General features: G+C 68.8%; 51 protein-coding genes (1 of these 51 running past the window's edge). 23 read left to right on the forward strand and 28 right to left on the reverse strand.

The window, feature by feature from the left end:
* Positions 1–315 precede the first annotated feature (315 nt).
* Positions 316–390 carry a 50S ribosomal protein bL37 gene (locus IEY55_RS32875; RefSeq protein WP_143174383.1) on the reverse strand — a complete coding sequence of 25 codons (75 nt, stop codon included), beginning with the start codon at positions 388–390 and terminating at the stop codon, positions 316–318.
* A 228-nt stretch (positions 391–618) separates the two neighbouring features.
* Between IEY55_RS32875 and IEY55_RS00005 the strand changes: the two genes are divergently transcribed.
* Positions 619–834, forward strand: a complete 216-nt coding sequence (locus tag IEY55_RS00005) for a biotin/lipoyl-binding carrier protein (protein ID WP_189052713.1) — start codon at positions 619–621, stop codon at positions 832–834.
* A 32-nt stretch (positions 835–866) separates the two neighbouring features.
* The gene (locus IEY55_RS00010) at positions 867–2354 is read left to right on the forward strand and encodes a PAS domain-containing sensor histidine kinase (RefSeq protein ID WP_189052714.1); all 1488 of its coding nucleotides are present in this window, start codon (positions 867–869) and stop codon (positions 2352–2354) included.
* Positions 2355–2540: 186 nt separating this feature from the next.
* On the opposite strand, the gene IEY55_RS00015 is transcribed toward IEY55_RS00010, so the two are convergent.
* Both IEY55_RS00015 and IEY55_RS00020 read right to left on the reverse strand, forming a co-directional pair.
* On the reverse strand, positions 2541–2795 hold the full coding sequence (locus IEY55_RS00015; RefSeq protein ID WP_189052715.1) for a WhiB family transcriptional regulator: 255 nt from the start codon (positions 2793–2795) through the stop codon (positions 2541–2543).
* Positions 2796–3034: 239 nt separating this feature from the next.
* Positions 3035–3964: a diacylglycerol/lipid kinase family protein gene (locus IEY55_RS00020; protein WP_189052716.1), complete on the reverse strand. Its 930-nt coding sequence runs from the start codon at positions 3962–3964 to the stop codon at positions 3035–3037.
* A gap of 176 nt (positions 3965–4140) precedes the next feature.
* On the opposite strand from IEY55_RS00020, the gene IEY55_RS00025 reads away from it, so the two are divergent.
* Both IEY55_RS00025 and IEY55_RS00030 read left to right on the forward strand, forming a co-directional pair.
* Positions 4141–4569, forward strand: coding sequence for a hypothetical protein (locus IEY55_RS00025; RefSeq protein WP_189052717.1), 429 nt, complete (start codon positions 4141–4143; stop codon positions 4567–4569).
* A gap of 467 nt (positions 4570–5036) precedes the next feature.
* Positions 5037–5606, forward strand: a complete 570-nt coding sequence (locus tag IEY55_RS00030; protein WP_189052718.1) for an EF-hand domain-containing protein — start codon at positions 5037–5039, stop codon at positions 5604–5606.
* Positions 5607–5778: 172 nt separating this feature from the next.
* Here IEY55_RS00030 and IEY55_RS00035 read toward each other — a convergent pair whose 3' ends face one another.
* From IEY55_RS00035 to sodN, 3 genes are all read right to left on the reverse strand, one after another.
* The gene (locus IEY55_RS00035) at positions 5779–6213 is read right to left on the reverse strand and encodes a GNAT family N-acetyltransferase (protein WP_373289951.1); all 435 of its coding nucleotides are present in this window, start codon (positions 6211–6213) and stop codon (positions 5779–5781) included.
* An 80-nt stretch (positions 6214–6293) separates the two neighbouring features.
* Positions 6294–6896, reverse strand: a complete 603-nt coding sequence (locus IEY55_RS00040) for a histidine phosphatase family protein (protein WP_229685780.1) — start codon at positions 6894–6896, stop codon at positions 6294–6296.
* Positions 6897–7193: 297 nt separating this feature from the next.
* Complete coding sequence (gene sodN / locus IEY55_RS00045; RefSeq protein ID WP_189052720.1) at positions 7194–7601, reverse strand: superoxide dismutase, Ni; 408 nt, start codon at positions 7599–7601, stop codon at positions 7194–7196.
* A 105-nt stretch (positions 7602–7706) separates the two neighbouring features.
* Between sodN and IEY55_RS00050 the strand changes: the two genes are divergently transcribed.
* A complete protein-coding gene (locus IEY55_RS00050; RefSeq protein ID WP_308424703.1) occupies positions 7707–8009 on the forward strand; it encodes a S24/S26 family peptidase in 303 nt (100 codons plus the stop codon).
* 383 nt (positions 8010–8392) lie between these two features.
* Here the strand turns inward: IEY55_RS00050 and IEY55_RS00055 are convergent, their stop codons facing one another.
* Positions 8393–9001: a dTDP-4-dehydrorhamnose 3,5-epimerase family protein gene (locus tag IEY55_RS00055; RefSeq protein ID WP_189052721.1), complete on the reverse strand. Its 609-nt coding sequence runs from the start codon at positions 8999–9001 to the stop codon at positions 8393–8395.
* Positions 9002–9388: 387 nt separating this feature from the next.
* Between IEY55_RS00055 and IEY55_RS00060 the strand changes: the two genes are divergently transcribed.
* Complete coding sequence (locus IEY55_RS00060; protein ID WP_189052722.1) at positions 9389–10576, forward strand: NAD(P)-dependent malic enzyme; 1188 nt, start codon at positions 9389–9391, stop codon at positions 10574–10576.
* Between the two features lie 280 nt (positions 10577–10856).
* Positions 10857–14030: an EAL domain-containing protein gene (locus IEY55_RS00065; protein WP_373289952.1), complete on the forward strand. Its 3174-nt coding sequence runs from the start codon at positions 10857–10859 to the stop codon at positions 14028–14030.
* A 96-nt stretch (positions 14031–14126) separates the two neighbouring features.
* On the opposite strand, the gene IEY55_RS00070 is transcribed toward IEY55_RS00065, so the two are convergent.
* The 7 genes from IEY55_RS00070 to IEY55_RS00100 all read right to left on the reverse strand — a co-directional run bounded on the left by IEY55_RS00070 (position 14127) and on the right by IEY55_RS00100 (position 20457).
* Positions 14127–15359: an MFS transporter gene (locus tag IEY55_RS00070; protein WP_229685782.1), complete on the reverse strand. Its 1233-nt coding sequence runs from the start codon at positions 15357–15359 to the stop codon at positions 14127–14129.
* A gap of 481 nt (positions 15360–15840) precedes the next feature.
* Positions 15841–16653: an ESX secretion-associated protein EspG gene (locus tag IEY55_RS00075; protein ID WP_189052723.1), complete on the reverse strand. Its 813-nt coding sequence runs from the start codon at positions 16651–16653 to the stop codon at positions 15841–15843.
* Between the two features lie 88 nt (positions 16654–16741).
* The gene (locus IEY55_RS00080) at positions 16742–18280 is read right to left on the reverse strand and encodes a PPE domain-containing protein (protein WP_189052724.1); all 1539 of its coding nucleotides are present in this window, start codon (positions 18278–18280) and stop codon (positions 16742–16744) included.
* 22 nt (positions 18281–18302) lie between these two features.
* The gene (locus IEY55_RS00085; RefSeq protein WP_189052725.1) at positions 18303–18851 is read right to left on the reverse strand and encodes a DUF3558 domain-containing protein; all 549 of its coding nucleotides are present in this window, start codon (positions 18849–18851) and stop codon (positions 18303–18305) included.
* Entirely contained in the window at positions 18851–19246 is a 396-nt protein-coding gene (locus IEY55_RS00090) for a hypothetical protein (protein ID WP_189052726.1), read from the reverse strand. Before IEY55_RS00090 ends, IEY55_RS00085 begins: the two co-directional genes overlap by 1 nt.
* Before the next feature lie 124 nt (positions 19247–19370).
* A complete protein-coding gene (locus IEY55_RS00095) occupies positions 19371–19577 on the reverse strand; it encodes a DUF397 domain-containing protein (protein ID WP_189052727.1) in 207 nt (68 codons plus the stop codon).
* 1 nt (position 19578) lies between these two features.
* Positions 19579–20457 carry a helix-turn-helix domain-containing protein gene (locus IEY55_RS00100; RefSeq protein WP_189052728.1) on the reverse strand — a complete coding sequence of 293 codons (879 nt, stop codon included), beginning with the start codon at positions 20455–20457 and terminating at the stop codon, positions 19579–19581.
* Positions 20458–20596: 139 nt separating this feature from the next.
* On the opposite strand from IEY55_RS00100, the gene IEY55_RS00105 reads away from it, so the two are divergent.
* The 3 genes from IEY55_RS00105 to IEY55_RS00115 all read left to right on the forward strand — a co-directional run bounded on the left by IEY55_RS00105 (position 20597) and on the right by IEY55_RS00115 (position 22521).
* Positions 20597–20809, forward strand: a complete 213-nt coding sequence (locus IEY55_RS00105; protein WP_189052729.1) for a hypothetical protein — start codon at positions 20597–20599, stop codon at positions 20807–20809.
* Positions 20806–21183, forward strand: coding sequence for a hypothetical protein (locus IEY55_RS00110; protein WP_189052730.1), 378 nt, complete (start codon positions 20806–20808; stop codon positions 21181–21183). The genes IEY55_RS00105 and IEY55_RS00110 overlap by 4 nt, the downstream gene beginning before the upstream one ends.
* A 159-nt stretch (positions 21184–21342) precedes the next feature.
* On the forward strand, positions 21343–22521 hold the full coding sequence (locus IEY55_RS00115) for a serine hydrolase domain-containing protein (RefSeq protein WP_189052731.1): 1179 nt from the start codon (positions 21343–21345) through the stop codon (positions 22519–22521).
* A 16-nt stretch (positions 22522–22537) separates the two neighbouring features.
* Here IEY55_RS00115 and IEY55_RS00120 read toward each other — a convergent pair whose 3' ends face one another.
* Complete coding sequence (locus IEY55_RS00120; RefSeq protein ID WP_189052732.1) at positions 22538–24160, reverse strand: bis-aminopropyl spermidine synthase family protein; 1623 nt, start codon at positions 24158–24160, stop codon at positions 22538–22540.
* Between the two features lie 145 nt (positions 24161–24305).
* Here IEY55_RS00120 and IEY55_RS00125 point away from each other — a divergent pair, with 145 nt between their 5' ends.
* The 5 genes from IEY55_RS00125 to IEY55_RS00145 all read left to right on the forward strand — a co-directional run bounded on the left by IEY55_RS00125 (position 24306) and on the right by IEY55_RS00145 (position 29944).
* Complete coding sequence (locus IEY55_RS00125) at positions 24306–25424, forward strand: ABC transporter ATP-binding protein (RefSeq protein WP_189052733.1); 1119 nt, start codon at positions 24306–24308, stop codon at positions 25422–25424.
* Positions 25424–26089 (forward strand): ABC transporter permease, encoded by a 666-nt coding sequence (locus tag IEY55_RS00130; protein WP_189052734.1) that lies wholly within the window; start codon positions 25424–25426, stop codon positions 26087–26089. Before IEY55_RS00125 ends, IEY55_RS00130 begins: the two co-directional genes overlap by 1 nt.
* On the forward strand, positions 26089–26844 hold the full coding sequence (locus IEY55_RS00135) for an ABC transporter permease (RefSeq protein ID WP_189052735.1): 756 nt from the start codon (positions 26089–26091) through the stop codon (positions 26842–26844). Before IEY55_RS00130 ends, IEY55_RS00135 begins: the two co-directional genes overlap by 1 nt.
* Positions 26841–27722: an ABC transporter substrate-binding protein gene (locus IEY55_RS00140; protein WP_189052736.1), complete on the forward strand. Its 882-nt coding sequence runs from the start codon at positions 26841–26843 to the stop codon at positions 27720–27722. The genes IEY55_RS00135 and IEY55_RS00140 overlap by 4 nt, the downstream gene beginning before the upstream one ends.
* 614 nt (positions 27723–28336) lie before the next feature.
* Positions 28337–29944, forward strand: a complete 1608-nt coding sequence (locus IEY55_RS00145; RefSeq protein WP_189052737.1) for a M4 family metallopeptidase — start codon at positions 28337–28339, stop codon at positions 29942–29944.
* Positions 29945–30070: 126 nt separating this feature from the next.
* Here IEY55_RS00145 and IEY55_RS00150 read toward each other — a convergent pair whose 3' ends face one another.
* The 6 genes from IEY55_RS00150 to IEY55_RS00175 all read right to left on the reverse strand — a co-directional run bounded on the left by IEY55_RS00150 (position 30071) and on the right by IEY55_RS00175 (position 35795).
* Complete coding sequence (locus IEY55_RS00150; RefSeq protein WP_189052738.1) at positions 30071–30421, reverse strand: hypothetical protein; 351 nt, start codon at positions 30419–30421, stop codon at positions 30071–30073.
* A gap of 265 nt (positions 30422–30686) precedes the next feature.
* Complete coding sequence (locus IEY55_RS00155; protein ID WP_229685784.1) at positions 30687–31748, reverse strand: ornithine carbamoyltransferase; 1062 nt, start codon at positions 31746–31748, stop codon at positions 30687–30689.
* A 44-nt stretch (positions 31749–31792) separates the two neighbouring features.
* The gene (locus IEY55_RS00160; protein WP_189052739.1) at positions 31793–32404 is read right to left on the reverse strand and encodes a LysE family translocator; all 612 of its coding nucleotides are present in this window, start codon (positions 32402–32404) and stop codon (positions 31793–31795) included.
* A gap of 149 nt (positions 32405–32553) precedes the next feature.
* Positions 32554–33570 (reverse strand): 2,3-diaminopropionate biosynthesis protein SbnB, encoded by a 1017-nt coding sequence (sbnB, locus tag IEY55_RS00165; protein ID WP_189052740.1) that lies wholly within the window; start codon positions 33568–33570, stop codon positions 32554–32556.
* Positions 33570–34577 carry a 2,3-diaminopropionate biosynthesis protein SbnA gene (gene sbnA, locus IEY55_RS00170; protein WP_189052741.1) on the reverse strand — a complete coding sequence of 336 codons (1008 nt, stop codon included), beginning with the start codon at positions 34575–34577 and terminating at the stop codon, positions 33570–33572. The genes sbnB and sbnA overlap by 1 nt, the downstream gene beginning before the upstream one ends.
* A gap of 405 nt (positions 34578–34982) precedes the next feature.
* Entirely contained in the window at positions 34983–35795 is an 813-nt protein-coding gene (locus tag IEY55_RS00175; protein ID WP_189052742.1) for an IclR family transcriptional regulator, read from the reverse strand.
* Between the two features lie 125 nt (positions 35796–35920).
* Here IEY55_RS00175 and hutH point away from each other — a divergent pair, with 125 nt between their 5' ends.
* The 5 genes from hutH (at position 35921) to hutI (ending at position 43004) form a co-directional block, all read left to right on the forward strand.
* Positions 35921–37489 carry a histidine ammonia-lyase gene (hutH, locus tag IEY55_RS00180; protein WP_189052743.1) on the forward strand — a complete coding sequence of 523 codons (1569 nt, stop codon included), beginning with the start codon at positions 35921–35923 and terminating at the stop codon, positions 37487–37489.
* 85 nt (positions 37490–37574) lie between these two features.
* On the forward strand, positions 37575–39242 hold the full coding sequence (hutU, locus tag IEY55_RS00185; protein ID WP_189052744.1) for a urocanate hydratase: 1668 nt from the start codon (positions 37575–37577) through the stop codon (positions 39240–39242).
* A gap of 2 nt (positions 39243–39244) precedes the next feature.
* The gene (locus IEY55_RS00190; protein WP_189052745.1) at positions 39245–40519 is read left to right on the forward strand and encodes an allantoate amidohydrolase; all 1275 of its coding nucleotides are present in this window, start codon (positions 39245–39247) and stop codon (positions 40517–40519) included.
* On the forward strand, positions 40516–41838 hold the full coding sequence (locus IEY55_RS00195; protein WP_189052746.1) for a formimidoylglutamate deiminase: 1323 nt from the start codon (positions 40516–40518) through the stop codon (positions 41836–41838). The genes IEY55_RS00190 and IEY55_RS00195 overlap by 4 nt, the downstream gene beginning before the upstream one ends.
* A gap of 2 nt (positions 41839–41840) precedes the next feature.
* Entirely contained in the window at positions 41841–43004 is a 1164-nt protein-coding gene (gene hutI, locus IEY55_RS00200) for an imidazolonepropionase (protein WP_189052747.1), read from the forward strand.
* Positions 43005–43056: 52 nt separating this feature from the next.
* On the opposite strand, the gene IEY55_RS00205 is transcribed toward hutI, so the two are convergent.
* Both IEY55_RS00205 and IEY55_RS00210 read right to left on the reverse strand, forming a co-directional pair.
* The gene (locus tag IEY55_RS00205; RefSeq protein WP_189052748.1) at positions 43057–44235 is read right to left on the reverse strand and encodes a low temperature requirement protein A; all 1179 of its coding nucleotides are present in this window, start codon (positions 44233–44235) and stop codon (positions 43057–43059) included.
* Between the two features lie 59 nt (positions 44236–44294).
* Positions 44295–44609 (reverse strand): nuclear transport factor 2 family protein, encoded by a 315-nt coding sequence (locus IEY55_RS00210; RefSeq protein WP_189052749.1) that lies wholly within the window; start codon positions 44607–44609, stop codon positions 44295–44297.
* Positions 44610–44887: 278 nt separating this feature from the next.
* Here IEY55_RS00210 and IEY55_RS00215 point away from each other — a divergent pair, with 278 nt between their 5' ends.
* The 3 genes from IEY55_RS00215 (at position 44888) to IEY55_RS00225 (ending at position 47635) form a co-directional block, all read left to right on the forward strand.
* A complete protein-coding gene (locus IEY55_RS00215; RefSeq protein WP_189052750.1) occupies positions 44888–45643 on the forward strand; it encodes an SDR family oxidoreductase in 756 nt (251 codons plus the stop codon).
* Positions 45644–45781: 138 nt separating this feature from the next.
* Positions 45782–46735 carry a LysR family transcriptional regulator gene (locus tag IEY55_RS00220; RefSeq protein WP_189052751.1) on the forward strand — a complete coding sequence of 318 codons (954 nt, stop codon included), beginning with the start codon at positions 45782–45784 and terminating at the stop codon, positions 46733–46735.
* Between the two features lie 138 nt (positions 46736–46873).
* On the forward strand, positions 46874–47635 hold the full coding sequence (locus IEY55_RS00225; protein ID WP_189052752.1) for a TlpA family protein disulfide reductase: 762 nt from the start codon (positions 46874–46876) through the stop codon (positions 47633–47635).
* A gap of 313 nt (positions 47636–47948) precedes the next feature.
* On the opposite strand, the gene IEY55_RS00230 is transcribed toward IEY55_RS00225, so the two are convergent.
* From IEY55_RS00230 to IEY55_RS00250, 5 genes are all read right to left on the reverse strand, one after another.
* Positions 47949–48125 (reverse strand): DUF6104 family protein, encoded by a 177-nt coding sequence (locus IEY55_RS00230; RefSeq protein WP_189052753.1) that lies wholly within the window; start codon positions 48123–48125, stop codon positions 47949–47951.
* 135 nt (positions 48126–48260) lie between these two features.
* Positions 48261–52028 (reverse strand): multifunctional oxoglutarate decarboxylase/oxoglutarate dehydrogenase thiamine pyrophosphate-binding subunit/dihydrolipoyllysine-residue succinyltransferase subunit, encoded by a 3768-nt coding sequence (locus IEY55_RS00235; protein ID WP_189052754.1) that lies wholly within the window; start codon positions 52026–52028, stop codon positions 48261–48263.
* A gap of 449 nt (positions 52029–52477) precedes the next feature.
* A complete protein-coding gene (locus tag IEY55_RS00240; protein WP_373289940.1) occupies positions 52478–56323 on the reverse strand; it encodes an ABC transporter ATP-binding protein in 3846 nt (1281 codons plus the stop codon).
* Positions 56324–56387: 64 nt separating this feature from the next.
* On the reverse strand, positions 56388–57260 hold the full coding sequence (locus IEY55_RS00245; RefSeq protein ID WP_189052755.1) for an ABC transporter permease subunit: 873 nt from the start codon (positions 57258–57260) through the stop codon (positions 56388–56390).
* A protein-coding gene (locus IEY55_RS00250) for an ABC transporter ATP-binding protein (RefSeq protein WP_189052756.1) crosses the window boundary here: on the reverse strand, positions 57260–57671 show its end. The gene runs 764 nt beyond the window's last position; only the last 412 of its 1176 coding nucleotides appear in the window; its start codon lies beyond the right edge, outside the window — the gene reads right to left on this strand; its stop codon occupies positions 57260–57262. The genes IEY55_RS00245 and IEY55_RS00250 overlap by 1 nt, the downstream gene beginning before the upstream one ends.

Raw genomic sequence — 57671 nt, forward strand, 5'->3', positions numbered from 1 at the left:
CCTCCCTCATTCCAACATCATCAGGCTGTCGTGCCCGTCACCAACCTCTATGGGCAGTACACCTAGCCACACCGGCCACCGACCGTCGTCGCCGGTGGTCACCGTGGTCACGGTGTGAACCGGTAGCCACCTGTAGCCTTCGCACAACACGACCTACGCCCGCCTGCGCTGGCCCTCGTCGAGCTGCTGGTACGGCAGCGCGATGTGGAACAGGCGTCGGGCAGTTGACGTCGCTGATGTGGCGAAACCACGCGAAAGGCCCCGGACCGCAGCTCGCGGTTCCGGGGCCTTTCGTCGCTGTGAGCAGCGCCTCGGTCAGGCGTTGGGGCGCTTGCCGTGGTTGGCGCCGCGCTTCTTGCGGTCACGCTTCTTCCGCGCACGCTTCGACATGGCTCTCCCTGGTCGGTTCGCTGTGATGCTGGCCTCGACGCCGGCCGGTCACGAGCGGCCGGAGCGCCTACGTTGTTGCCTTCCCACAGTGTCGCACGCGCTGTCCTGGCGGTTCCGGCAGGGCGGAGTGGCCACTCCCGGTGGTTGGATGGCCACGAGGTCCTGGCTCGATCAAGCGTGACCCGCGCCGGCCCGGACCGGGCGGATGCGCGTCGAAAGGATCGGGGGATGGCCGAGGAGATCCACGCCGAGATGGTGGCCAACGTGCTGCAGGTCGTCGTCGCCGAGGGCGACGAGGTCCGCCGGGACGACACGTTGGTGCTTCTGGAATCGATGAAGATGGAGATCCCGGTCATCACCGAGGTAGGCGGCGTGGTTGCCAAGGTGGCCGTCCAACCGGGACAGGTCGTCCAGCGCGGCGACCTCATCGCGGTCGTCGAGTGACCCCGGGTCGCGGGCTGGCGTAGGTTGCGGTCGTGTCCACCCTGACCGACCTGCTGGCCGAGCACACCGGCATGCCCGGTGCCGCCGTCGACCACCTGCAACTGGTGGTGGCGGAGTGGCAGCTGTTGTCCGATCTCTCCTTCGCGGACTTCCTGATGTGGGTTCCGCTGGAGGAGGGGGAGCCGGAGCGGTTCCTGTGCGTCGCCCAGGCCAGGCCGACCACGACCGCCACCGCGCACCCGGAGGACGCGGTGGGCAGCGTGGTCACCGGCGAGGAGCACCCGCAGCTGCGCCGGGCGGTGGTGGAGTCGCGGATCTGCCGGGAGGAGGACCCGCGCTGGCACCTGGGTGTGCCGGTACGGCGGGAGACCATCCCGGTGCGGATGGGCAACCAGGTGATCGCGGTGCTCAGTCGGGACACCAACCTCGCGGTGCCGCGGGTGCCGAGCCCGCTGGAGATCGCCTACCTGGGCAGTGCCGCGGATCTGTGCCAGATGATCGCGGACGGGACCTTCCCGACCGCCGAACCCTCGCCGGGTGTCCACACCAGCCCGCGCGTCGGTGACGGGTTCGTGCGGCTGGACGCCGCAGGAGCCGTTGTCTTCGCCAGCCCCAACGCGCTGTCGGCGTACCACAGGATGGGGCACGCCGCGGATCTCGTCGGCACGCACCTGGCGCCGCTGACACGTTCCCTGGTGTCGGATCCCTTCGATGCGACGGAGATCGCGCAACGCATCCGGTCCGCTTTGGACGGTCAGCCCTCGATGCGGATGGAGGCCGAGGCGCGCGGGGCCACCGTGCTGTTCCGAGCATTGCCGTTGCGTCCCAAGGGAAAGGCGGCAGGCGCGCTGGTGCTGTGCCGCGATGTCACCGAGGTGAAACGACGCGATCGCGCTCTGCTGTCGAAGGATGCGACGATCCGGGAAATCCACCACCGGGTGAAGAACAACCTGCAGACGGTTGCAGCGTTGCTCCGGCTGCAGTCGCGCCGCACCAACAATCCCGAGGCACGGCAGGCACTGGACGAGTCGGTGCGCCGGGTCACGTCGATCGCGCTCGTGCACGAGACGCTGTCGATGTCGGTCGACGAGCGGGTCGATCTGGACGATGTGGTGGACCGCGTCATCCCGATGATGAGCGACGTCGCCGCGGCCGAGACCAAGGTCGCGGTGCGCCGGGAGGGCCGGTTCGGGATCGTCTCCGCCGAACTGGCCACGCCGCTGGTGATGGTGCTGACCGAGCTGGTGCAGAACGCGTTCGAACACGCGTTCGTCCCCGGTCAGCGGGGCGAGGTCGTCGTGCGCGCCGAGCGCTCGGCGAAGTGGCTGGACGTTGTCATCACCGACGATGGGCGCGGGCTCCCGGCCGGCTTCTCGCTGGAACGCGCCGAGCGGCTGGGCCTGCAGATCGTGCGCACCCTGGTGGAGTCGGAGCTGCGGGGCTCGCTGAGCCTGCGCCGCCGGAAGCAGCCGAGCGGGACCGAGGCGGTGTTGCGCGTCCCGTTGAAGCGACGTCGGTAAGGCTTTCGGCTGTCCGGATCACCCCGGGAGGCCCCGCACATGGCAGTGGCCCCGAGATCGGTGGGCGGGCCGCACGCTTTCGTCGCGTCCGACGCACACTCTGTCGAGCGGTACGTGAGGTAAACGTTGGAAAGGGTCGGCCCCGCCGGGCCGACCCTTTCCAACGATCTAGCGTGGTGCGTGGGCTCAGGCGCCGGTACGGGCCCGGGTGCGGGCGTTGCGCCGCTTGAGGGCGCGCCGCTCGTCCTCGCTCATGCCGCCCCAGACACCGGCGTCCTGCCCACTCTCCAGGGCCCAGGTCAGGCACTCGGAGATGACGGGGCAGCGCCGGCAGACGGCTTTCGCCTCGGCGATCTGCAGGAGCGCGGGACCGCTGTTCCCCACCGGGAAGAACAGCTCCGGGTCCTCGTCACGGCAGGCCGCACGGTGGCGCCAGTCCATTGTCTCTTGCTCCTCGCTAGGCGCGGTGAAGCGCCGGTAGTCAGTGGTCCGGGGTGCTTGTGAATGCGTTCACGTGCTTGTGAATGCTTTCACGAACTTGCGCGATGTCAAGGGGTCCGACCCGATCTGGTGAGCCATCTCACCAGAAAGATCGGTTTCCCTTGACCGGCGGGTTTCTCTGCGTTGATACCTGCCACCAGCGAAGATCGCCACCGGATGACAGGCGGGTTACGCGAAAGTCACACCGCAACCTGTACCGCGGAGGGGACCGCGGTGAACTCCACTGCCGTTCGCTCGCCCAGATGGTCGCCGTCCACCTGGAGGCGCACCGGCTCGGAGCAGGTTACCCGGATCTTCTCAACGTCGTCGCTTCGCAGCAAGTGGCTTCCGCGCGGTTCAACACCCCGAATCACCTGTCCGAGATGACGCAACACCGTCGCCATCCGAACGTTGCGCAAGGCGAAGATCCCCAAACCCCGGTCGAACGAGCAGCTCGGGTTAAGTCGCAGCGGCCGGCCGCCCAGGTAGCTCCAGGGGTCGGTGTTCGAGACGAATGCCAGGTGCACGCCGTCGACCGTCTCGCCCCCGGGCAGCTCCACGGTCAGTCGCGGGTTCCGGCGGTCGAGCCGGAAAAAGCAGGACGCGGCGATGCGGGCGTACCGCGACGGGGTGGCCTCGCGCCCCCTGGCGCGGGCCTGCTCCATCCGTTCGACGACATCGGCGTCCCAGCCGAGACCGGCGTTGAAGGTGAACCAGCGTTCCCCGGCGGAATCGGCAACCCTGCCCAGGCCAACCCGGCGGCTCGAGCGCTCCTCGACAGCCCGCAGCAGGCGGTGGGTGGCCTCGACCGGCTCCCGGGGCAGGCCGAGTGCCCCGGCGAACACGTTGGCCGAGCCACCGGGCACGACCCCCAGCATGGGCAGGTCCGGGCGAGGCCCCTCCGCGAGCAGCCCGTTGACCACCTCGTTGACCGTCCCGTCGCCCCCGTGCGCCACGACCAGGTCGATCCCGGCGCCCGCGGCCTCCCGCCCCGCGTCAGCCGCGTGCCCGCGGTAGCTGGTCTCCAGCACGTCCAGCTCCACGGCGCTGGCCAGCGCGTGGGCGAGCACGTCCCGACCGGCCGGGGTGGTCGCGGTGGCCTGCGGGTTGACCACGAGGAGGGCGCGCACCGGGCGAGCGTAAGCAACCCCCGGTACCAACACCGGCGCCGAGTTGCCTCGAGGAGGGGCAGATCACACTCCGGGTCGGGACAACGCCCACTTGCTCGCCAGGCATAACATCGCTGCTGTCGTGGCCGTCCGGGCCGCGGTGTTCCCGCTCTTTCCTGCCGCCAGGAGGACCGCGAGTGCCCACCGACGCCGCCGCAGCCCCGCGCAGCGTGCGCATCGCAGGCGCGATGACCGGCCTCCAGGGTGTGGCCGGGCTCGGTTATGCAGCGGCCTTGGCACTGCAGTCCGGGCAGCAGCACGGGCCATATGACGCTCTCGGCACGGCCGGCTACTTCGCGTTGCTCAGCGCCGGCGTGATCGCCGCGAGTGTCGGCCTGCTGATGGGTAAGCGGTGGGCACGGACACCGGCGGTGCTGGTGCAGCTGATGTTGCTCGGCGTTGCGTGGTATGCGTTCATCGACTCGGGGCAGCACGCCGCCGGTATTGCGGTGGCGGCCTTCTGCCTGGCGATTCTCGTCCTGTTGTTTTCCACGCACGCCCGGGCGTGGGCCATGGGTATCGGACCCTACGATCCGGACGGAACGGGCGACTCAGAGCGTCGCTGATGAGCCGACCTGCCTGGTGTGACTAGCTAATGTGACTGGGCAGCCTCCGCCCTCCCTGGGCCTGCGCAGCCCACGGCCAGCCTATGAGCTGCGGAAATGTAAAGCAAGAACAAGATCGCGGGCTGTGGATAATTTTGGGGGATGTGGATAAGAGGGGCCGAGCGGGGTATGTCCTGTTCGGGCACGCGGTCGAGCTGTATGTCAGCGATGCTCGTGATCAGTGTGGGAGCCGGTCCGGTACCGGGAGCGCTTCGAAAGGCGCCGTCCCGGAGTGAGAGGCGACATCTCGTCCACCCGACCCACCACCGCCGAAATGGGTATCCACAGTGGAGGGACACGCGACACGCTGCTCTGGTGGGTGAGTATCAGGGAACACGTTCGGGTGGCTGAGTGGAAACCATGTCGGGTTGGGCACATCATGCCGCCACTGTGGACACGCACATACCGGAGGGCGTGAGGAGGACGGCGTGCTCACCCGCTTCCAGCGGAAGAAGCTGAACCTGCGGTTCGACCGGCTCGACGCAGATGGCGACGGCTACATCGAGGAAGGCGACTACGTGCTGGCCGCCCGGAGGATCGCTGGTGCGATGGGGCGTAAGGGATCCTTCGAGGCGCAGCTGGCCGAGGGGCGACTTCGCCTGGTATGGCGTAGCCTGCGCCAGCTGGACAGCAATGATGACGAGCGAATCAGCCGCGAGGAGTTCGTGACAGCGGTGGCGAGGGATATGGACGGAATTGCCGCCGCGGTCCGCTCGACCGCCGAGGCGGTCTTCGACCTGTGCGACATCGACGGTGATGGCAGGCTGAACCGTGACGAATTCGGCAAGATGATGAACGGTTTCCTCGTTCCCGATGAGGGCGTGACCGAAGGCTTCGAACACCTCGACGTCGATGAGGACGGATGGGTCACGCGAGGCGAGTTCGTCCAGGGCGCGATCGACCTTTACTGCAGCGCAGATCCTTCGGCGCCCGGAAGCTGGTTGCTCGGGGCCGTCGAGAAGGTGTGGCAGGTATCCTCGGAACGCTGCGGTGACTAGGTCACCGGAACGAAGATGCGCCGCGATGGGCGGCCGGTCCACTGAGTGTGGCCCTGTCACCTCGGCATGAGCCGACGGCAGTCGAGGTCGAGCGACCACTTGGCTCGAGCTCGGGCGTTCCCTACGCGCACTGGCAAGCCATCGAGGGTCGCGTTCCGACCGTAGCAGCTTGTCAGACGCGGCCGGCGGTACCCAGCGCATCAAGCGCTTCGTCGGTCACCCGATAGACAGTCCACTCATCCATCGGGACAGCACCGATCGACTTGTAAAAGTTGATGGCCGGGGCGTTCCAATTGAGGACCCACCACTCCAGACGGCTGAAACCGCGGCGCACGCACTCCCCGGCCAGCTCGGTGAGCAATGCCTTACCCAGACCGGAACCCCGCATCTCCGACTTGACGTAGAGGTCTTCCAGGTAGATGCCGTGCGTCCCGCGCCATGTGGAGAAGTTGAGGAACCACAATGCGAAGCCGACGAGCCGACCATCCACCTCCGCCACGTGACCGAACAGAGCGGGGGACTCGATGAAGAGCGCGGTGCGAAGCTGCTCAGACGTCAGATGACACTCGTGCGGCGCCTTCTCGTACTCGGCAAGCTCGTGGACCATCTCCACGACGGCGTCCACATCTGACTCGCGCACGCGGCGGATCTGTGGGTCCGGCACGAGAACCTCCTGACACAACCCGGTCAGCGGAGGCTCCATGGTGGCACGTTCACGTGGATCAGCTGAGGGTTCTCCCGCTCGTAACCGAGCACGGTCCAGCTTGCCGGTGCCAGCCCGAGGTGGGCACCGGCCGCGACGGGCAAGTCGACCCAGCGGGCGGCAAGCACCCGCCCGAAGTGCCCGTGACCAGCCAGGACGACGTCACCGTCGGACAGCGCCTCGCGTGCCCTGGCCAGGACCGCGTCGGCACGCGCACCGACCTCCGCCACGCTCTCCCCACCCAAGGAACCGTGCGTCCACACGTTCCAGTCGGGCACGGTCCTCCGGATCTCGGTGGTGGTCACACCCTCGTACTCGCCGTAATTCCACTCTGCGAGATGTTCCGTGACCTCGGGCCGCAAACCGGCGAGCTGCGCGGTGCGTACGGCACGCTGACGGGGACTGGACAGCACGAGTGAAGGCGGCTCGTCGGTGCCACGGAGCCGCGCGAGCACCTCACCGGCGAACCGCGCGGCCTGCTCGCCGTTGGGCGTCAAGGGGATGTCCGAGTAGCTCGTGTGCTTGCCGGCGGCAGACCACTCCGTCTCGCCGTGCCGCACGACGTACACGGCAGGTTGCCTTCCCACACGGCGATCCTAGGTCGACCGCGCCCGCTTGGCCCCGAGAACGCCGACGCGAGCCGATTCCGGGGAAGATTTGAGCTGGATTCCGGACAGGAGCTCGAGAACACAGGCGGCCGACGGTGCGCGATGGGGTCTTGCCCCAAGAAACGCACCGCCGGCCACCCGTTTCAGATCACCTGGTGACGCGCGACCACCGCGAGATGACCGCTTCCGGGCCTCCCCTGGGCCCCGGACGTCACCACACCATCGGGCAGGCCGACCCGCGACGACGGGTCAGCAGCGCCCCCGATGATCCTGGCCTCAGCCCTGCTTGGTCTCCCAGAAGATCTTGTCGATCTGGGCGATGAGGTCCAGCAGCTCCTGGCCCTTGGCCGGGTCCATGGAGCCCTTCACACCGGCTGCGCCCGCCGCCTTGGTCGCGTTGTTGAACAGCTCGTGCAGCTGCGGGTACTTCTCGAAGTGCGGCGGCTTGAAGTAGTCGGTCCACAGCACCCACAGGTGGTGCTTGACCAGCTCGGCACGCTGCTCCTTGATGATGATCGCCCGCTGGCGGAACTCCGGGTCCTGGTTGGCCTGGTACTTCTCCTGGATGGCCTTGATGGACTCGGCCTCGATCCGGGCTTGCGCCGGGTCGTAGACGCCACAGGGGAGGTCGCAGTGCGCGGTGGCCTCCAGGCGCGGACCGAGGATGCGCGACAGCAGTCGCATCTTTCCTCCCTGACAGTGAATGCTCCGACGCGCGAAACCCTACTCCCGGATGATGTGCGCGGCAGGTGGAGGTGATCGTTGGCACCGAGACTGGGACCGTGGCCGGTGCGGCGCGTACGCGTTCGCGGCCGGTCGATGACGCCTGCCCTGGCCGAGGGGGACATCGTGCTGGTGCGCTCCCGGGCGGCCCCCCGGCCGGGCGATGTCGTGCTGGTGTGCTGGCCGGCCCGCCCCGCCCAGCTGTCCGTCAAGCGCGCGGCCTGGCCCGAGGAGGACGGTTGGTACGTGCTCGGCGACAACGGTCTGGACTCCACCGATTCCCGGCATCTGGGGCCGGCGCGGGTGCTCGGGGTGGCGCGCTGGCGGCTGTGGCCACGCCCGGGCCGGATACCGGGTGTCGAGTGGTGAGCTGGGGTGATGTGCCGGCGTTGCGGCGGGTGTGGTGGCGACACTGGCCTCGCCCAGCCCTGGATCAGTGCCACTGGCCCAGGGTCGAAACAAGATCAATTAGCGGGCCGCTGACGTGCGAAAACACGGATGCTCGTACCCGTTTGGTCGCTGCGTGGGCGGCATTGGCCCTGGGCACGCCGTGCCGGTGGCGAAGCCCGGAGGCGGCTCAGGCGGCCTCGCATCGCAGTTTTTCGCCGCGTGGCGTCCTGCCCGCTGCTGCCCGTGCCGGGTACCTCGAACCTCGTGACCTCCCGCGATAACCCGCGAAACCCGCTGTCGCGAGCTCAGGTCCGACCCGGACAAACCAGACTCGCCGGCCAACAGGGCGGCATCGGCACAAGTCAGGCGGTCTCGTCGCGCAGCTTCTCGTAGTAGGCCAGGCAGTCCTCGTAACGCGGGAGCAGGCCAGACTCCACCGCCTCGGCCAACGAGGGCGCGTCGCGGTCCTTGTCCGACAACACCGGCTCCAGGTCCTGCGGCCACGGCAGGCCCAGCTCCGGGTCGAGCGGGTTGATGCCGTGCTCCCGACCCGGGTTGTAGCCCTCCGAGCACAGGTAGGACGCCACGGTGTCGTCCTCCAGCGCGATGAAGACGTGCCCCAGCCCCTCGGCCAGGTACATGGCGCGGTACTCCCGTGAGTCGAGCCGCACTGACTCCCATCGGCCGAACGTCGGCGACCCCACCCGGATGTCGACGACCACGTCGAGCAGGGCGCCGCGCGGGCAGTAGATGTACTTCGCCTGCCCAGGCGGGACGTCGGCGAAGTGCACACCACGAATGACCCCGCGCCGCGACACCGAGACGTTGCTCTGCGCCAGCCGCAGCGGGTGGCCGACGGCCTCGACGAAGACCGGCCCCTGATAGGGCGCGGTGAACTCGCCACGGTCGTCGGGAAACGTCGGCGGGGCGAACTCGTACGCCCCGGAAATGCTCAGCGCGCGGACCTCCACGGACGCCCAGCCTAGGCGTGACGTGCGAGAAGACCTCGACCGGGCGTCGAGACGGCGCCCGGGGCACCGGCTTGACCGATTGCGAGCGCGCCCGCCAGGCACAACTGACCGGCCAGTGCAACAAGCCGGACGGACGTCTTGCAAAAACCCCCGCTGACCTGCGGAAAAAACCCCGCGGAACTGTGATCCCCACCGCAGACACTCCGGTGATCGGCTGCAACACTGTGCGACACCGCAGCGTCCGTCGGCGGTCGCCCGCCAGACCACGAGCCGTCCGTCGACCGGTCAACGTCGCCCCGCTGCGCCGGCACACACCACGCCGGGAGATGTGGGCGCACCATCCGGACGGGACTGTCCCGTCCACCCCGCACCGGCAGGAGGGACGCCGTGACCACCGTGAACGAAAGCTCCAGTACCTCGCTCGAACTGACCGACCAGGAGATCTTCGCCGCGCACGAGGGCGGCAAGCTCGGGATCGCCGCGACCGCCTCGCTGGCCGATCCGCGCGCGCTGTCGATCGCCTACACCCCGGGCGTGGCCCGGGTGAGCCGGGCGATCGCCGAGGACGCCGCGCTCGCCGAGCGCTACACCTGGACGAATCGCCTGGTGGCGGTGGTCAGCGACGGCACCGCGGTGCTCGGCCTCGGCGACATCGGTCCCCGCGCCTCGCTGCCGGTGATGGAGGGCAAGGCCGCGCTGTTCAAGCAGTTCGGCGGCCTGAACTCGATCCCGCTGGTGCTCGACACCACCGACGTCGACCAGATCGTGGAGACGCTGGTGCGGCTGCGGCCGAGCTTCGGTGCGGTGAACCTGGAGGACATCGCCGCGCCGCGGTGCTTCGAGTTGGAGACCCGGGTGGTCGAGGCGCTGGACTGTCCGGTGATGCACGACGACCAGCACGGCACCGCGATCGTGGTGCTGGCCGCGTTGCGCAACGCGCTCACCGTCGTCGGCCGCGAGCTCAAGGACATCAAGATCGTCATCTCCGGCGCGGGCGCGGCCGGGGTGGCCTGCGCGAAGATCCTGCGCGCCGCCGGCGCCACCGAGATCACCGTGATCGACTCCCGCGGCATCATCCACGGCGGGCGCGACGGGCTGCATCCGGTGAAGGCGGAGCTGGCCGAGATCACCAACCCGCGCGGCCTGACCGGCAACCTGCCCGAGGCGCTGGCCGGCGCCGACGTCTTCATCGGTGTTTCCTCCTCCGCCGTGCCGGAGGAGCTGATCGCCACCATGGCACCGGGCGCGATCGTGTTCGCCCTGTCCAACCCGGACCCGGAGATCCACCCGGAGGTCGCGGCGCGGCACGCCGCGGTGGTGGCGACCGGGCGCAGCGACTTCCCGAACCAGATCAACAACGTGCTGGCCTTCCCGGGGGTGTTCCGGGGTGCGCTGGACGCGGGTGCGCGCCGGATCAGCGAGAACATGAAGCTGGCGGCCGCTACGGCGATTGCCGCGGTCGCCGAGGACGAGCTGTCGGCCGACAAGATCATGCCCAGCCCGCTCGACCCGCGGGTCGGTCCGGAGGTCGCCGCCGCGGTGGCGCGGGCGGCCAAGGAGGACGGAGTAGCCTGAGTCCCCTGGAATCGTTGGTATTCCACCCAGTATCGTCACCGCACCGAGTGGGGAACGTCGCCTGAACGTCCGGTCCTCCCGCCTGCTTCGGCGGGTGCGGCGGACCGGATCTACACCAAACGGCGGATAGTTGCCGCTCGGTCGGGTGAGCATCCCGGTCCGGGGGTTCCGCCGCGGCCCGAACCGGGTGCACTGCTCAGGCAGCCGCCGTCGAAGGCCCCCCGTGCCGCCACGGCGGCCGAGTCGAACGGGGTGGAACGTGGCCGACCAGGGCGAGCGAATGGGGGAGGCCGCGCTGGGTGACGGTCGACCTGTCACGTCCGGGCCGTCGCAGCGGGCCGATCCCGGCCTACCCATGTTGCCGGCGGCGCCCGCGCTGCTCTGCGCCGGCGACGGCCTGGTGCTCGGGGCGAACCACGCGGCGGCGACACTGCTCGCCGTCGCGCGGCCGGATGACCTGACCGGCGCGAAGCTCGACGACCTGATCGTCGGTGCGGAACCGGACCTACGGGCGCTGCGCCAGGATGGTAGTGCGGTGCCGGTACGGGTGGTGCGGTGGCCGTTGGACGGCGGCCAACAGGCCGTCCTGTTGGTGGACGTCTCCGACCTCGCCGCCGCGGCGGACGCCCTGCGCGACGAGCAGCGGCGGCTCAACGAGGTCCAGCGGGTCGCGGGCATCGCCTCGTGGGAGTACGACCCGGTGACCGGGGAGACGGTCTGGTCGAACAACCACTACGAACTGCTCGGGCTGGCGCCGGGCTCGGTGGTGCCCGGCGCGGAGGCGGTGCTGGCGATCACCCACCCCGGGGACCGGGAGCGGGTTCGCGCGTACTGGACGGAACACAAGGCATCCGGTGAGCCCATCGAGATGGAGTACCGCGTGCTGCGCCCGGACGGTGAGGTGCGGCGGATCCGGGGCGAAGCCAAGTCACAACGCGACGAACGCGGCGAGGTCGTGCGGATCACCGGCTACATCCGTGACGTGACCGACCAGTGGCGGGTCGAAACCGAGCTGGCGGCCGAGCGGGCCCGTTTGCTGGAGGCCCAACGGATCGCGCGCATGGGGAGCTGGACCTACCAGACCAGCACCGGGACGATGCGGCGCAGTGAGGCGTTGCTGGAGCTGTTCGCCGAGGTCGGCGTCAACGCGGCCGGAAAGGACATCCTGTTCGGGGTGCATCCGGACGAGGCCGAACGGGTGGCCGCGGTACGGGATGAGCTGCTCGCCGGCCCGCACGGGCACACCGTCGAAATCGAGCTGCGGGGTGCATGGTGCGAACGCAGGTATGTCGCCCGCGCCCGCGCGGAGGCCGGGGTGAAGGGCGACATCGCCTGGCTGCAGGGCACCGTTCAGGACGTGACCGAGCAGCGCGCCCTGGAGCGCCAGCTTCGGGAGGAACGTCGGCGTTTGGACGACGCACAACGCGTTGCCCGATTGGGGACATGGGAATGGGATCCGGCCACCGGAGAGACGGTGTGGTCGGACATGCTCCACGAGCTGTATGGCGTTCCCCGCGGTGAGCACACCACGTACCAGTCGTATTTGCGCCTGGTGCATCCGGAAGACCGGGACTGGGTGGACGAGATGTGGCAGCAGCTCGCCCGGGACCAGCAGGCCGTGGTGTGTGAGCACCGGTTGGTACGCCCCGATGGTGCGTTGTGCGTCTTCCGCTGTCATGGGGCGGCGGTGTCGGGCTCCGACGGGCGGGTCATCCTGGTTGGTACGGCACAAGACGTCACGGAACAACGCGCCACCGAAACCAGGATGGAGCGGTCCAGCCAACGGTTCACCGACCTGGTGTCGATCACACCGGTGGGGATCGGCCTTTTCGACGACAACGAAAGACTGGTGGACGCCAACGACGCGCTCTGCGACCTGCTGGGCTACGACCTCGAACAGCTACGAGGTATGACCGCCGAGCAACTGACACACCCGGAGGACCGCGCTGACCGGTTGCGCTCGGCGATGCGGATCACCGAAGGTGAGGACCGCAGTTACCGCATCCCGCAACGGATGTTGGCGCGTGCCGATGGTGAGCCCGTCTACTGCGAGCTGCACATCGCGGTCTCGGTGCAGGATGACGGTCGGCGGTTCTGGCTCGTGGTGCACCAGGACATCACCGAGCGGCGCCGGGCGGCGGAGGCGTTGCGGCACAAGGCCACGCACGACGACCTGACCGGGCTGCCGAACCGGGCCGCGGTCAAGGAGATGCTTTCCCAACTCCTGCAGAGCGACCAGGCGAACAAGGTCGCCGTGTTGTTCTGCGACATCGACAACTTCAAGCGGGTCAACGACTCGCTCGGCCACGATGCGGGCGACGAGTTGCTGGTGGCGTTGGCACGCCGGCTGGAGAGCGGGCTTCCCGAAGGGTGTACGGCGGCACGTCTTTCCGGCGACGAGTACGTGGTGATCTGCTCGGACGCGGCGAAGGTCGGTGGCGTCGAGGCGCTCGCCACGAAGGTGGCGAGCTTGCTGCGCGCGGCTGTCCCGGTGCACGGCCAGTTGGTGCGGGTGTCGGCGGCAGTGGGCGCAGCGGTGCCCAACGGGTCCCGGCCGACCGGTGCAGACCTCCTGCGGTTCGCGGACGCGGCGATGTTCGAGGCGAAGCGGCGCGGGCCGGGGCGAATCTCGTTGGCCAGCGCGGCACTGATGGCGAACGCGGACCGGCAGGTGCACCTGGAAGGCCAGTTGCGCGACGCGTTGGCCAGAGATGGCCTGGTGCTGCACTTCCAGCCCGTCGTCGGGGTGGACGGTGTGGTACAGACGGCCGAGGCGTTGGTGCGCTGGCCGCATCCGGATCGCGGGCTCCTTGGCCCTGACGTGTTTCTGCCCGTTGCGGAGCAGGGCGATCTGTTGCGGGAACTGGACAGATGGGTGCTGCGGACCGCGTTGCAGGAGGCCGCGAGGTGGCCACAGCAGGGAGGTCAACCGGTCGGGGTGGCGGTGAACCTGGCTGGTCTGGTTCCTGGTGACCCGGATTTCGTTGACGCGGTGACCGCGGCCGTGGTGGAGGCCGGTATCTCGTTCAAGCGCGTGGTGCTGGAGTTGGTGGAAACCGCGCTGGTGGACCTGCCGTCGCGGACGAGGGCGCAGATGGCCGAGCTGGAGGACCGCGGCGTGCGGTTCGCGGTCGACGACTTCGGCACCGGCTACTCCTCGTTGGCGCGCCTGAAGGAACTACCGGCCAAGATCGTGAAGGTGGATCGCCGGTTCGTTTCCGGGGTGGGTAACGACCCGTCGGACTTCGCGGTGGCGCGGGCCGTGGTGGACATGGCACGGGCGATGGACCGGCAGTGTGTGGCCGAGGGCGTGGAGACCGCGACCCAGTTCCACGTGTTGCGAGGCGTGGGGGTGGACGCCTACCAGGGCTGGCTGTTCTCCCGCGCGGTACCGGCCCGCGAGTTCCGGGCCCTGCTCAACACCGGCCCGCTGCACGTCCCCCGCGCCCGCTGATGACCAACCTGGTGTCCTGAGCGTAACCCGGCGCGTTCGCACCCACCCCTCCACAGTCCCTCAACCGGTTTCGGTCAGGGCCGACTGTGATGCCTCCTATATGTGGCGTTCCTGGTCGGAGGAAAGGGCGTAGCCGCCCGTGCCCGCCACGCTGGGCGCACGCGTGGTGGAAGCGGGGAGGATCCCGACCAACAGGCCGGCGCCCGCCGCCACGAGCCCGACCACGGCTACCGTGGACCAGCCCCCGGCCGCCCAGGCGAGGGAGCCCACCAGGGATCCACTGGCGATGCCCAGGAAGCGGAGCGTGAAGTAGAGCGTGTTGAGCCGGTTGTGGAAGCCTTGATCCAGGCCGAACAGCGTGGTTTGGCACACGACCTGGTTTCCCCAGACTCCGACGTCGAGGACGACGACACCCGCGACCAGCCACCACAGGTTGGCACCGCCCGGTAGGAGGACTATCCAGCCGAGGATGACGGTCCCGATCAGCAACGCCAGACCCCGTGGATGGCCGAGCCGGTCGGCCAGCCGTCCCGCCGCGGGCGAGGCAAGGGCACTGGCCGCGGCGACCAGACCGAACAACCCGACGATCGCCGACCCGTAGTGGTAGTGCTCCTGAAGAAGGAAGGTCAGGGTGGTCCAGAACGCGCCGAACGCGACGCCGACCAGCGCGCCCGACACCACCACCCGCCAGGTGAGGGGGTGGCGGAACAGCCGTGGCAGTGAGGCCAGGGTCGCCCGATATCCGACGACGTCCGTGTCGTGCGGTGCCGGATCGGTGGGTAGGGCGCGCCACAGCACCAGGCTCAGGATCAGCGTGGCGGCGCAGGACGTCCAGTAGACGCTTCGCCATCCGGCGAGTTCGGCAAGCGATCCGGAATAGGCACGGGAGGCGAGAACGCCGAGTAACAGGCCGGCCTGGATCACGCCCACCACCTTCCCGCGTCGCTCACCGCCATCGAGCGCGACCGCCAGAGGCGCGACCAGTTGCGGGATCGGGGACAGCAGGCCGACCGCGAAGCTGGCGATGACGAGCCACGGCACCGTGGTGGCGAGCGCGGCGGCGGCGAGTGCCAGGGAGGACGCGAGGCCCAACACGACGATGAGATGGCGCCGGTCGCGGATGTCACCGGCGGGCACCAGCAACAGGATGCCGGCGGCGTAGCCGAGCTGGGTGGCGGTGGGGACGGTACCGAGCACCTCCGGTGCCACGCTCAACGAGTTTGCCGCCGTGGCCAGTAGTGGTTGGTTGAGATAGACGTTGGCGGCGGTGAAGGCACTGGTCGTCGCCAGCAGCAGGGTCAGGGCCCGCGTCAGCTGTCCCCGTGACACCTCGCATCACCTTCCCGGGGCGCTGCTCGCGGCGGTTCTGGTCGGGTCGTACGGATCGACGCCGGCTTCCCGGAGTGTGTCCAGTAAGCGGGTACGCAACGCAAGCTCGGCGGGCGAACCGGGTGTCGTGAACTCTGCCACCAGGAGGTCGATGATCGCGCCTGGGCGGGCCAGAGCGATGTTGCGGTGACGTAGCTCGGCGAGCAGCGGTGGGCCTTCAACCGGGTGGCCGTCATCGTGCTTCTTCCGATCATCCTCTGTGCGGAAGCTGGCCCTGGCAGGTCAGTGGGAGGGCGACCCGATATTCGGACCCACTTCGCGGCAAGAATGAAAGATTGTGATGTGGGGCCCAGTTGTTTTGGGTAGCTTCGGGTGCTCGTGGGTGAGTCATGCCGCGACCGCGGTGGCCAGGCGTGCCGGAGAGAGGGCGAACCGACCTGATCCGTTCCGCGCTCGGTGAGCCTGAGCCGGCGGGTGGGACCTAGTTTCCTTGGCCCGGAACCGATCTGAGCAGGCCGTCGATGTGGCTGTGGAGGGCGTTGGGGTCGGCGGGGGCGACGCTGACCCACTCGACGCCGTGGAGTTCGGTACGCGTGGTGATCATGTAGCGCTGGTCGGGATCGACGTCGAACCAGCGGACGACGGGCGAGCGGTGGTGCCGGCCGGCACGGTCGCGAGTGTTGGCCGCGATCTGGCCACCACGGGTGCGCGGCAGGCTCATGAGCTCATCGAAGGCGCGGCGGTCGCGACTGGCGTGATCGGTGGTGTGGATCTCGGAGAGCACGCTGAAGTCGGCGCTGGTGCGGGAACTCCTGGCGAGCGCGGGCTCGACGGGTACGGCAACGGCCGGACGGTCACCGGGCCGTCCGGCGGGCAGCCGCTCGATCAGTGCACGGACCGGGTCGACGCGTGGCAGGTGCTCGATGTGCAGCGGACCCCCGTAGTGCGCGGCCTCGCCGGGGAACTGCAGAGCAAGCAGCGTCCCGTGTTGCTGGGGAACGGAAATGAGTCGGAACGGCGACTCGGTTTCATTGTCCGGCAACCACACCGAGTCGAACCACAGCATCGGACGAGCGATCGCGCGCAACGCGTCTTCGAGACCGGGGTCGAGCTGACCGTCCCGAAGCAACCCCATCGTGCTCAGCTCGGCGGCAACCTGCGTTCGGATCGCAAGCCGCTCCTCGAGAGTCTCGCCATGGTTGCGGACCTCGAACGGGAATGGGTAACCGGTGAGCTCCAGGGACTCCCACACCTGGTCAAGCTGTCTCGGGCTGAGCCGCCACCAGGGTGCCATGAAAGAAACTCCTTGTACTCAAAGGAAACCGGCGGCGGGGCGATGGATCCGTCCCGTGATCAGGACAGCCCACACGACGAAGAACCGGCTACTCGCCGATGACCGGCGGCGCGACCCGCGGCAGGTCGTAGATGTCGTCGGTCTCCACCAAATAGCTCGGCCGCTGGTGCTCGGCATCCTCGCCGCCCTGCCCGCGCCCGGCGCCGGCTCCCACGCCCGCCGCACCCGTGCCGGAGGTGCCGGGACGCCCGGTGCTCGCCGCACCGCCAGCAACGGAACCGGTCGGACCGAAACCGCCGACACCACTGCCACGTCCGGGACCGAGGGCGGTGGAGCCACCCGCGCCGGGGCTACCAGCACCCCCGGCACCCGGGCCGAACGCGCCACCGCCTCGTGGCCCGAACCCACCGGAACCGCCGCCTGGGCTCCCGGCCCGGAAACCACCCGCCCCTGCACCACTGCCCCGCATACCACCGGGGCCAACGGTTCCGCCGGAGCCGCCCCCGTAACCGGGGACGAAGCCACCGACCGGGCCGCCACCTCCGCCAAGACCACCACCGGGCACACCGGTGTTGGGCGGCGACCAGTTCCCCGGAGGAGGCGTCGGAGCGGGGGTCGGTGTCACCTGCGCCGGATCGACCTGCGCCGGGGGCCGGTCGACCCGCCACTGCTGGCCGGAGTCACCGCCGGGACCGGGCGGAGGCTGCACGTGCTGACCCGGCGGTGGCGGAGGTGGCGACACCGGCGGAGGCGGGTCCGTCCGGTACCCACCACCGGGGTAGGAGCCGTCCGAGGGCCTTCCGCCCGGCTGACCGGGCGGTGGATCAGCACGCCCGCCCGGGGGCGGTGGAGGCGTCGGGGGCCGGGACGGCTCACCGGGGTTGCTCGGGTCCGTGGGCGGGGTGAACGCGGGAACCGAGCCGTCGACCTGCTGGTAGACCTGGCTGTAGACGGAGTTCATGACATTCACGGCCTCCGCCTTGGCCTGCTCCCGCTCCTGGGCTTGTTCGGCGGCGTCCGCGACCACGCCGGTGCCCATGGTCCCGATACCGACCACGAGGTTGCGCTTCCAGTCGTGTTCCTTCGGCGGCGGCACCATGTTCTTGGTCTGCTCGGCCGCCGTGGCGGCTTCCCTGAGCTTGTTGCCGGTGAGTTGGCTCGCCGCCGCCATTTGTTCGGCCCACTGGGAAATCGGCTCGCCAGCGGCGATCGCGGCCTGGGCGGCGTTGCCCTCCCACCGCCCGTTGATGGCGTTCGGCAGGGACCGCTTGAAGTCACCGGCGGCCTCGGTGAGCTGACTGCCGATCTGCTCCCAGACCCTGGCGACCTCGTGCAGGTCACCTGATTTCAGCGTTTGTTGGGTCATGTCGTAGATGCGCCTGTGCTCCCAGGACGCCCAGTTGTCCCGAGAGGTGATCGAGGGAGGGTCGTAGCCCTCGACCTCGTCCTGGTACCGACGGTTCTCCCGGTGGAGGCGGTCCCGCTCCTCGTTGCCCCGACGCTGAGCGTCGTCGACACGGCGCTCCTCCTCCCGGGAGGGCCGGCCGCTCACCCACCGGCCGAAGTCATCGGCCTTCTTGCCCGCCTCCCAGGAGATTCTCCCGATCGGGCTGTCCCAGAACCCCATGTCCCCTCAACCCCCGCACGCGCTATCTGGGCAGCTTCGGCTCGATCAGCTTGGCGATCTCCATGGCCGTGTCACAGGGGTCGATTCCCTGGTGCTTGCCATGCCTGTAGGTCACCTCGGCGAGGGCAGTGCCACTTCCGACCTGAAGAAGCTGTGTGCAGCCACCTTGGCCCGTGCCGCCCTTTACGATCAGGCGGACTCCCGGTCGACCATTGACCTTGTTGGCCTCGAGCTGGTCGAAATTCTGTGCATTCTTCTTGTATTCATCCAGGCTTCGTGTTGGGCTTGTGCCAACTGAAATCAGGTACTTCGCCCCATCGTAGTTGCAATGGTTCTCACTCAGTGCCCTCTCGGGCTTTCCTGGAGCCTCCACTTCGAGTGAGGACAGCTTGTCGTCCGGCAAGAGTTGGCAAGGGTCGATCTTGTTGATGTCGCCGCTTCCAGTGGTGCCAGAAGAGGCGCTCGTGTCCGTGGTGGGCTGGCCCTGGACGGATCCGTTGCAGGCGGCAAGGAGCACTGACATGGCGCCAACGAGCGCGATCAGCCCGGTCCGAGTACAAGTGGTGCGCATTAGGCGCGTCCTCCGAATGCCTGGCGATTGGCCTCGTCGGTCTGTTGGTAGGAGCGTCCGGCCGCCTCGTAGGTCTGGGCCATGTTCTCCAAGATATCCTGGGCTTGCCGCACGATGGGCACGAGTGAATCAGGTGTGCCATCAGCCTTCTTGACAAATTTCTGTGCCAGGTCCCTGCCGATGTTTGACTCTCCAAGACCGTTAACGCGTGCGAGCCGCCAAGCCTGTCGCATAACAATGTCAAGTTGGTCCTTGAAGTCGCGGCAGGCTTTGGCCGCGTCGGTGGCGGCTTGAGGCTCAACGCGGAAACCACCGCTCTCGACCGCAGTGCGCAGGCCGGCGTACTGCTGTCGCAGGCCGCTCATCATCGCCGACGCCCCGGCGAAACCCTCCATCGAGGCCGTTCCCCCTCCAGCGAGTGACCACTGACCGTGCGGGTGACGTTAGCAGTGACGCCGCGTAGAGATGGGCGGTTCCAGCTACCTGGACGAGGGTTCGACCCGGGGTGGGTGACGTGGGTCACGCGTCAGGGCTGGTGCGGGGGAGTCGGCCGCTCTTGATGGCGGATAACAGCCCGAGCCAGGGGGACCGGTCGATGGTTAAGACTGGGCCGGTGGGGTTCTTGGAGTCTCGAATGCCGATGCGGTGGCGAAGGGCTGCCACCTCGACACAGGCATCGTTCAGGCTTGTGCTGGCCTTGCGCCATCGGGTGCCTTCTGGGGTCATCTCAGCCTTCCCGAGCTAAGTCGTTCCTCGCGGCACTGATCAACTTTCCGGACTCGTCTGGGTTCAGTGCCTTAGCGCGGATCTCTGCTGCGATCTCGGTGTACACCTCGACCAAGGCAGGATCGTGGCTGTAGCGGGAGCCGTTGGTCGGACCATGCTCCAGGTAGACAGCGGGCGTGAACTCGGCGAACTCCAGCAGGGCGAACCTACCGCTGAGAGCGGAGTGGAAGCCTGCCGCCGTTTGGATTACCTGCACTGTGACGTTTGGCAGGTCGTTCATCACGAGCAGGTGATCCAGCTGCTTTCGCATCACCGAGGGGGACCCGACTGGCCTGTGCAGAACGGATTCTTCAATGACTGCGATCAGCTCCAGTGGCGTAGTCTCCGTCAGCCGACGTTGCCGATTCATGCGCAATTGCAAGATGGCCTCGCGATGCGTGGGCGGAACCGCGCGGCTCTTGTTGGTAAGAACCTGAGCGTACTCCTGGTGTTGGAGTAGGCCCGGCACGACACCGAAATCGTAGTTGATCGCCCGTACTGCTTCGCTCTCGCCTCCAACCAGGTCGGCATAGGAGAGGTGAACCACTGAGCGGTAGGCATCCCACCACGGTGCGCCTTCTGCGCGCTTGGTCCACTCAACGAGTCGCGTGATGTCCTTCTCGGGTGCCGCGTAGAACTTCAGCAAATCCCGTACGTCACGCCAGTTCAGCTTGTACCTACCGGCCTCCATCTGGCTGATCTTTGGTTGGGTACAGCCCAACTCTGCGGCGGCGTCGGTGGTGGTTACCTCCCGGCCGGTCCGCGCACGCATCGATGTCCGGAACATCCGCAGCTCGCGGCCCACCTGCCGACGCAGCCACAGCGGGTCAGTCTCTGTCACCGCACCTCCTCTTGATCCCCGCAAGCATGGATCGACGCCGGATGCACAGCGTGATCAGGGTGCCACCAGATTGTGTCATTAGTAGTGACTTCTTATAAGCCGATCTTGGGGGAGCAGGCTCGGACAGAGGAGGTCAGGGATGCAGGGGTGGCTGTGGAAGTGGTGGGTGCGGGAGCGCCTGCGGCGGGTGTTCGCCCGGCGGGGGCGGTTGCAGGTTGGCTTGGATGAGCAGCGGCGGATCGTCGTGGTGACTCCTCGTGGGGAGCGCATCCTGCTCGAGCCGCTGGATGCCGGGGTGCTGCGCGCCCAGCTCCGGGACGTGGTGATCGCCTGGGCGAGGGCGGCACGATGAGTTGGGACTACTGGCACCGAATCGAATACTTCCGTCTGGAGCGCGGGCGGCGGGTGCTCGCCTTCGTCGAGGACATCAGCGACCACGGCTTCTACGTTGGCCGCCCGGAACGTCGCAAGATCAACGCGATCGCGTGCGACTACGCGGAGGACGTGACCGAAGAATTCTTCGACAAGCATCCCTATCTGTGCCGACCCGGCCAGCGGTGGTTGGTGCGTGTCTGGCGAATCACCGCTCGTGCCGGTGAGCGGACCGACAAGGTGTGTGAGGTTGAGGTACGGGTTCCGGGCCCGCACGGTGGAACACCCGGTCACGAACAGCGCCAGGTTCTGGCCATGCCGGGAGACGATCGGGTCGGTCATGATCGGAATTAGTGCCCCGAATCTTCTCTCGCGGGCATTTCCGACATGGTCGATGTGATTCCAGGCGCAAACCCCCTTTGCTTCGATGGTCGTCTAACTACTGTGCGATAACAACTGTCCAGGGAACGTGAACCCGTTACCGAGCCGCCGCCCGGGTGATTGGAGGCACGGATGACCCATGTGTCCGTTTCCCGGCGTGTGCTGGTGGTGCTCGCAGCCGCGCTAACAGCGTTCCCGCTTTCGCTGTTGCGCGCTGGTTCCGCGTCCGCGGACACCGTGACCGGGCTGTTCACCTGCAACCCGTTCAAGTCCTACGACGTGCGGCCCGCGGTGAAGCCCCTGGAACTGAAGTCGGACCCGAAGCCGCTGGACGTGCGGTACAGCTACCGGGGCGCCGCCAGGACGCTGGACGACCTTCTGAACAGGACGGGTACCGAGAGCTTCCTCGTCCTGCACGGCGACAAACTGGTCTCCGAACGCTACTTCCGGGGCAACTCACGCAGCACGGTCTCCAACTCGGACTCGGTGGCCAAGTCGATCGTCTCGGCGGCGGTCGGTGTCGCGGTTGGCGAAGGTGCCATCTCTTCGGTCCACGACCCGGTGACCAAGTACGTGCCGGAGCTGAAGGGGTCCGGTTTCGACGGGGCGAGTATCCGGGACGTGCTCCACATGGCCTCGGGCATCGAGTGGCAGGAACTGCAGAAGAGCTACTTCGATCCCACCAACAGCGCAACGTTCAACCAGATCAGGCTCACGCTCGGCACCCCGGCAACCGAGATCGCGCAGCAGGCGAAGCGGGCCGAGGCGCCAGGTACGCACTTCAACTACGCCAGCATCGACACCTTTGTCCTCTCCTGGGTGGTGAGCCGGGCCACCCACGAGCCGTTCGCCCGGTACCTCCAGGACAGGATCTGGCAGCCCGCCGGCATGTCCTCGACGACGCGCCTGGGCGCCGACTGGGCCGGTAACCCCCTCGGTTTCACGTTCGTCACCACGACGCCGCGCAACTTCGCCCGGTTCGGCCTGCTCTACCTCCACAACGGCAGGGCGCTGGGCAAGCAGGTCGTGCCCGCGCAATGGGTCGCCGACTCCACGCACAGCAGCGAGCCGTACCTGCAGCCGGACCAGGTCGGTCACGGGTACGGCCTCGGTTACGGCTACCAGTGGTGGCTCGGTGATGGTGACCGCGGCGACTACAGCGCCCTCGGTGTCTTCGGCCAGTACATCTACGTCAACCCGAGGGACAACGTGGTCATCGTCAAGACCAGCTTCGATCCACAGCACCAGCAGACGATCAACGAGATGATCACGGCTTTCCGTGCCGTGGCCGACAAGGTGGCGTCTTCCTGAGTACGCCGGTTGACCCTTACGTCACCGAGGAACGCACGGCCGCGAGAACCGTGCCGAGCCGATGTCGGGGGAGGTCGACGAGCCGGACCAGGGTCTCATGCGGGCGTAGCCCGGCCCGCTCCGCCGCTTCGGTGACTCGATCCCGGGCCTCGTTCTTCGTCAGGGCGTTGCCTGGTGACCTGGTCTCCGACGCCGAGATCAGGGCCTCGCGCCAGATGTTGGCGATCTTGCCGTGAGCGCGGTCCAGGAGTGCACGCACGAGTTGATCCTCAACTGTGGTGGACGCCGTTTTCTCCGCCACCACGATGGCGAGGTTCGGTTCCGGGGTGCTGCGCAGGAAACGCAGCTCGAACTTGGCGGACAGTAGTTCGCCGAGCGCGCGTTGTCCCGCTTCGTCGGCGAGGTCCGGGTGCGAGTTGACCACCAGGACAGCCGCTCGTTCCGTGTTCGCCGCCATGAGGGCCCGCAGCAGCCAGGGTCCGGGGTCTGCGGTGGCATCGAGGGCAAGTGCGCTGCCGGCCGGCGCCGTCAGCGGCCGTTCCCACGCCGGCAACCGGACCGTGTTCACCCGGTACTCGGCCGCGGCAGCGATACGCATCAGCTCCGACCGCGAGTGCTCGTCCACCGCGGTGCGACCCTCCACAGACTGCGAGCCGTGGGTGTAGATCGCCACCGGTGGGTGGCCCGCCAGCTTCCGGCTCTTGGCCGTGGGCTGGCACACGTACAGGTCGCTCGCACTGCCCACCGCCTGCGCGCCCACGTACCGGTCGAACGCCGGGAGGATCGCCTCGAAGGCGAGCCCGAGGTCCTGAAGTTCCTGCTGCACCTTCAGTCCCAGTGCCGGCGTGCGCTCGGAGAAGCCATAGGCGATCAGCACCCGGCCCTGTTCCGGTTGCCGCAGGGCGGTCAGTGCCCGCGCGGCAAAGAGGCCCACACCCTCCGGGGTGTAGGGCGGGTCGGTGAAAACCAGATCGGCCCACCCGGCGACCGCCGATGGGAGACCGAAGCGCAAGTCCGCGTGCAGGCAACGGATCGGGTAGCCGCGCTCGCTGGCCACGCCGTCGATGTACTCCAGGGTCCGCTCGTCGAGATCGACGACGGTGACCTCCAGGCCCTCAACACCCAACTCGGGCGCGACCGCGCAGACGGCGAGGGCGGTGAGATCGTGGTCACCCAGGCACAACAGCCGCGCACCGGACAGGTCGTAGCGTTCGGCGAGCCACAGCGCACGCCGCAACACCGACTCCGGGGTAGCGGGCACGTGGTCGAGCGCGGGCAGCGAGGGCGGGACAGCGGCGATGTCCGCCCGGAGCTGCGCCAGCTCCGCGGCGTGGCCGGCCAGCTCGGCGGCCCCGGGGGCGATCGATTCGGGCAGGCGGTCCAGGTCGAACCGGCCGCGGTACTCGGCCACCCGGTCGGGTACAAGTCGCCACCGGTCACCCCGACAGTCGACGTCGTCACCGGCCACGGTGAGGAGCTCCTCGACGGTGCGTCGCGGGAGTGCGGTGCGCCGGATCAGGTCGGCGAGAGGGTGCCACCCTTCGGTGAGCAACGCCACGACGTGAAGGAGCCGGCGGCGGTGCACGCCGGCCGCCGCGAGGTGGTCCGCTACCTGGTCGATGGCTTCTGTCCTGCTCACAAGGCGTTGACCCTACGGGGCCGCCCGGGGGCCCGCGGGGTGGGCTCGTCCAGGCCGAACACGTGCCGTTGTCAGCCATCCGGGCTAAGGTCGGCCGTTGACGCGGCGGCCGGCGAGTGGCCGTCACGACCAAGGGTGGGGTCTCGTGATCGAGTTCCGGTCCGTGACCAAGCGGTTCGATGACGGCACGGTCGCCGTCGACAATCTCAACCTCTCGGTGGATGCCGGCACCATCACGGTGTTCGTCGGCCCGTCGGGGTGCGGCAAGACGACGTCGCTGCGCATGGTGAACCGCATGGTCGAGCCGACCGAGGGCGCGGTGCTGGTGGACGGGGCGGACGTGCGGGCCTCGGACCCCGCGCTGCTGCGGCGCCGTATCGGCTACGTCATCCAGCAGGCCGGGCTGTTCCCGCACCGGACCGTGCTGGACAACGTGGCCACGGTGCCGCTGCTGTCGGGGTGGACGCGGCGCAGGGCGCGTGACCGGGCCGGTGAGCTGCTGGAACTCGTCGGGCTGCCGACCGAGCTGGGGAAGCGTTACCCGGCACAGCTTTCCGGTGGGCAGCAGCAACGGGTCGGGGTCGCGCGGGCGCTGGCCGCCGACCCGCCGGTGCTGCTGATGGACGAGCCGTTCAGCGCCGTGGACCCGGTGGTCCGCGAGGGCCTGCAGGACGAGCTGCTGCGGCTGCAAGCCGAGCTGGACAAGACGATCGTCTTCGTCACGCACGACATCGACGAGGCGGTGAAGGTCGGCGAGAAGGTCGCGGTGTTCCGGCAGGGCGGTCACCTGGCGCAGTACGCCGAGCCGGACGAGCTGCTGGCGCGACCGGCCGACGACTTCGTCTCGGAGTTCGTGGGCCGGGACCGCGGCTACCGTCGACTGTCCTTCTTGGACGCATCAGGGATCGAACTGCGGGACGTTCCGACCGCGCGGGAGGGTGCGCTGCCCGAGCCGCGGCCCGAGGAGTGGGTGCTCGTGCTGAACGCGGAGGACAGGCCGCGGGGCTGGCTGCCGCCGGGATCCACTGTGGACACCGGTTCTGAGACGGCCGAGGTGCAGCCCGGGGGTTCCCTGTACACCAAGGGAACCCCGATGCGTGGTGCTCTCGACGCCGCGCTGTCGTCGCCGTCCGGGCTCGGCGTCGTGGTGGACGAGGATGGCCGGTACGCGGGGGTGGTCACCGCGGAGGAGGTCCTGGAGGCCATCCAGCAGCGCCGCGCCGAGCCCGAGCACGGGGAGCCCGAGCAAGGAGGCTTCGGTTGATGCTCGGCGACATCGTCCAGTACCTCAGCGACCCGTTCAACCAGGACAGAATCCTCGGTTACCTTGGGGAGCACCTCCAGCTCTCCCTGCTGCCGCTGGTCATCGGGTTGGCGGCGGCGATCCCCCTGGGGTGGTTGGCCTCGCGTACCCGTTCGCTGCGGCTCACCCTGATGGGCACGGCGAACGTGGTCTACACGATCCCGTCGCTCGCGCTCTTCGTCGTCCTTCCCGGCCTCATCGGTACCCAGATCACCGCGCCGATCAACGTGATTCTCGCGCTGAGCATCTACACCGCCGCGTTGCTGGTGCGACCGGTTGTCGACGCTTTGGACGCGGTGCCGGGTCACGTCATCGCGGCGGCCACCGCCATGGGGTACCGACCGCTCCGGCGGTTCTTCGCCGTTGAGCTGCCGCTCTCGGTTCCCGTGCTGGCCGCCGGTGTGCGAGTGGCGTCGGTCAGCAACATCAGTCTGGTCAGTGTCGGCGCCCTGATCGGGACCGGCGGCCTGGGCGCGTTGTTCACCGGTGGCTTCCAGATCCGGTACCTACCGCCGATCATCGTCGGTATCGCCCTGACGTTGTTGCTGGCGCTCGTCATGGACCTCCTGCTGGTCGGGCTGCGCCGGGCGCTGACGCCCTGGAGCCGGGTGGGAGGTGCCCACTGATGTTGCAGGAGATCCTGAGCTGGCTGACCGACCCCGCGCACTGGTCCGGGCCGGACGGCATCCCGCACCGGCTTCTCGAGCACCTGGGGTACACGGTGGTCGCCGCGTTGGCGGCGATCGCGATCGGTGTCCCGCTGGGCCTGTTCGTCGGGCACACCGGCCGGGGTGGCCTGGCGTTGGTGGGCCTGACCAACGGGATGCGCGCGCTGCCGACGTTGGGCCTGGTGACGTTCCTGTTCCTGGTTCTCGGGAGCACGCAGACGTCGACGCTGATCGCGCTCGTGGTGCTGGCGGTGCCGCCGGTGCTGGCAGGCACCTATGCCGGAGTGCAGGACACCCCCCGGGGCGTCGTGGATGCCGCGCAGGGCATGGGAATGACCGGTTGGCAGCGGTTGTGGCGGGTTGAGGTGCCCAACGCGACGCCGCTACTGCTTGGTGGCATCCGCAACGCTGTGCTGCAGCTGGTGGCGACAACCACTGTCGCCGCTTTCGTGGGGCTCGGGGGGCTTGGCCGGTACGTGCTCGACGGATTGCGCGTGTACGCATACCCGAAGGTGGCCGCGGGGGCGCTGCTGGTCGCGGCGCTCGCCGTGGTGTTGGACCTGTTGCTCGCCGGCTTGCAGCGGGTGATCGTGCCGCGCGGACTGCGGTTGGCGGCGGTGACCCGGCGCCGTGGCGGCGTCGCGCGGGAGCCGGAACGAGTGGGAACGGACGTCGTGGCGGGTGCCGTGGCGAGGGAAGGGGCGAACGGATGAGGCGCACGTTGGCCGTGGTGGGGGCGATCGCGGCGTTGGTACTGACCGCCTGTGGGGACCCGACCAAGGGTGGGGCGGGTGGAGGCGGCGCCATCGTCGTCGGCTCGGCGGACTTCGCCGAGAACGAGCTGTTGATGGAGCTCTACGCGGGTGCGTTGCGCTCGGCCGGAGCGCAGGTGGAGACGAAGCCGCGCATCGGCAGCCGCGAGGTGCTGGTGAGAGCGTTGCAGGACGGGTCGTTGACGGTGGTGCCGGAGTACACCGGCAACCTGCTCAACTATTTCGACAAGGACAACGCGGCCACGAAGCCTGACGACGTCTACGGCAGTCTCGAGCAGAAGGTTCCCTCCGGGTTGGCGGTGCTGGACAAGTCGCCGGCCGAGGACAAGGACGTGCTGGTCGTGACCAAGGAGACGGCGGAGCAGCAGGGCTTGCGCTCCATGGACGACCTCGGGCCGAAGTGCGGCCAGCTGGTGCTCGGCGCCGCGGGCGAGTGGAAGAGCCGGTGGGCGGAGCGGATCAAGACGCTCTACGGCTGCGAGTTCTCCGAGATCCGCACCACCGACGCGGGCGGACCGGTGACCGTGGACGCGTTGAAGTCGGGGCAGGTTCAGGTGGCGAATCTTTTCACCACCGCATCGGCGATCGACGAGAACGGGTTCGTGAAGCTGGATGATCCGAAGCAGATGTACCCGGCGCAGAACGTGGTCCCGCTGGTTCGGCGCGACGCGCTGGACGACAAGGCCAAGCAGGCGGTGAACAACCTGTCGGCCAAGCTGACGACATATAAGCTGACCGAGCTGGTGAAGCGGGTCGAGGTCGACAAGGAGCCGGCACCGCGGGTGGCCCAGGAGTTCCTGAAGAACAACGGATACTGATCATCCGGCCTCCAGACGCGTCGATGTGTCGAGAACAGGCGCTCTGAGCCTTCGTCCGGGCGGTCGCGCCCGACCCGGCGCGTCGCGCGGTTGATCGCATCCGTGCGGGGGATAGTCCGATTTGGACTATCCCCCGCACGGCTGTTTCGATGCTTTCCATACATTACTTTTCTGTCAACAGCTTTCGGGCGGTTGGAGACTGTTCGGCATACTGCGGTAACGGAATGTTCGAGCGCGTTCACCTTCCGTCGTCCCGGAACGTGACGGACACGGTTTCGCGCTGAAAGCCTGTGCTGGAACTCGTCGTGTCTCCGGTGGCCGGATACCGACGATCGGGGGTTGACGTACCCATCTCGAACGCACGCGGCCGAAGTCGGGCCAGGTAAAGATCGTCCGGATGTCGAGGGCTGATCCGCCGCGGGGCGCGCCCGTTCGATTATCAACTCGGGCTCGCTCCGTCACCTCGTACTTGTAACAACAATCATCCGACGAACGGCGGGTGTTGCCGGTTGCCCGGGCTCACCATGCTTCCTCCCCACGTCGCGCAATCCGTGGCGCCCCTGCGCATATTGGAGTGACGCATGAGAAACCCACGAGGTATAGCGCTCATCGGGGTGACTCTCGCCTTAGGTGTTGCTGCCACCATCGAGCCCGCCTTCGGTGATCCCCCGAAACTGTCCGATGTGGACGTTCAGGTCGATGATGCTGACCGGGTCCGCCAGGTCACGCCACGCACCCCGAGGTCCGCGCCGGAGGGACAGCAGGACCTCCGCTCGGCCGGCCAAGCCCACGCGGGACACCTCGCCCTGCGGTTCGACACGCGGGTGGGTGACCTGGAGGTCCGTAGCAGCCGATCGACTGGCGGCGGTGGGATCGTCAAACTGCAGCAGATTATCGACGGTGTTCCCGTTCTCGGTGGGCAGGTCGTCGAGGTGCTCGACAAGTCCGGCGCGTTGGTGTCCGCGCACGGCAAGGTTGCCCGGACGCGCGACGGAGCGTTTCCGGAGGACCGGGATGCGGCGGGAACGGGCGCCGCGCGGGCCGCGGTCGAGCGGGCGGCCCAGGACTCAGGCAACAGGACTGAGGATCTGCGTGCGGTCTCGACCGAGCCCTACTGGTACGACAAGAGTCTCTTCGAGGAGGGCGCTACCAGAGCCGCGGTTCCGGCGTTCCAGGTGACCGTTGCCGGTGAACAGCCGGAGGATCTGTGGAGCGTCATCGTTGACGCCAACAAGAAGTCATCGCTGGCGTTCTGGTCGGAAACGCACGAGGCGCTGAACAGGACGGTGTGCGATGCCAACCGGAGAATCATCGACAGCCGCTTTCCCTGGACGTTTGCCTGCGGCACGGCCTTCCAGATCAGCCGCAAGGAAGGGAACGCCTCGTCCGCCATCGATGACGTCAACAAGGTCTACGACTTCTTTGGGGACACAGCGGAGTTCTACGCTGACAAGACCGGGCTCGACCTCACCAACCTGATCGGCGTCGACCGCTGGGATGGCGCGGGTAAGGCACTGCGCGCAACTGTGCGGGCCTGCGCTCGCGTCGACGGGGAGGTGCACTGCCCGTGGCGGAACGCCTTCTGGCATCCGTTGGCACAGCAGATGGTCTTCGGGGAGGGCGTGAGCACCGATGACGTCGCCGGGCATGAACTCACGCACGGAGTCACCGAGCACCGCTCGGGTCTGGTGTACCGGGGGGAGCCGGGGGCGATCAACGAGGCGCTTTCCGACATCTTTGGCGAGTTCGTCGACCTGACCAACGGCAGCTCCGACGACACCGTCGCCAACCGTTGGAAGATCGGTGAAGGTTCCACGCTCGGTGTCATCCGGGATATGAAGAACCCGTCCGCCCACAACGACCCTGACCGCAAGGGGAGCGAGCTGTGGCACAAGAGGTTCGACACCCCACGGGAGAACAGCAGGTTCGTCCACATCAACAGCGGGGTGGGTAACAAGGCCGCCTTCCTGATCGCCGACGGGGGCAGCTTCAACGGGCAGACCGTCGAGGGAATCGGCATCGACAAGTCAGCAGCCTTGTGGTGGACCGTTCAGAACATGCTGACCTCCAGCGCGGACTATGCCGAGCTGGGCAAGGTCCTGAACACCGCCTGCAGGCAGAACGCGGCCGGCAGCGTTGCGGGCACGACCAGCGCCGACTGTGATCAGGTCGACAAGGCCGTGACCGCGACCGAGATGACGCGGGAGCTCCGCCGCCGCTAAGAACCCGAGCAGGGGCGTGTGTGCCGGTCGTTCCGTCAGGGCGACCGGCGCACACGTCTTCTGGCTACCGAAGACAAGCAGCTGCGTGCCGGGCCCTTCCGAGCCATAACCAGCGACGTCCGATGTTCAGTGGCTCCGCCCGGTGCTCTCCCGCTCGCCCATGGGACTCGTTCCATACTGTTCACGAATCGCGAACATCACCTCGGCGACCAACGCCCTGGCGGAACTTGCGGTCTCCAACAGGGCTTCCCGCTGGTTGGCGGGGCCGAGTTGTTCACGATGATGAATCAACCGAAGAATGTCGATCGTGCAGGACAAGGCGCTACCAGCGGCAGCGACGAGCGGGTCACGCCTGTCCTGGGACGCCGTCAACTTGGCGCGGGCATCCTCGATCGTAGACATGAGGTTCAGTAACGCATGATCTTCAACGACGTACCTGAGCACCTGCTTTACCTCTCTCATGTGCTCGAAGATCAATGGATGTACGGGAGATCACTCAGGCAGCGACTCGGTCGCTAAAACCATGATCTGAAGGATGCAGAATCGAGATCGCAACCGCGGCTGGAGATGCCCACATGCGGTCAGGGCCAGCCGTCACCATCTCGACATTTTGTTACGGATAACCAGTCCGCGGAATCTATCGGCTACCGGGAAGGAAGGCGTCTTCTTTTCGGTATGACCTGGCCATTATCTCCGTTTTTGATCAGCTGTTTTCGAGGGACTCGGGAGGCTTCCTTCTCCACTACCTGGAGTACGCAGAACGTTCGAGGATCGCCATCGCGCTGGAGAGCTTCATTGCAGCCTGGGCCCAGGTGAGGGACCGATCTCCTTCGAGCACATCGGTGGACACCTCCTCGCCACGGCGAGCCGGAAGATCGTGCATGAAGACCGCTCCGGGCCACCGGCCGAGAAGTTTCTCGTCGACGTGGAAGGGGCGGAACTTCTCGCGCCACGCAGCATCGGCCTTCGTCGTTCCGGTGGTCTGCCATTGGGTCGTGTAAACAACGTGGATCTCGGAGGGCAGTCCCTCGTGTGAGTGGACCTGCCGGATGACGGTCTTGTTGTCACGCGCCCGCCCAGCCGCGACGTCGAGAACATCCTTGGGCAGGCCATAGGAGGCTGGCGTAAGCAGCGTCAGTTCACAGCCGCTGTACAGGGCCAATCCGTGCGCCAAGGCAACTGCGGTGTTGTTTCCCTCCCCGACATAGAGAACCTTCAGTCCGTCCACTACGCCGAAGTGTGCGAGCATCGTGGCGAGGTCGGACACTGCCTGCGAAGGGTGTTCCTGCTGCGCCATGGCATTGATGACCGGCAGGTCTCCGAAGCGGGACAGACAGCGGAGTTCGTCGAGTGGGCCGGCGGTACGGGCAACGAGCAGGTCCAACATCGCTCCCAGGATCCGGCCCGTGTCCTCAAGTGATTCGCCTGTGGCAAGCTGCAGGTCGTTCGGGCCGTAGCTGACCAGCTGGGCGCCGAGCCGCAGCGCTGCCGCACTGAAAGCCGTCCTTGTTCGTGTGGAAGTCTTGGTGAACAACAGCCCGACCACGCTGTCCCGCAGCGGGAACTCATGTTGACGTGGATCCGTGGCGAACTCGACCGACCGTCGAATCAGGCTGTCGAGCTGGCCCCGATCGACTTCGGCCAGTGAGAACAGACCTCGCTCGCGCACCAGCGGTGGGACACCACGCTGCAGATCGACAATTTGCAAGACACTACTCCTACTCGGTACCAGGCAGTATCGATGAGGCGAGCGGGGGAACGATGCCCAGGGAACCGGCGCCCGAGCATGCCACCGCTCGACCACGCGTCGCTTCACAGTTCGGGCAGGATGTCCCCGACCGAACGGTTCTAGTTACTCCCTACAGCCGAGCTCGCGACAAGGGCCACGCCCAGGCCGCAAAGCGTTCCCCCCATGACCACGTCAAGAGTTCGCCGCCAGCGTTCCCGTTGAAAGATGTTTCCGAGGCGGAGAACCAGGAACGCGTAAGCGAGCAGGCACACGAAACTTAGCGCGATGTGTATGGCGGCCAGCAAGAGCGACACCGTGAACGCGTGTTCGGTGTCGGTGATGAACTGGGGAAGGAATGAGGTGTAGAAAATTCCGACCTTGGGGTTGCCCAGGTTCGTGAACATGCCCTGGCGCCAACTGTTGGGCGTCTTCGAGTCATTGATCTCCGTCGGCTGGCGGGCAGACAGGATCGTCTTGACACCTAGGAAGATCAGGTAGGCCGCACCGACCACCTTGACCACCGTGAACAGAGCCGTTGACGCGGCCAGTAACGCCGCGAGTCCGACCGCGGACAGCAGGGCCCAGACAGCGAGGCCGGAGCACACGCCGGCCGCACTGCGTAGGGCACGGACGGCACCACCGGTCAACGCGTTCTTGACGACGACAAGGGTGTCCGCGCCCGGGGCGACCACTACTACCCCGGCGGCCGCGATGTAGCCCACGAGGTTCATCGGAGCGTGGGCCTCCTTTCCCGCTGATCGTGACCATGATGGTGCCGCCTGACCTGATGGTCTCGGTGAGCTGCATGATCCTTGGAGCAGTGTGACCGGTTGGCTCCGGTGCCGAGCGGCCGGAACCGGGACGCGGTCACTCGTGGCAGTTAGCTGTGGCTTCGCCAGCGCTCGGTTTCGTCAAAGAAGTCGGTGATCTCCACCGCCAGACCCTCCTCAAGCGCCTTGCGATAGACGTGGTTGCCGACCGCGAGGTCGAGGACACCGAGGCCGAACGGGGAGAAGATCGTCGGCCGGTCGGTGTCAACGGTGACCTCACCGCACATGACCTGAGACAGCGTGCCGTCAATGAAGTCGCGGTGTCCGTACTTCTGTTCCGCCAGATGTGGAGACGTGTTGGCCGTCATGCAGTGATCGACGTCGTCAAGCACGTTTCGTGCGTTGAGGATCACCTCTGGGCCAAGGTCCCGCAGTGAGATGTTCAGTACGATTTGCCCGGCAACAAAGGAATCCGGTCGGGTCACGTGGGGTTTGCCGGCGGTCGTGGCGAAAACGACGACGTCCGCTCCCTTGAGCGTGGCCTCGACATTTTCGGCACACACGGCTTCCTGTCCCTGGTTTCGTAGGTATTCGACGAGGGACGAGGAATACTGCGGGGAGTGGTCGTGGATCACGAAACGGTTGATCGACCATCCTTCGGCGAGAAAGAATTCGGAGATGTTTCTCGCGATAATTCCGGCGCCGATGACTGACACCGTACCGACCTGGGTTCCTCCGACTAGTTCGCGTGCCCCAAGGACGGCCGATGCGGCCGTGCGGGCAGCACTGATCTGGGACGCCTCCACGCACGCGAACGGGTATCCGGTCTCATAGCTGTTGAGCAGGAGTACGGCAGAGGCGCGAGGAACGTTCCGCTCGATGTTGTCCGGGAAACTGCCAATCCACTTCAGTCCCGCGACGTCGTGTTTTTCGCCGAGGTAGGCGGGAAGCGCGATGATGCGTGCGTTCGGCTTCTCGGGGAACCGTAGGAAATAACTGTTCGGGTTAACCGAATGGCCGGTGTGGTGTGCAAGGTAAGTTTCGCGTACCAGTGCTACGATCTCCGGCCTGGCGCGGGTGATGATGTCTCGAACGACTGGGCCCTTGATGACGTGGAAGGGAAACATCAACTCGACTCCCTCGAAGTTGCAGCGACAGCTTCGTTGTCGTGGCCGAGGTCGGTTCGCAACGTGTCCACACCGAAGTTGGTGGCGACCCAGTCGTCGTTGTACAGGGTTTCGACGTATCGCTCGCCGGCGTCGGGGGAGAGTGCGACGATTCGAGCACCGGCGGGGATTCCGCGCCAGCGGCGCAGCACGGCCGAGAGTACCGAGCCGGTGGAACCCCCGGCGAGGAGCCCGCGCTCCCGCGCTAACCAGCGGCAGGAGCGCACGGCGTCCCGCTCCGCGACGAGCATGATGTCGTCCACCGCGTCGGGTTCGCACAGCTGTGGCCGGCGGCTGGTGCCCAGGCCCGGGATTCGGCGCGGTCCCGGGGGAAATCCGAAGGTCACCGATCCGACGGCGTCGACAGCGACGATCCGGGTGTTCGGGGAATGCTGCCGAAAGTAGGAGACGCAGCCCATCAGGGTTCCGGAGGTACCGACCCCCACGAACAGGTAGTCGACCTGGCCGAGCTCGTCCACGATGGCCTTCGCCGTGCGGTTCGCATGTACGCGCGGGTTGGCAGGGTTGGCGTACTGGTTCAGCCACACGAGGTCTGGGTTTCCCGCAAGACGTTTCTCGATGTACTCGATACGGCTCCCCAGGTACCCACCGTTACGGTCGCGCCTGTCCACCATGACGACATCCGCACCGAACGAGCGCATCAAGGCAACGCTTTGCACGTTCGAGTTCGGGTCGGTCACGCAGGTGAACGGATAACCCTTGGCTGCGCAGGCCAGACTCAGTGCGATCCCCAGGTTTCCGGACGAGGACTCGATAACCCGAAACCCGCCACGTAATCGCCCAAGACGTTCCGCGTCCTCCAGTAGACCGAGCGCGGTTTTCAGCTTGATCGATCCCGCCGGATTAAGCCACTCAAGCTTGAGGAGGAGCTCGCGACCTGGGGTCATGTCACTCAGGTTCAGAAAGATGTCGTTCGAAACTATGTCGTAAATGTGGTCGATGACCAAGACCTGCTCCAGAGGGTCTCAAGCGTGTGCTCGTGGCCCGGAAATACTCGGGAATACTGCAGTCTCCGCCGGGAGTGACAAGGTGCGGTCACATGGTGCACAAGTAATCCACGGGAAAGGCGCTGCATTTTTCGGCCGTTATGGACCGGCAGACGTCACTCGTCGGCACGGTACAAGAGCGCTCGTTGCGATCGACCCGAGCTGAGTATGACTCGTGTACCTTCCGCTGTACCCCCAGGTGTCAACGTTGGGTAACTGGATCATCACGTATCTGAAACAGATGGTTTCATTGTGAACATCGGGACGTCAACGGTGATCCACCCCACAATTGAAACCACGAGTGCGTTTATCGGTTGGCGACCTGGCGGTGTTCAGGGCGCACCGCGCGTAGTCGGCTCGTCTGATTCACACGGTGCGGGCGTGGCCGCCGATGCGGGTGGTCAGCTCGGTGGCCGCCGCCTGCACCTCGACGGCCAGTTCCGGCCAGTCCGCGCCGCACTCGGGGCCTGGGTTGGCCGGCGTCGCGTCCGGGGTGCAGGTGTGGCGGAACGTCACACTGATCGCGGCCACCGGGCGGCTGCCGTGGTCGAACACGGGTGCGGCCACCGAGGCGAACCCGGCCGTGACACATCCGTCCTCGACGAACCAGCCGCGCCGGCGTTGCCCGGCCAACAGCCGGCGTAGCGCGGGCAGGTTGCGGGGTCCGCGGCCGGTGCGGTTCACGAAACTGGCAGCACCCGGGAACAACGCTCTGACCTGGGCCGGAGGCAGGTGCGCCAGCATCGCCCTGCCGGAGGCCGGCAGGTGGGCGGGCAGCCGCACCCCCACGTCGGTGACCAGCGTCTGCGGTTGCCGCGGTTGCTCCCGGACCAGGTAGAGGGCCTCCGGGCCGTGCAGGACGCCCAGATGCGCCGTGCGTTCCACCCGGTCCACCAGCCGCCGCAGCAGCGGGCGCGCCAGCCGTTCCAAGGGGTCGTGCCGCAGGTAGGCCGAACCCAGCTCGAAGGCGGCCACGCCCAGTCCGTACCGCCGTTCCTCGGGCAGGTGGGTGGCGAAACCGGTGGCGACCAGCTCGGACAGCAGGTGGTAGGTGGTCGACCTGGGCAGGCCCAGCTCGCGGGCAACGGCTCCGGCCGACACCGGGCCGGCCCGGCTGGCCAGCAGCCGCAGCACGGCCAACCCGCGGCGCAGTGCGGGGACGTCGCTGCTGTCGCCCATCCGGCGTTCCCCTTCCGGCTGAACCTGCTGGCCCACCCGGGCCAGCGAGGCGGGCGTCTGGCATCCCAGACAGTGTCACCCCTACCGGGCTTCTGCCGCATCCCACCGGGAGTTGGGATGGAGGCATGCAGCAGACGGTGCACGTCGGGCGCGGACCGGTCACCCGCGAGCAGGTGCTCGCGGTGGCACGCGGGGGTGCCCGGGTCGAGCTCACGCCCGAGGCGTTGGCCGCCCTGGCCACGAGCCGGGCCCACGTCGAGGCGCTGGCCGCCGCCGAGCGGCCCACCTACGGCGTCTCCACCGGCTTCGGGGCGCTGGCGGTACGGCACATCCCCACGGACCTGCGGGCCGCCCTGCAGCGCTCACTGGTCCGGTCCCACGCCGCCGGGGCGGGACCGGCCGTCGAGCCGGAGGTCGTGCGCGCGTTGATGCTGCTCCGGCTGAGCACCCTCGCCACCGGGCACACCGGCGTGCAGCCGGAGACGGCGAAGGCACTGGCGGCCATGCTCAGCGCCGGCATCGTGCCCGTGGTGCACGAGTACGGATCGCTGGGCTGTTCCGGCGACCTCGCCCCGTTGGCCGCCGTCGCGCTCGCCCTGACCGGCGAGGGCGAGGTGCTGGCCGGGGACGGGACCCGCCTGCCCGCGCGAGAGGCGCTGGCCGGCGCCGGGATCGAACCCGTCCAGCTGGCCGAGAAGGAGGGCCTGGCCCTCATCAACGGCACCGACGGCATGCTCGGCATGCTCGTGATGGCCGCCGCCGACCTCGCCCGGCTGCTGGACGTGGCGGACGTGACCGCCGCGATGAGCGTTGAGGCGCTGCTGGGCACCGACCGTGTCTTCGCCGCGGACATCCAGGCGTTGCGGCCGCACCCCGGCCAGGCCCGCTCGGCGGCGCGGATGCGGGCGGCCATGGCGGGCTCGAAGATCGTGGAGAGCCACCGCGGGCCCGACTGCACCCGCGTGCAGGACGCCTACTCGCTGCGCTGCGCGCCCCAGGTCCACGGCGCCGCCCGCGACACCCTCGCCCACTGCGAGACCGTCGCCGACCGGGAACTGGCCTCCGCGGTGGACAACCCGGCCGTGTTGCCCGATGGTCGCGTCGAATCCAACGGCAACTTCCACGGTGCCCCAGTGGCTTACGCGCTCGACTTCCTGGCCATCCCGGTCGCGGACGTGTCGAGCATGGCCGAGCGTCGTACCGACCGGTTCCTGGACGTGGCGCGTTCCCACGGCCTGCCGGCGTTTCTCGCCGACGACCCGGGTGTGGACTCCGGGCACATGATCGCCCAGTACACGCAGGCCGCGATCGTGTCCGAGCTGAAGCGGCTGGCCATGCCGGCGTCGGTCGACTCCATCCCCAGCTCCGCCATGCAGGAGGACCACGTCTCCATGGGGTGGTCGGCCGCGCGCAAGCTGCGGCGCGCCCTGGACGGGATGACCACGGTGCTGGCCGTCGAGCTGCTCACGGCCGCCCGTGCGCTGGACCTACGAGCGCCGTTGCAGCCGGCACCGGCCACCGCGGCCGCGCTCGAGGCGTTGCGGGAGCGCGTTCCGGGGCCGGGGCCGGACCGTCACCTGGCACCCGAGATCGTCGCCGCTGAGGAGCTGATCCGGTCGGGCGCGTTGCTGGCCGCGGTCGAGCCGCACATCCGGGCGGCGCTGGAGGACGAGGTAGCCGGGAGCGGGTCGTGAGCGCATCGTTGCTGCTCCGGCTCGCGGCCGGGGAACGAGTGGCAAGAACCGGGTTCGAGTGTCCTGCGGAAGACAGGAGGAAGTCGTGAGTGCAGAAGGCAAGGGCCGCGTCGTCCGTGCCGCGCGGGGAATCCAGCTCACCGCGAAGGGCTGGGCCACCGAGGCCCCGCTGCGGATGCTGCACAACAACCTCGACCCGGAGGTGGCCGAGCGCCCCGAGGACCTCGTTGTCTACGGCGGCACCGGGAAGGCGGCCCGGGACTGGGCGAGCTTCGACGCGATCACGCGGGAGCTCACCGCACTCGGCGAGGACGAGACTTTGCTGGTGCAGTCCGGTAAGCCGGTGGGCGTGCTGCGTACCCACGAGTGGGCGCCGCGGGTGCTGATCGCGAACGCGAATCTGGTGCCGGAGTGGGCGACCTGGCCGGAGTTCCGCCGGTTGGACGCGCTCGGCCTCACCATGTACGGACAGATGACCGCCGGATCCTGGATTTACATTGGAACGCAAGGGATCCTGCAGGGAACGTACGAGACCTTCGCGGCCGTGGCGCAGAAGCGTTTCGGTGGCACGCTGCGCGGCACGTTGACGGTCACCGCCGGGCTCGGCGGTATGGGCGGTGCCCAGCCACTGGCCGTGACGATGAACGAGGGCGTCGTGCTGGTCATCGAGTGCGACCCGGAGCGGGCGCAACGCCGGGTGGAGACGCGGTACCTCGACGAGATCGCCGACGACCTCGACGACGCCGTGCGCCGGGTGGAGGCGGCCAGGCGCGAGCGGCGGCCGCTGTCGGTGGGCGTGATCGGCAACGCCGCCGAGGTGCTGCCGGAGCTGCTGCGGCGCGGCGTCGAGGTGGACATCGTGACCGACCAGACCTCGGCCCACGACCCGCTGTCCTACCTGCCCAAGAGTGTCGCGCTGGAGGACTGGCACGACTACGCGTCGGCCAAGCCGGACGAGTTCACCGACCGTGCCCGCGAGTCCATGGCCGACCACGTCGACGCGATGATCGGGTTTCTCGACCGTGGCGCCGAGGTGTTCGACTACGGCAACTCGATCCGCGGCGAGGCGAAGCTGGGCGGCTGCGAGCGCGCCTTCGACTTCCCCGGGTTCGTCCCGGCCTACATCCGGCCGCTGTTCTGCGACGGCAAGGGGCCGTTCCGGTGGGCCGCGCTTTCCGGTGACCCCAGGGACATCGCCGCCACGGACCGGGCGATTCTGGAGCTGTTCCCGGACAACGAGCCGCTGGCGCGGTGGATCCGGATGGCGGGGGAGCGGGTCGCGTTCCAGGGCCTGCCGGCCCGGATCTGCTGGCTCGGCTACGGCGAGCGGCACCTGGCCGGTCTGCGGTTCAACGAGATGGTCGCCTCCGGCGAGCTGTCCGCTCCGGTCGTGATCGGTCGGGACCACCTGGACTGCGGCTCGGTCGCCTCGCCGTACCGGGAGACCGAGGGCATGGCCGACGGCTCGGACGCGATCGCCGACTGGCCGCTGCTCAACGCGCTGGTCAACACCGCTTCCGGGGCTACGTGGGTGTCGATCCACCACGGCGGTGGCGTCGGTATGGGACGGTCGATCCACGCCGGTCAGGTCACCGTCGCCGACGGTACCGAGCTGGCCGCACAGAAGGTGGAACGGGTACTCACCAATGACCCGGCGATGGGTGTGCTGCGGCACGTCGACGCCGGCTACGAGCGGGCTGCGACGGTCGCGGTGGAGCGAGGTGTCCGCGTGCCGATGAAGGACGCGAAGTGACGATGGGTGCGCAACCACGGCCGGGTGCCTCGGCGCCCGGCCCCTCCGGGGCGTCCGGAACGTCCGCCGCTTCGGCGACCGGGCTGCTGGCCGCGATCGCCGACGTCGGCGTGGACCGGGTCCGCGGTGGCTACTCGCGGCACGGGTTCGACCGCGCGGAGCTGGCGCTGCGGGAGTGGTTCGTGGCCGAGTCGCGAGCGCGAGGGCTCGACGTCGAGGTGGACCGGAACGGCAACCTGTGGGCGTGGTGGGGGAAACCCGGCCCGAACGCCCTGATCACCGGGAGCCACCTGGACTCCGTTCCTGGGGGCGGTGCGTTCGATGGCCCGCTCGGGGTGGTGTCTGCTCTCGCCGCGGTGGATCTGTTGCGTGCTCGGGGGTTTGTCCCGTCTCGGCCGTTTGCGGTGGTCGTGTTCGCCGAGGAGGAAGGTGGCCGGTTCGGTGTGCCGTGCCTCGGGTCACGGTTGCTCGCCGGGACGATCGATGCTGACACGGCCCGGCGGCTGCGCGACCCCGAAGGCACCACGTTGGCCGATGCCATGCGGAAGGCGGGGCTGGCGCCGGAACGGCTGGGCAGGGACGAGGAGTCGCTGTCCCGTATCGGGTGCTTCGTCGAACTGCACGTGGAGCAGGGGCGCGGGCTGATCGACCTGGGTCGCCCGGTGGGGGTCGCATCGTCGATCCTCGCGCACGGTCGTTGGCGATTCCAGTTCACCGGCGAGGGGAACCACGCTGGTGCCACACCCATCACCGACCGGCACGACCCGATGCTTCCCGCGTCCCAACTGGTGTTGGCCGCTCGGCGCGCGGCGGCCGCCGCGGTGGGTTCCCGGGCGACCATTGGCCGCATCGTTCCGGTTCCCGGCGGTACCAACGTCATAGCGTCCACTGTGGACTGCTGGCTGGACGCGCGGGCGAGTGATGACGCCACGACCCGATCTCTTGTCACCGAGATCGAGGCGGCTGCTCGGGACGCGGCGGCGGCCGAGGGGTGCCGGCTGGAGGTCACCGAGGAGTCCTACGGTGACACCGTGATCTTCGATCCCGCATTGCGCGACGAGCTGGCCGGGCTGCTCGACGACGCGCCGGCCCTGCCTACCGGGGCGGGGCACGACGCCGGGGTCCTGGCGTCCCAGGTGCCCACCGCGATGTTGTTCGTGCGCAACCCCACCGGCGTCAGCCACGCGCCGGCCGAGCATGCCGAACCGGACGACTGCGAGGCCGGGGTCGCAGCCTTGGCGAAGGTCCTGGAACACCTGGCAGGGAGCGAACGGTGAGCAACACCGCGTACTGGTGCGAGCGGGCCTGGCTGCCAACTGGGATCGCCGATGGCGTCCTGGTACGGGCGGGTGAGGACGGCCGGGCGTGGGAAGTGTCCAGAGTGGACACTCCGCCCCTGGGTGCGCACCGGCTGCACGGTGTGGTTCTTCCCGGTTTCGCCAACGCACACTCGCATGCCTTCCATCGCGCGCTCCGGGGTCGGACCCACGGCGGGGGCGGCACTTTCTGGACGTGGCGGCAGGGCATGTACGCGCTGGCCGAGCGGTTGGATCCCGACAGCTACCTGGAGCTGGCTCGTGCCGTCTACGCGGAGATGGCCCTGGCGGGGGTGTCCTGCGTCGGGGAGTTCCACTATCTGCACCACGCTCCGGGCGGGGCTCCTTATGCCGACCCGAACGCGATGGGGGAAGCGTTGCGGGAGGCTGCGGCTGACGCGGGAATCCGGCTGACGCTGCTCGACACCTGCTATCTGGCCGGGGGTATCGGCGAGGAACTGGCGGACACGCAACTGAGGTTCGGCGACGGCACACCTCAGGCGTGGGCCGGGCGCGTGGCCGCGCTGCGTGAGGACGACACCACCAGGATCGGCGCGGCTATCCATTCCGTGCGGGCCGTTCCGCGGGACGCGTTGGCGGATGTCGTGGCGGGTGCTCCCGCTGAGCGGCCGCTTCACGTCCACCTGTCCGAGCAGCCTGCGGAGAACGAGGCATGTCTGGCCGCATACGGGCGCACTCCGACCGCCGTGCTCCATGACGCTGGCGTGCTTTCGCCGCGGACGACGGCGGTTCATGCCACCCACCTCACCGAGCATGACATCGAGCTGCTGGGGAGCGCCGGTTCCATGGCGTGCTTCTGCCCGACGACCGAGGGCGATCTGGCGGACGGCATCGGCCCGGCGCGGGATCTCGTTGACGCTGGTTGCCGGTTGTCGCTGGGCAGTGACCAGCATGCGGTCCTTGATCCGTTGCAGGAGGCGCGGGCGCTGGAGCATGGCGCGCGGATGCGCAGCCATCGGCGCGGCTGCTTCAGCCCGGACGAGCTGCTCCGGGCCGCGACGAGCGACGGGCACGACAGCCTCGGCTGGGCCGGCGACGGCCGGATCGCGGTGGGAGCGCACTGCGATCTCGTGGCGGTTCGCACTGATACACCGCGGACGGCTGGGGCGTTGCCGGAGCAGATCTTGCTTGCCGCCGCCGCGGCCGACATTGACACGGTCGTGGTCGGTGGTCGGGTGGTGGCGCGGCAGGGGCGGCACGAGACTCTGGGAGAGGTAGGCCGGTTGCTGGCCGAGGCGATCGAAGGGCTGTGGCGGTGATGATGGCTCCGACCGTGCTCATCACCGGGATCGGTGAGCTCACCACGAACGACGACGAGCTCGGCCAGCTGCGCGACGCGGCGCTGGTGCTGGACGGGGAGCGCGTCGCGTGGGTCGGTCCCGCCGCCCAGGCGCCCGACGCCGACGAGCGGGTGGACGTCGAGGGTCGGGCGGTGCTGCCTGGTTGGGTGGACAGCCACACCCACCTTGTGTTCGCCGGTGACCGGACGGCGGAGTTCGCCGCGCGCATGGCCGGCGAGCCGTACCAGGCCGGCGGTATCGCCGTGACCGTGGCCGCGACCCGGGCCGCGAGCGACTCGGACCTGGCGGACGGCGTTCGGCGGCATGTGGCGGAATCCGTGAGCCAGGGGACCACGTATCTGGAGACCAAGACCGGGTACGGGTTGACGGTCGAGGACGAGGTGCGTTCGGCGCGCTTGGCCGGCGAGTACGTCGACGAGGTGACGTTCCTCGGGGCGCATTTGGTGCCGGAGGACTGGGACGGCGACGAGTACGTGCGCCTGGTCTGTGGCGAGATGCTTGATGCGGTGGCGCCGCATGTGCGTTGGGCCGATGTCTTCTGTGAGAGCGGGGCGTTCGACGAGGAGCAGTCGCGGGCCGTGCTGCAGGCCGCGAAGAAGCGGGGGCTTGGCCTGAGGGTGCACGGGAACCAGCTAGGCCCGGGGCCGGGCGTGCAGTTGGCTGTGGAGCTCGGGGCGGCCAGCGTCGACCACTGCACCTACTTGGAGAGCAACGACATCGAGGCGTTGGCCGAGTCCGACACCGTCGCCACGCTGTTGCCTGCCTGCGACCTGTCGACACGGCAGCCCTTGGCCAACGCGCGGGATCTGATCGACACCGGTGCGACGATCGCTTTGGCCTCGAACTGCAACCCTGGCTCCTCCTACACCTCTTCGATGGCGTTCTGCGTGGCGACCGCCGTGCTCCAAATGCACCTGAGCGTGGCGGAAGCTGTCCGCGCTGCTACCTGGGGCGGCGCCCGCGCGTTGCGGCGCGAGTCGGGTGATGACGCGATTGGCGTCCTCGGCCCCGGTGCCCGCGCTGACGTTCATGTCCTCGACGCGCCGAGCACCACCTGGCTCGCCTACCGCCCCGGTGTGCCCATGACCCACGCTGTCTGGCGCAAGGGCACCCGCGTCCGCTGAACGCAGTCCTTGGTGCCGGCACACCGAGAACGATGTCGTGGCCCATCCGTGCTCAGGAGGTCTGGATGGCCTCGTCGCAGGGTTTGGTCGCGATGTTCACGCCAACCAGCGCGGCGACGATCAACGCGATGAGTGGCAGCGGGAGCGGTGTGAGCGGAGTGACGAGGATGAGCACCGCTGCCAGCGGGAACGCACTGTTCAGCAGCGGACCCCGGTGATGCGGCCGGACGTGCAGGCCCCACACGCTGATCAGGAAGAGCGCCACCGGAACCGCAACCGCCATCCCCGCGGCAAGCGGGGAGATGTGCGTCTGATGGGTATCGAAGTCGATGCCAACTTCCAACCCGGCGCCGACGGCTGCGGCGGAGGCGAAGATCAGGTAGTGCCCGTATCCCCAGACGAACGCGGTGCGGTTCGACGAGAGGGTTTCGTGCGCGGGCTGGTCGAAGTACAGCCACCACATCCCGAAGACCATCACCAACCCGCTGGCCGCCACCGAGAGGAGCGCCGCGGTCACCGCGGTCTCCTCGATCGCCGACTGCATCGCGAACGCCGTGCCGATGATCAGCTCACCGAGCACGATGATGGTGAACAGCCCGTACCGTTCCGCGATATGCCGGGGATGCCAGGTGGTCGGACGCGCGGACTCGGCGAACACCGGCACCGCGAACTCCCCGAGCACCAGGACCGCGAACCCGACCATGCCCCAGGGCTCGGGGAGCCCGAGCCGGGCAATCCAGCCAATCTGGACCAGCGAGACCCCGGACGCATAGCGCAACGCGGTTCGTCGGCCCGCCACGTCGGTGCTCGCCGCCCGAAGCCACTGGGACACCAGGGCCAACCGCATGACCACGTACCCGATCGTGATCACGGTGAAGTCCCGCTGATCGAAGGCGGGCGGCACGCCGGCGGCAAGGATCAACGCACCGGCGATCTGTACCAGCGTGGTCACCCGGTAGACGCCGTCATCGGTGTCATAGGCCGAGGCGAACCAGGTGAAGTTCAGCCACGCCCACCAGATCGCGAAGAAAACCAGGGCATAGCTCACCAAGCCCGTGCCGAAATGCGCCTCGGACACCGAATGGTGCAGCCGGGCCGCAGCCTGCCCGACCGCGACGACGAAGCACAGGTCGAAGAACAGCTCGAGCGGCGTGGCGGGACGATGCGACTCACTGCTGTTCCGGGCCGCCATCGGGCGGTACCACGGGCTGATGCCGCGCGCACTCATCATGGTGCGACCGGACATCGGCATTTCGCGGTTGGCGCCGGAACCTTCGTCGACGGGAGGCATCAGAGCGCGCCGACATCCATTCTGGTGATCTTGTCCTCCTCCACCTCGAACCGCCAGTAGGTCGGCATGTCCCACTGGTCGGACTGGTAGCGGCCGGTCAGGTACAGGCCGTCGTTCTCCTCCCGCTCCACCTCGAGGTGGCCGTGCGAGCGGAACACCTCGCGGTCGGCCCAGGTCTGGAGCTGTTGTGACGTACCGTCGTCGGTCATCTCGGCGCCCAGGGCGAAGGCGTCCAGGAACGACTTCCGGTCACCGTCCCGCATGGCGACGATTACGCGTCGAACGACCGGGTTGCTGAGGCTCTCGGGCCGCATGACATCCTCCCGCGGCGCAGATGACGATCTACAGTGGACGATCCGAGTGTTTGTCACGCTGCCCGTGATCGCAAACAAGACGTCCTTGGAGCTGGCCCGGCCGGGGCGCTCCGTCACAAGTCTGGCTTGTGGCCGGTCCAGCGGACTTCTGTTTCCGATCTTGCGTCGCACTGACCATTCTCGAAGTCGTCCGCATTGGAGGTTCGCTTCGCCGTGGGGGCGGCAGCCGCACCGGGGTGCTTTCCCGCCGCATGCGACGCAGAGAAAGGGCAGCAAGCATGAGCAAGAACTCCCTTGCCGGCAAGGTCGTGCTGGTCGGTGGCGGTGCGAAGAACCTTGGTGGCCTGCTGAGCAGGACGGTGGCCACCGAGGGTGCGAACGTGGTGATCCACTACCACTCCGACGCCACCAAGGCCGACGCCGAGGAGACGGCCGAGGCTGTCCGGGCGGCCGGTGGCGAGGCTCTCCTCGTCCAGGGCGACCTGACCAGCGTCAGCGACGTCGAGCACCTGTTCGCCACGGCCAAGGACCGGTTCGGCGGCATCGACGTCGCGGTCAACACCGCCGGCATGGTGTTGCGCAAGCCGATCGTGGAGACCACCGAGGAGGAGTACGACCGGATGGCGGCCGTCAACGCCAAGGCCGCGTACTTCTTCATCCGTGAGGCGGGCCGGCACCTCAACGACAACGGCAAGATCATCACGATCCTCACGGCGTTGCTCGCCGCCTTCACCGACGGCTACTCCACCTACGCCGGGGGCAAGGCACCGGTCGAGCACTTCGCCCGGGCCGCCGCCAAGGAGTTCGCCGCCCGCGGCATCTCCGTGAACAACGTCGCGCCCGGCCCGATGGACACGCCGTTCTTCTACGGGCAGGAGACCCCGGAGCGGGTCGCGTTCCACAAGTCGCAGGCCATGGGCAACCAGCTCACCCAGATCGAGGACATCGTCCCACTCATCACGTTCCTGGCCACCGACGGCTGGTGGATCACCGGACAGACCATCTTCGCCAACGGCGGTTACACCACCCGCTGAACCGTCAGGATCCCGTCCACACCCAATGGTGGGGCGCGGCCGACCCGCCGGAGACTCCGGCAGGGCAGCCGCGCCCCACCCCGTTCCGGTGCCGGCTCCCGTTTGCCGGGACGGGCTCCAGGGAGGAGGCTTGAGCAGGTGGAGCTGAACCTGCGGCTGCTCCATGCGCTCCTCGTGGTCGCCGAGGAAGGCAGCATGACCCGGGCCGCCACCAGGCTGAACCTCACCCAGCAGGCGGTCAGTGGCCAGATCCAGCAGCTCGAGCGACTGGCCGGTGCCACGCTGCTGGTCCGCAACTCGCGCGGCGTGGAGTTGACACCGGCCGGCGAGGTCGTCGCCAGGCACGGCCGCCAGATGCTGGCCGCGGCCGACCGCATGCTGGACGAGACCCGGCGGGTGGCGCAGGGCACGGCTGGCCGGGTCCGGGTCGCGTTCAAGGCGCAGAGCACCGCGCACTTCATGCCCCAGGTAGTCGCGGCGTTGAAGGGCTCGGACATCGATGTCGAGATGACCTCGGTGTCCACCCTGAACGAGGAGATCGAGCTGCTCACCGGAGGCGGGGCCGATGCTGCCTTCCTGTGGCTCCCGGCCGGCGACGACAGGCTGGACACCGCCCCGGTGCTCACCGAACCCCGCGTCGCGGCGCTGCCTCCGGACCACCCGCTCGCCGGGCGGCCCGCGGTCGAGCTCGCCGAGCTCGCCGACGAGCCCGTGATCGGCCCGCACTCGACCGTGCCGCAGGAGGTCATCCGGTTCTGGGTCATCGACCCCAGGCCGGACGGCACCCCCGTCCGCTACGGCCCGGAGGGCCGCACGCCCGAGGAGTGCCTGCAGCTGGTCGCCAGCCACCGGGGCGTCTGGATCGCGCCTGCCTCGGCGGCGGACTACTTCACCCATCCCCGCCTGGCCTGGGTGCTGATCACCGATGCGGAGCCCTTCGAGCTCGCGCTCGCGTGGCCGCGCGGCGGGAACAGCCCCCTGCTGCGCACCTTCCTCGAACACTGCCGGACCATCGCGGGGGAAACCTACCCGCCAACCGGTGTGACCGCTGCCGAAGGGTTCAACGCACCGCCCTCGCACGACCGGGCGTGACGGGAGCCTCCGCGGTCGCTCGGCGGTGTGGAGAGGCACTCGATGGGGATTCTTCCGCTGTGCCGGGGAATGCGGGCGGTTCTAGGTTGGCAGTGGGTACCCAATGAGTACGCGGGGAATCCCCTTCGGGAGGCGGTCATGGCCGAATCAGCCCGCAACGACCCCGGGCGCATGACACCGGAGTACAACTACGAGCACTTCAGCCTGGCCCACCGGACGCTGGACCGGTTGGAAGGGGTGCGGGAGGGCGAGCCCGCACCCGACTTCATCGCCAGCCGGCTGGACGGCACGCCCGTGCGGTTGTCCGACTACCGAGGACGGCCCGTCGTCCTGGAGGCCGGCAGCGTCACGTGTCCCATGTACGAGCGCGGCATCGACCGCATGAACGCGCTGGCCTTCCGGTACCCCGATGTTGCTTTCCTGGTGCTCTACACCCGCGAGGCGCATCCCGGCGAGCGGCTCGGGCCGCACCGCAACATGGACGACAAGATCAATGCGGCGCGGTTCGTCGCGGAGGCGGACAGCGAGGGACGCACGATCCTCGTCGACGACCTCGACGGCAGCGCGCACCGGCAGTACGGGATGCTCCCCAACACCGTGCACGTCATCGACCCCGACGGCGCGGTTGTCTTCCGGAGCATGTGGAACGACCCGTCCGTGGTCGAGCACGCGCTGCGGCGGATGCGGAGCGGTGGTGACCCGAGCACGCTGCGCCCGCGGTTCCGGCCCGCTCCGCCGAAGGTCCTGCTCCGCATCCTGCACCGGGCGGGATGGCAGGCGCTCCGGGACTTCGCCGTGGCGTTTCCCCGGGTGGTGTGGGTGCACCTCAAACGGTGGTGGACGGCGTCGCAGGGCAGCACCGGATCCCGCGCACGGCAGCGACCGCTCGGCGGCTGGTAGGCGCAGTCGCCGAGCGGCCGGACGACCTACTCGGACGCGTTGATGGAGACGGACGGCTCGGCTGTCAAGCCGTTTACCCTCCCCTGTGGACAACCCGCCCTGCCTGTGGACAGTGCTTTGACCTGCCCTGTTGCTGATCACTACGCTGGACGCGGGGCGTCAGCCCCCAGGGACGGGCGGGGGCCGTCCTGGGAGAGGCACTGCTGGTGGGCGTGTTCGGGGCCGGTGCGGGGGCCGGGCCGCGCACGGGTGTCGACGGGCCGGCCGGCTCCGAGAAGGCGGGGCCACCCGGGCCGGGGGGCGGCAGGGGCGCTCAGTCGTCGGCGTCGTCGTCGCGGGCGAGGAAGGTCGCGAAACGCTCGACCGCGTCCTCGAAGTCGGGGTTCTGGTCGACGAACGCGCGCATCCTGTCCGCGAGCCAGGCGAGGGTGACCTCCTCGTCGCCGCGGCGGTCCTCCAGCTCCTCGATCCCGCGGTCAGTGAAGTACACGGGTCCTCCTGATGGGGCGCAACAACACTGGGAACGGCACTGGGTTGACAACACCGGCCGAGCCCCTGGCGGGGAACGGCCGAGCCCGCCGGACCGGAAGAACCGGATCCGGCGGGCTCGGATCAGCCTAAGAGATCAGCCGAAGGCGTTGGCGAGAACCTCGGCCTGCTCGACCTCGTGCACCTTGCTGATGCCCGAGGACGGTGCGGCCATCGCCCGCCGCGACACCCGCCTGAGCCCACCCAGACGCTCGGGCAGCAGCTCCGGCAGGGCCAGACCGAGGAACGGCCAGGCACCCTGGTTCGCCGGCTCCTCCTGCACCCAGCGGACGTCGGTGGCGTTCGGGTAGCGGTCCAGCGCCTCCGACAGCCGGCGGTGCGGCACCGGGTAGAGCTGCTCGATCCGCACGATCGCGGTGTCGGAGATGCCGCGCTTCTCCCGCTCGCTGTTCAGCTCGTAGGCGATCTTGCCGCTGCACAGCAGCACCCGCCTGACCTTCGCCGGGTCGCTGACCAGCGGGTCGTCCAGCACCGAACGGAACCGGCCCTCGGTGAAGTCACGCACCGGGCTGCTCGCCGCCTTCAGCCGCAGCATCGACTTCGGCGTGAACACCACCAGCGGCCGCTGCACGCCGTCCAGCGCGTGCCGCCGCAGCAGGTGGAAGTAGCTGGCCGGGGTGGACGGCACGGCCACCGTCATCGACCCCTCGGCGCAAAGCTGCAGCCACCGCTCGATCCGGCCCGAGGTGTGGTCCGGGCCCTGGCCCTCGTGGCCGTGCGGCAGCAGCACCACGACGTCGGAGCGCTGGCCCCACTTCGCCTCACCGGACGAGATGAACTCGTCGATGATCGACTGCGCGCCGTTGACGAAGTCGCCGAACTGCGCCTCCCACAGCACCAGCGCGTCCGGGTTGGCCACCGAGTAGCCGTACTCGAAGCCCAGCGCGGCGAACTCCGACAGCGCCGAGTCGTAGGCCAGGAACTTGCCCGGCCCGTCGCCCAGGTTCTGCAGCGGGGTGTACTCCTGGCCGGTCTTGCGGTCGATCAGCACCGCGTGCCGCTGGGTGAACGTGCCGCGCCGGGAGTCCTGGCCGGACAGCCGCACCAGCCGGCCCTCCGCCACCAGCGAGCCGAAGGCCAGCAGCTCGGCGAACGACCAGTCGATACCGCCCTCGCGGGCCATCTTGGCGCGCCGCTCCAGCACCGGCCGCACCCGCGGGTGCGGGGAGAAACCCTCGGGCAGCTCGACGTGCGCGTCGGCGATCCGCTCCAGCATCTCCGACGACACCGCGGTGGGCACCTTGGTCGGGATCGGCTGCTCGGCCTCCACCGACGGGCTCGGCTCCGCCGGGTGCCGCTCCAGCTCCCGCACCTCGTTGAACACGTGCTCCAGCTGGCTGGCGTAGTCCTTCAGCGCCTTCTCGGCCTCGTCGACCGAGATGTCACCGCGCCCGATCAACGCCTCGGTGTAGATCTTGCGGACGCTGCGCTTGGTGTCGATGATGTCGTACATGGCCGGCTGGGTCATCGACGGGTCGTCGCCCTCGTTGTGGCCCCGACGCCGGTAGCAGACCATGTCGATCACGACGTCCTTGTTGAACGCCTGCCGGTAGTCCACGGCCAGCTTGGCGACCCAGTAGCACGCCTCCGGGTCGTCGCCGTTCACGTGGAACACCGGCGCCTGGATCATCTTCGCCACGTCGGTGCAGTACTGGCTGGAGCGCGAGTGCTCCGGCGCGGTGGTGAAGCCGACCTGGTTGTTGATGACGATGTGCACGGTGCCGCCGGTGCGGTAACCCCGCAGCAGCGCCAGGTTCAGCGTCTCGGCGACCACACCCTGGCCGGCGAACGCCGCGTCCCCGTGCAGCAGCACGGGCAGCACGGTGAAGCCCTCCTGGCCCTTGTCCAGCAGGTCCTGCTTGGCGCGGACGATGCCCTCCAGCACCGGGTCCACCGCCTCCAGGTGCGACGGGTTACAGGTCAGCGAGACCTTCACCTCGCCGTCGCCGAACATCCGGAAGTACTTGCCCTCGGCGCCCAGGTGGTACTTCACGTCGCCGGAGCCGTGCGCCTGGCCCGGGTCGAGGTTGCCCTCGAACTCGCGGAAGATCTGCGAGATCGGCTTCTCGACGATGTTGGCCAGCACGTTGAGCCGGCCCCGGTGCGGCATGCCGATGACGACCTCGTCCAGGTCGTGCTCGGCGGACTTGTCCAACACCGCGTCCAGCAGCGGGATGACGGTCTCCCCGCCCTCCAGCGAGAACCGCTTCTGCCCGACGTACTTGGTCTGCAGGAAGGTCTCGAACGCCTCGGCCGCGTTCAGCTTGGACAGGATGTACTTCTGCACCGTGGCCGCAGGCTTCTCGTGCGGGACCTCGATGCGCTCCTGCAGCCAGCGCCGCTCGGCCGGGTCGGTGATGTGCATGTACTCGATGCCCACCGACCGGCAGTAGGAGTCGCGCAGCACGCCCAGCACGTCGCGCAGCTTCATCCGCTGCTCGCCGGCGAACCCGCCGATGGCGAACTCGCGGTCCAGGTCCCACAGGGTCAGCCCGTGCGAGAGGACGTCGAGGTCCTCGTGCCGGCGCTGCCGGTAGTTCAGCGGGTCGGTGTCGGCCATCAGGTGGCCGCGGGTGCGGTAGGCGTCGATCAGCTCCAGCACCCGGGCGGTCTTGTCGACCGCGCCCTCGGGGATGTCGCGCACCCAGCGCACCGGCTCGTAGGGCAGCCGCAGCGAGGTGAAGACCGAGTCGTAGAAGCCGTCCTCACCGAGCAGCAGCTGGTGCACCCGGCGCAGGAACTCGCCGGACTCCGCGCCCTGGATGATCCGGTGGTCGTAGGTGGAGGTCAGCGTGATGATCTTGCTGACGCCCATGTCCACCAGCGTGGACTCGTTGGCGCCCTGGAACTCGGCCGGGTACTCCATCGCGCCGACGCCGATGATCGCGCCCTGGCCCTTGGTCAGCCGCGGCACCGAGTGGTTGGTGCCGATCGTGCCCGGGTTGGTCAGCGAGATCGTGGTACCGGCGAAGTCGTCGGCGGTGAGGCTGCCGGTGCGGGCCTTACGGATCAGCTCCTCGTATGCCTGCCAGAACTGCGCGAAGGTCATCTTCTCGCAGCCCTTGATCGAGGCCACCACCAGCGAGCGCTGGCCGTCCTTGCCCGGCAGGTCGATGGCCAGGCCGAGGTTGACGTGCTCCGGCGTCACGACGGTGGGCTTGCCGTCCACCGTGTCGTAGAACCGGTTCATGTTCGGGTAGCTCTCCAGCGCCCGAACCAGGGCGTAGCCGATGAGATGGGTGAAGGAGACCTTGCCCCCGCGGGTCCGCTTCAGGTGGTTGTTGATGACGATCCGGTTGTCCGCCAGCAGCTTCGCCGGCACCGCGCGCACGCTCGTCGCGGTCGGCACCGTCAGCGACTGCTCCATGTTCTTGGCGATCGCGGCGGGGGCGCCGCGCAGCGGCTTGCGCTCCTCGCCGGCGGCCGGCTTGACCGGCGCCGCGGTGGGGGCCTGGGTCGGCGACGGCTTGCCGGTGGCGCGGGCGGCGGCGGTGCTGGTGCTCGGGGCGGGGCCGGGGGCCGGCGCGGGCTTGGCGGCCGGCTGGGTGGTCGTGGTCGTCGTGGGGCGCGTCATGGTGGGCTGAACCTGGCCGTTGGTGTCCCGGGTGGGCGCGGGCTGCTTCGACGCGGTCGTGGCCGCGGGGGTGGTGGCAGCGGAGGTGGCGGAGCCTGCCTGCTTCGCCTGGGCGGCCGGAGCGCCCGTCTTCTGCGTCGGCTTGTAGTCAGCGAAGAAGTCGTGCCACGCCGGGTCTACCGATGAAGGATCGGCGAGGAACTGCTCGTACATTTCCTCGACCAACCACTCGTTGGGGCCGAACTGTGACGCAGGACTGCTGCTGGACACGGCTGGCTCTCGCCTCGATCCATCTGCTCGGGGTAGTCACACTCGGTTTTCAGGCTATCCCCCCGCGGGCGGGCTGTGGTAAACGGTCGCCCCGTGGGGGCGAGGAGTGGGTCACAGGATCGATCCGGAAGACCCTCCGTCACCCGGTCGGCGCTTGCGCTCCCCCGGTCAGGGAGCCTCGCCTCGGTCGTTACCCGCGGTGGCAACACCCTCCGTGCTAACTTCGCCGGCCCCGCCCGGTTACGTCATCAGCCTGGGCGTGTCGCGATCACGGCCACGTTCGGGTGCGACGGTCGCCGGCGATGCGCCGGACGGTCGCCGTGGAGCGCCGAACGGCTCCGCCCAGTCGATCACGCAGCGTGTCGCTGATGTTGCCCTTCGGGCTTGTCAAGGTCAGCCCGGGTGACGTCCCGGGTGGTTTTCCGGGCGACCCGCCGCCGATGACCTGATCAGGCGCCGCCCACCGCGTCCGCGACCTCGGCCCGGGCGTGCTCGGCGGCCGACCACAGGCGCGCGTAGTAGCCGCCGGCAGAGAGCAGCCCGTCGTGCGTGCCCTGCTCCACGATCCGGCCACGGTCCAGCACCACCACACGGTCGGCCCGGGCCGCGGTGGCCAGCCGGTGGGCCACCACGAACGTGGTACGGCGCTGGCGAAGCCGGTCGCTGGCGGCCAGCACCGCCGACTCGGTGGCGGGGTCGAGCGCGGCCGTGGCTTCGTCGAGCACCAGCACGTCGGGATCGACCAGCTCGGCCCGGGCCAGCGCGACGAGCTGCCGCTGCCCGGCCGACAGGCCCTGCCCGCGCTCACCGACCTGCTGCCGGAATCCGGCCGGCAGGCTGGCCACCACCGGTATCGCGCCGACCGCCCGCGCGGCCGCCTCCACGCGAGCCGAGGACGCCTCCGGCCGCCCGTAGGCGATGTTGCTGGCCACGTCACCGGTGAACAGGTGCGCCTCCTGCGGCACGATGCCGAGCCGGCGCCGGTAGCCCCCCAGGTCGAGCCGGCGCACATCGACGCCGTCGACCACCACCTGCCCCTCGCAGACGTCGTAGAACCGGGCGACCAGCTTGACCAGCGTCGACTTGCCCGCCCCCGTCGCGCCGACCAGGGCCACCGTCTCCCCGGGCGCGACGCGCAGCGACACGTGGTCCAGCGCCGGCTCCTCGCTGCCCGGGTAGCGGAACACCACGTCCCGCAGCTCGAGCTGGCCACACAGGCGGCGCGGCACCGGCACCGGCTCCGCCGGCGGCGGGACCGAGGTGGGCGTGCGCAGCAGGTCACCGATCCGACGCAGCCCCACCTTCGCCTGCTGGTAGCCGTCGAAGACGCTGGACAGCTGCTGCACCGGGCTGAAGAACAGGCCGAGGTAGAGCAGGAAGGCCAGCAACACGCCCGGGGTGAGCGTCCCGGCAGCCACCCGGTGCGCCCCCACCAGCAGCACGGCCGCCTGCGCCAGCTCGGAAAGCAGGGTGACGAACGGGAAGTAGGCGGCGATGTAGCGCTGCGCCCGTAGCCGGGACCGGCGGTAGGCGTCACTGCGCTCGGCGAACTCCTGCGCGGAACGCTCCTCGCGGGTGAACGCCTGCGCGACCCGGAGCCCGGACACGTTCTCCTGCATGTCGGCGTTGACCGCGCTGACCCGCTCCCGGGCCTCGGCGTAGGCCACCGAGGAGCGCTGCCGGAACAGCGCGGTGGCCAGCAACAGCACCGGCAGCACCGCCAACGCCACCAATGCCAGCGACAGGTCGGTGACGAGCAGGGCGACGGCGATCCCCACGATCGTCACCACGCTCACGACCGCGACGGCCAGACCCGTCTGCAGGAACGTCGACAACGCGTCGACGTCAGTGGTCATCCGGGTCATGATCCGGCCGCCCATCTCGCGCTCGTAGTAGTCGAGCCCGAGCCGCTGCAGGTGCGCGAAGCTGCGCACCCGCAGCACATAGAGCAACGTCTCGCCGGCCCGCGCCGCCGTGATCGTCTGGATCGCGACGACGAGGAAACCGGCAATCACCAGGACGAGACCCAGCGTCGCGGCGGCGACCAGGGGCCCGCCGCGCCCGACCGTCACGCCCTGGTCGATGCCGTGCCGGAACAGGGTGGGCAGCGTCACCGAGGTCAACGCGTCGATCGACACGCACAGCACGGTGATCAACAGCGGCCAGCGCACGAGCCGAAGGAGCCGGCGCAACCGGAAGTGCGGGTCCGGAGCGCGGGCGTCCACCCCGTCCAGCCGCGGGGTGTCCCGTGCTTCGGGCAGCGCCGCCACCTGGGCCAGCAACTCCGGTGTGGGCGGCTGCGCGCCGAGCGTGGCCGACATGCCACCGCCCACGGAACGCAGGGTGCGGGCCGTGCCGGAGGGCCGCATGCCCGGCGTGGCCCGCGACGTCACACTCGGGCCCAGTGCCGGGACGCCGGAGACCCGGCCGTCCGGCGACGGCCACAGTGCGTCGGTGACGCCCCGCGGGCCGGGCACGAGGTCCTCGCGGGCCGCCGGTTCCTCGATGCCCTCGCCCGGCCCGGCGAGCAGGGACCGGAACAACGCGCACCGCGCGGTCAGCTCGGCCTCGGTTCCGACGTCGACCACGCGCCCGCGGTCCAGCACGGCGATCCGATCGGCCAGAGCGAGGGTGGAACGCCGGTGCGCCACGAGGAGAGTCGTGCGTTGCGCGGTGACGGTGCGCAGGGTGGCGTGGATGGCGGCCTCGGTAGCCGCGTCCACCGCCGAGGTGGCGTCGTCGAGCACCAGTATCCGGGGATTGCTGAGCAGCGCCCGGGCGAGCGCCACACGTTGGCGCTGGCCACCGGAGAGGGTGAGCCCGCGCTCCCCGACGACGGTGTCGTAGCCGTCGGGCAGGGCGGTGATGAACTCGTGCGCCTCCGCCGCCCGCGCGGCAGCCTCCACCTCGGCGTCGGTCGCGTCGGGGCGGCCATAGGCGATGTTGGTGCGCACGGTGTCGGAGAAGAGGAATGCCTCCTCGAACACGACACCGACCGCGTGCCGCAGCGAGGCGAGCCGCAACTCACGGACGTCGATCTCGGCCCCGGGCGGACCGAGGCGCACCGCACCGCCGTGCGGGTCGTAGAAGCGGGGCAGCAGCAGGGAGACCGTGGACTTCCCGGAGCCGGCCGTACCGACCAGGGCCAGCGTCTCGCCCGGCGCCACCCGCAGCGACAGCCCGTCGAGCACCGGCTCGCTGCGGGTGTAGCCGAAGCGGACGTCGTCGAGCACGACCTGCAGCGGGCCGTCCGGCACCGGGCGGGCGTCCGGGGCATCGGTCACCTCCGGCTGCGAGTCGATCAGCTCGTAGACCCGCTCCACGCCGGCCCGCGCGAGCTGGCCCTGGATGACCAGGCTGGAGATCATCCGCGCCGGGCCGACCAGGTTCGCCACGTAGCTGGCGAAGGCCAGGAAGGTCCCCAGGCTGACCTGCCCGCGCAGGGCCAGCCAGCCACCCAGCGCGAGCACCCCGACCTGGCCGAGGGCGGGCAACGCGGTGAGCAGCGCCGCCGGCCTGGCGGTGAGCCGGGCGGCCCGCATCCGCTCGCCGAACAGGTGGCGCGCGGCATCCTCCAGCCGCGCGGTCTCCCGTGCCTCCTGGCCGAACCCCTTCACGACCCGGACACCGGTGACCGTCTCCTCGACGTGCTGGGCGAGGTCGGCGGCCCGCTGCTGGGCCGACCAGGTCGCCGGGAACAGGACCCTGCGCGATCGGGCCACCGTGATCACGACGCCGGGCACCACCAGCAACGCGACCAGCGTCAGCAGCGGGGACAGCCACAGCATCGCGCCCAGCGCGACCACGGCGAACACGACGGTGCCCAGGCTCAGCGGCACCATCATCAACAACGCCTGCACCAGCTGCAGGTCGGTGATCGACCGCGACACGACCTGACCGGTCCGCAACGCGTCCTGCTTGCCCCCGTCCAGTCGCTGGACCGAGGCGAACACCGCGCGCCGCAGGTCGTGCTGCACGTCCAGGGCCAGCCGCCCGCCCAGGTAACGCCGCACGAACGCGGCGCCGTAGGCGAGCACACCGAGCCCGACCAGCCCGGCCGCCAGCCCGCCGAGCCGCTGGGTCACCCCGGCCACGGCATCGTCGACCGCGAGCCGGATCAGCAGCGGGCCGACCGCCTGCATCCCCACGCCGAGCACGGAGGCACCGAAGGCCAGCAGCATCGTGCGGCGGTGCCGCCAGCAGGCCGTCGCCAGCCGCCGCAGCCAGCCCGGGCGCACCGCAGGAGCCGGATCCGGGCTGCTGGGTGGGGCTTCGGCGGCGGTCGCGGCGGTCACGGGATCCAGGCTAAGGCGGCCGCCCGACGCTGCGCCGAAGATCGCCGGGCGGCCACCCGCGCCATCAGGTGATGTCGCGCTTGGTGCTGGCCACCCAGCCCAGGCCCAGCACCACGACGGTGTAGCCGAGGAAGATCAGCGTGTTGGCCCACCACGGCATGGCGCCGGGAGCACCGGCGACCGCGTTCAGGACCGTCCGCACGTCCTCCATGTCCCGACCGGACACCAGCGGGCCGAGCTTGTCCACGAACAGGTCGGCCGCGACCGCGCCCGGGATGGCACTGGCCGAGGCGTTCGGCAGCACGCTGGGGAAGTTCTCGAAGTTCGGCAGGATCCCGAAGAACAGCAGCATGTTCTCGATCAGCAGGACGTAGACGATCAGCCCGATGACCGAGGCGAACACGTTGCTGAGCAACGCACCCACGCCGACGCCGAACAACGTCCACAGCGCCGTTTCCAGGACCGTGGTGAGGAACAGCAGGAACCAGCCGGCCCCGCCCGGCAGCGGCGTGCTGCCCGCGCCCAGCACGACGCCCAGGCTGGCCGAGGCCGCCACCAGCACGCCCAGGCCCACGCCCAGCACCGAGTAGGTAACCAGCTTGGCGACCAGCGTGGAACCGCGGTTCGCGGCGGTGAGGAACGTCGTGGTGATGGTCTTGCGGTGGTACTCGGTCGACACCGCGAGCGCACCGAAGATCATCGGGAAGATCGTGGTGAGGTTGGCCGCCCGGGCGAAGCCGAACACCGACACCATCATGTCGTCGAACGGCACGTCGGCCAGCACGGGCTCCTGCTTGAGGGTGTCCAGGAAGGACGCCGCCCCAGCGGTGATCATCCAGCTCCAGGCCACGCCCAGCAGGACGGTCGGGATCAGCAGCCCCCACCACAGGTTGACGGTGAAGATCTTGCGGAACTCGGCCCTGATCAGCCCGCCCATCAGGCGTTACCTCCGAAACCACTGGAGCCGCCCTGCCCCGGCGGCTGCTGCTGGTAGCCCTGCTGCTCGTAACCCGGCGGCGGTGTCACGGGCGGCTGCCCCGGCGGGACCATCGGCGGCTGGCCCGGGGGCACGACCGGCGGCTGCCCGGGCGGATAGGGCTGCTGCGGCCCGGCCTGGCCGCCGTAACCCGGCGGCGGCTGGTAGCCCTGCGGCGGGTAGCCGGCGGGCGGCTGCTGCGGCGGCCCGTAGGGGTTCATCCCGGCGGCCGCGTACTGGCCGCTGGTGAGCTGGAAGAACAGCTGCTCCAGGTCGACCTGCTCCTGCTGGATCCCGTACACCGCGACGTTCGCCTGCAACGCGATGTCGGCCACCTGCCTGCTGTCCGCGCCGGTCACCGCCAGCCGGCCG

This window comes from Longimycelium tulufanense, assembly GCF_014645795.1.
GTDB lineage: Bacteria > Actinomycetota > Actinomycetes > Mycobacteriales > Pseudonocardiaceae > Longimycelium > Longimycelium tulufanense.

Excerpts from the sequence above, each read along its gene's own strand:
- IEY55_RS00005 (WP_189052713.1), top strand. The coding sequence starts at position 619 with ATGGCCGAGGAGATCCACGCCGAGATGGTGGCCAACGTGCTGCAGGTC.
- IEY55_RS00015 (WP_189052715.1), bottom strand. The coding sequence starts at position 2,795 with ATGGACTGGCGCCACCGTGCGGCCTGCCGTGACGAGGACCCGGAGCTG.
- IEY55_RS00035 (WP_373289951.1), bottom strand. The coding sequence starts at position 6,213 with ATGGTCCACGAGCTTGCCGAGTACGAGAAGGCGCCGCACGAGTGTCAT.
- sodN (WP_189052720.1), bottom strand. The coding sequence starts at position 7,601 with ATGCGACTGCTGTCGCGCATCCTCGGTCCGCGCCTGGAGGCCACCGCG.
- IEY55_RS00065 (WP_373289952.1), top strand. The coding sequence starts at position 10,857 with ATGGGGGAGGCCGCGCTGGGTGACGGTCGACCTGTCACGTCCGGGCCG.
- IEY55_RS00075 (WP_189052723.1), bottom strand. The coding sequence starts at position 16,653 with ATGGCACCCTGGTGGCGGCTCAGCCCGAGACAGCTTGACCAGGTGTGG.
- IEY55_RS00080 (WP_189052724.1), bottom strand. The coding sequence starts at position 18,280 with ATGGGGTTCTGGGACAGCCCGATCGGGAGAATCTCCTGGGAGGCGGGC.
- IEY55_RS00085 (WP_189052725.1), bottom strand. The coding sequence starts at position 18,851 with ATGCGCACCACTTGTACTCGGACCGGGCTGATCGCGCTCGTTGGCGCC.
- IEY55_RS00090 (WP_189052726.1), bottom strand. The coding sequence starts at position 19,246 with ATGGAGGGTTTCGCCGGGGCGTCGGCGATGATGAGCGGCCTGCGACAG.
- IEY55_RS00095 (WP_189052727.1), bottom strand. The coding sequence starts at position 19,577 with ATGACCCCAGAAGGCACCCGATGGCGCAAGGCCAGCACAAGCCTGAAC.
- IEY55_RS00105 (WP_189052729.1), top strand. The coding sequence starts at position 20,597 with ATGCAGGGGTGGCTGTGGAAGTGGTGGGTGCGGGAGCGCCTGCGGCGG.
- IEY55_RS00110 (WP_189052730.1), top strand. The coding sequence starts at position 20,806 with ATGAGTTGGGACTACTGGCACCGAATCGAATACTTCCGTCTGGAGCGC.
- IEY55_RS00115 (WP_189052731.1), top strand. The coding sequence starts at position 21,343 with ATGACCCATGTGTCCGTTTCCCGGCGTGTGCTGGTGGTGCTCGCAGCC.
- IEY55_RS00130 (WP_189052734.1), top strand. The coding sequence starts at position 25,424 with ATGCTCGGCGACATCGTCCAGTACCTCAGCGACCCGTTCAACCAGGAC.
- IEY55_RS00135 (WP_189052735.1), top strand. The coding sequence starts at position 26,089 with ATGTTGCAGGAGATCCTGAGCTGGCTGACCGACCCCGCGCACTGGTCC.
- IEY55_RS00140 (WP_189052736.1), top strand. The coding sequence starts at position 26,841 with ATGAGGCGCACGTTGGCCGTGGTGGGGGCGATCGCGGCGTTGGTACTG.
- IEY55_RS00160 (WP_189052739.1), bottom strand. The coding sequence starts at position 32,404 with ATGAACCTCGTGGGCTACATCGCGGCCGCCGGGGTAGTAGTGGTCGCC.
- sbnB (WP_189052740.1), bottom strand. The coding sequence starts at position 33,570 with ATGTTTCCCTTCCACGTCATCAAGGGCCCAGTCGTTCGAGACATCATC.
- IEY55_RS00175 (WP_189052742.1), bottom strand. The coding sequence starts at position 35,795 with ATGGGCGACAGCAGCGACGTCCCCGCACTGCGCCGCGGGTTGGCCGTG.
- hutH (WP_189052743.1), top strand. The coding sequence starts at position 35,921 with ATGCAGCAGACGGTGCACGTCGGGCGCGGACCGGTCACCCGCGAGCAG.
- IEY55_RS00190 (WP_189052745.1), top strand. The coding sequence starts at position 39,245 with ATGGGTGCGCAACCACGGCCGGGTGCCTCGGCGCCCGGCCCCTCCGGG.
- hutI (WP_189052747.1), top strand. The coding sequence starts at position 41,841 with ATGGCTCCGACCGTGCTCATCACCGGGATCGGTGAGCTCACCACGAAC.
- IEY55_RS00205 (WP_189052748.1), bottom strand. The coding sequence starts at position 44,235 with ATGATGAGTGCGCGCGGCATCAGCCCGTGGTACCGCCCGATGGCGGCC.
- IEY55_RS00210 (WP_189052749.1), bottom strand. The coding sequence starts at position 44,609 with ATGCGGCCCGAGAGCCTCAGCAACCCGGTCGTTCGACGCGTAATCGTC.
- IEY55_RS00215 (WP_189052750.1), top strand. The coding sequence starts at position 44,888 with ATGAGCAAGAACTCCCTTGCCGGCAAGGTCGTGCTGGTCGGTGGCGGT.
- IEY55_RS00225 (WP_189052752.1), top strand. The coding sequence starts at position 46,874 with ATGGCCGAATCAGCCCGCAACGACCCCGGGCGCATGACACCGGAGTAC.
- IEY55_RS00245 (WP_189052755.1), bottom strand. The coding sequence starts at position 57,260 with ATGGGCGGGCTGATCAGGGCCGAGTTCCGCAAGATCTTCACCGTCAAC.